The organism is Lysobacter sp. CCNWLW3, assembly GCF_036697405.1.
In the GTDB taxonomy this organism is placed as follows: Bacteria; Pseudomonadota; Gammaproteobacteria; order Xanthomonadales; family Xanthomonadaceae; genus Lysobacter.
In genome coordinates this window covers 1-54,899 of the sequence record NZ_JBAHWA010000021.1, presented here as the reverse complement: position 1 = coordinate 54,899, position 54,899 = coordinate 1, and the positions used below count along the sequence as shown (strand labels likewise).

Annotated in this window: 44 protein-coding genes and 1 pseudogene; 22 read left to right on the top strand and 23 right to left on the bottom strand. The window is 70.0% G+C overall.

The window, feature by feature from the left end; translation table 11 throughout:
* Nucleotides 1-316: 316 nt before the first annotated feature.
* From fis to prmA, 3 genes are all read right to left on the bottom strand, one after another.
* The gene (gene fis, locus V1318_RS19880; RefSeq protein WP_055904222.1) at nucleotides 317-589 is read right to left on the bottom strand and encodes a DNA-binding transcriptional regulator Fis; all 273 of its coding nucleotides are present in this window, start codon (nucleotides 587-589) and stop codon (nucleotides 317-319) included.
* A gap of 121 nt (nucleotides 590-710) precedes the next feature.
* On the bottom strand, nucleotides 711-1,640 hold the full coding sequence (locus V1318_RS19875) for a DUF3426 domain-containing protein (RefSeq protein WP_332941502.1): 930 nt from the start codon (nucleotides 1,638-1,640) through the stop codon (nucleotides 711-713).
* Between the two features lie 46 nt (nucleotides 1,641-1,686).
* Nucleotides 1,687-2,607, bottom strand: a complete 921-nt coding sequence (gene prmA / locus V1318_RS19870) for a 50S ribosomal protein L11 methyltransferase (protein ID WP_332941501.1) — start codon at nucleotides 2,605-2,607, stop codon at nucleotides 1,687-1,689.
* Between the two features lie 271 nt (nucleotides 2,608-2,878).
* Here prmA and V1318_RS19865 point away from each other — a divergent pair, with 271 nt between their 5' ends.
* Nucleotides 2,879-3,886, top strand: coding sequence for a hypothetical protein (locus V1318_RS19865; protein ID WP_332941500.1), 1,008 nt, complete (start codon nucleotides 2,879-2,881; stop codon nucleotides 3,884-3,886).
* Nucleotides 3,883-4,224 (top strand): annotated as a pseudogene (locus V1318_RS19860) (hypothetical protein); the annotation flags it as partial. The gene V1318_RS19865 and the pseudogene V1318_RS19860, both read left to right, overlap by 4 nt.
* 237 nt (nucleotides 4,225-4,461) lie before the next feature.
* Here V1318_RS19860 and V1318_RS19855 read toward each other — a convergent pair.
* The 5 genes from V1318_RS19855 to aroQ all read right to left on the bottom strand — a co-directional run bounded on the left by V1318_RS19855 (nucleotide 4,462) and on the right by aroQ (nucleotide 8,192).
* Nucleotides 4,462-5,172, bottom strand: coding sequence for a hypothetical protein (locus V1318_RS19855; protein WP_332941499.1), 711 nt, complete (start codon nucleotides 5,170-5,172; stop codon nucleotides 4,462-4,464).
* Between the two features lie 231 nt (nucleotides 5,173-5,403).
* On the bottom strand, nucleotides 5,404-6,771 hold the full coding sequence (gene accC, locus V1318_RS19850; RefSeq protein WP_332941498.1) for an acetyl-CoA carboxylase biotin carboxylase subunit: 1,368 nt from the start codon (nucleotides 6,769-6,771) through the stop codon (nucleotides 5,404-5,406).
* 54 nt (nucleotides 6,772-6,825) lie between these two features.
* Complete coding sequence (locus V1318_RS19845; RefSeq protein ID WP_332941497.1) at nucleotides 6,826-7,209, bottom strand: four helix bundle protein; 384 nt, start codon at nucleotides 7,207-7,209, stop codon at nucleotides 6,826-6,828.
* A 17-nt stretch (nucleotides 7,210-7,226) separates the two neighbouring features.
* Complete coding sequence (gene accB / locus V1318_RS19840; protein ID WP_332941496.1) at nucleotides 7,227-7,703, bottom strand: acetyl-CoA carboxylase biotin carboxyl carrier protein; 477 nt, start codon at nucleotides 7,701-7,703, stop codon at nucleotides 7,227-7,229.
* Nucleotides 7,704-7,745: 42 nt separating this feature from the next.
* Nucleotides 7,746-8,192 carry a type II 3-dehydroquinate dehydratase gene (gene aroQ / locus V1318_RS19835; protein ID WP_332941495.1) on the bottom strand — a complete coding sequence of 149 codons (447 nt, stop codon included), beginning with the start codon at nucleotides 8,190-8,192 and terminating at the stop codon, nucleotides 7,746-7,748.
* Nucleotides 8,193-8,439: 247 nt separating this feature from the next.
* Here aroQ and V1318_RS19830 point away from each other — a divergent pair, with 247 nt between their 5' ends.
* A complete protein-coding gene (locus tag V1318_RS19830; RefSeq protein WP_332941494.1) occupies nucleotides 8,440-8,907 on the top strand; it encodes a hypothetical protein in 468 nt (155 codons plus the stop codon).
* An 11-nt stretch (nucleotides 8,908-8,918) separates the two neighbouring features.
* Here V1318_RS19830 and V1318_RS19825 read toward each other — a convergent pair whose 3' ends face one another.
* The 4 genes from V1318_RS19825 to V1318_RS19810 all read right to left on the bottom strand — a co-directional run bounded on the left by V1318_RS19825 (nucleotide 8,919) and on the right by V1318_RS19810 (nucleotide 13,295).
* Nucleotides 8,919-9,521 carry a TlpA disulfide reductase family protein gene (locus V1318_RS19825; protein ID WP_332941493.1) on the bottom strand — a complete coding sequence of 201 codons (603 nt, stop codon included), beginning with the start codon at nucleotides 9,519-9,521 and terminating at the stop codon, nucleotides 8,919-8,921.
* Complete coding sequence (gene dsbD, locus V1318_RS19820; protein ID WP_332941492.1) at nucleotides 9,521-11,968, bottom strand: protein-disulfide reductase DsbD; 2,448 nt, start codon at nucleotides 11,966-11,968, stop codon at nucleotides 9,521-9,523. The genes V1318_RS19825 and dsbD overlap by 1 nt, the downstream gene beginning before the upstream one ends.
* Nucleotides 11,961-12,296, bottom strand: a complete 336-nt coding sequence (gene cutA, locus V1318_RS19815) for a divalent-cation tolerance protein CutA (RefSeq protein ID WP_332941491.1) — start codon at nucleotides 12,294-12,296, stop codon at nucleotides 11,961-11,963. The genes dsbD and cutA overlap by 8 nt, the downstream gene beginning before the upstream one ends.
* Before the next feature lie 66 nt (nucleotides 12,297-12,362).
* Nucleotides 12,363-13,295: a LysR family transcriptional regulator gene (locus V1318_RS19810; RefSeq protein WP_332941490.1), complete on the bottom strand. Its 933-nt coding sequence runs from the start codon at nucleotides 13,293-13,295 to the stop codon at nucleotides 12,363-12,365.
* Nucleotides 13,296-13,388: 93 nt separating this feature from the next.
* Between V1318_RS19810 and V1318_RS19805 the strand changes: the two genes are divergently transcribed.
* The 3 genes from V1318_RS19805 (at nucleotide 13,389) to V1318_RS19795 (ending at nucleotide 18,104) form a co-directional block, all read left to right on the top strand.
* A complete protein-coding gene (locus tag V1318_RS19805) occupies nucleotides 13,389-14,399 on the top strand; it encodes an NAD(P)-dependent alcohol dehydrogenase (protein WP_332941489.1) in 1,011 nt (336 codons plus the stop codon).
* Nucleotides 14,400-14,817: 418 nt separating this feature from the next.
* Nucleotides 14,818-15,996, top strand: a complete 1,179-nt coding sequence (locus V1318_RS19800; protein ID WP_332941488.1) for a hypothetical protein — start codon at nucleotides 14,818-14,820, stop codon at nucleotides 15,994-15,996.
* Complete coding sequence (locus V1318_RS19795) at nucleotides 15,996-18,104, top strand: WG repeat-containing protein (protein ID WP_332941487.1); 2,109 nt, start codon at nucleotides 15,996-15,998, stop codon at nucleotides 18,102-18,104. The genes V1318_RS19800 and V1318_RS19795 overlap by 1 nt, the downstream gene beginning before the upstream one ends.
* 429 nt (nucleotides 18,105-18,533) lie before the next feature.
* Here the strand turns inward: V1318_RS19795 and V1318_RS19790 are convergent, their stop codons facing one another.
* Nucleotides 18,534-20,312: an endonuclease gene (locus V1318_RS19790; RefSeq protein WP_332941486.1), complete on the bottom strand. Its 1,779-nt coding sequence runs from the start codon at nucleotides 20,310-20,312 to the stop codon at nucleotides 18,534-18,536.
* 85 nt (nucleotides 20,313-20,397) lie between these two features.
* Entirely contained in the window at nucleotides 20,398-20,790 is a 393-nt protein-coding gene (locus V1318_RS19785; RefSeq protein WP_332941504.1) for a helix-turn-helix domain-containing protein, read from the bottom strand.
* A gap of 1,224 nt (nucleotides 20,791-22,014) precedes the next feature.
* Here V1318_RS19785 and V1318_RS19780 point away from each other — a divergent pair.
* The 4 genes from V1318_RS19780 to V1318_RS19765 all read left to right on the top strand — a co-directional run bounded on the left by V1318_RS19780 (nucleotide 22,015) and on the right by V1318_RS19765 (nucleotide 26,447).
* Nucleotides 22,015-22,302, top strand: a complete 288-nt coding sequence (locus tag V1318_RS19780) for a co-chaperone GroES (RefSeq protein ID WP_056180300.1) — start codon at nucleotides 22,015-22,017, stop codon at nucleotides 22,300-22,302.
* Between the two features lie 132 nt (nucleotides 22,303-22,434).
* Nucleotides 22,435-24,075, top strand: a complete 1,641-nt coding sequence (gene groL, locus V1318_RS19775) for a chaperonin GroEL (protein WP_091638274.1) — start codon at nucleotides 22,435-22,437, stop codon at nucleotides 24,073-24,075.
* A gap of 154 nt (nucleotides 24,076-24,229) precedes the next feature.
* Nucleotides 24,230-26,110: an alpha/beta hydrolase gene (locus tag V1318_RS19770; RefSeq protein ID WP_332941485.1), complete on the top strand. Its 1,881-nt coding sequence runs from the start codon at nucleotides 24,230-24,232 to the stop codon at nucleotides 26,108-26,110.
* 10 nt (nucleotides 26,111-26,120) lie between these two features.
* Entirely contained in the window at nucleotides 26,121-26,447 is a 327-nt protein-coding gene (locus tag V1318_RS19765; RefSeq protein ID WP_332941484.1) for a hypothetical protein, read from the top strand.
* A gap of 89 nt (nucleotides 26,448-26,536) precedes the next feature.
* Here V1318_RS19765 and V1318_RS19760 read toward each other — a convergent pair whose 3' ends face one another.
* From V1318_RS19760 to V1318_RS19750, 3 genes are all read right to left on the bottom strand, one after another.
* Complete coding sequence (locus tag V1318_RS19760; RefSeq protein ID WP_332941483.1) at nucleotides 26,537-28,546, bottom strand: multicopper oxidase domain-containing protein; 2,010 nt, start codon at nucleotides 28,544-28,546, stop codon at nucleotides 26,537-26,539.
* Nucleotides 28,547-28,834: 288 nt separating this feature from the next.
* Nucleotides 28,835-30,268: an XVIPCD domain-containing protein gene (locus V1318_RS19755; protein WP_332941482.1), complete on the bottom strand. Its 1,434-nt coding sequence runs from the start codon at nucleotides 30,266-30,268 to the stop codon at nucleotides 28,835-28,837.
* 16 nt (nucleotides 30,269-30,284) lie between these two features.
* Nucleotides 30,285-30,863 (bottom strand): hypothetical protein, encoded by a 579-nt coding sequence (locus tag V1318_RS19750; RefSeq protein WP_332941481.1) that lies wholly within the window; start codon nucleotides 30,861-30,863, stop codon nucleotides 30,285-30,287.
* 222 nt (nucleotides 30,864-31,085) lie between these two features.
* Between V1318_RS19750 and V1318_RS19745 the strand changes: the two genes are divergently transcribed.
* The 3 genes from V1318_RS19745 (at nucleotide 31,086) to glnE (ending at nucleotide 37,343) form a co-directional block, all read left to right on the top strand.
* A complete protein-coding gene (locus V1318_RS19745) occupies nucleotides 31,086-32,690 on the top strand; it encodes an FAD-dependent oxidoreductase (RefSeq protein ID WP_332941480.1) in 1,605 nt (534 codons plus the stop codon).
* 325 nt (nucleotides 32,691-33,015) lie between these two features.
* Complete coding sequence (locus V1318_RS19740) at nucleotides 33,016-34,365, top strand: S8 family serine peptidase (protein ID WP_332941479.1); 1,350 nt, start codon at nucleotides 33,016-33,018, stop codon at nucleotides 34,363-34,365.
* Between the two features lie 146 nt (nucleotides 34,366-34,511).
* Nucleotides 34,512-37,343 carry a bifunctional [glutamate--ammonia ligase]-adenylyl-L-tyrosine phosphorylase/[glutamate--ammonia-ligase] adenylyltransferase gene (glnE, locus tag V1318_RS19735; protein WP_332941478.1) on the top strand — a complete coding sequence of 944 codons (2,832 nt, stop codon included), beginning with the start codon at nucleotides 34,512-34,514 and terminating at the stop codon, nucleotides 37,341-37,343.
* 725 nt (nucleotides 37,344-38,068) lie between these two features.
* On the opposite strand, the gene V1318_RS19730 is transcribed toward glnE, so the two are convergent.
* Complete coding sequence (locus V1318_RS19730) at nucleotides 38,069-39,058, bottom strand: mitochondrial fission ELM1 family protein (RefSeq protein ID WP_332941477.1); 990 nt, start codon at nucleotides 39,056-39,058, stop codon at nucleotides 38,069-38,071.
* A gap of 107 nt (nucleotides 39,059-39,165) precedes the next feature.
* On the opposite strand from V1318_RS19730, the gene V1318_RS19725 reads away from it, so the two are divergent.
* The 6 genes from V1318_RS19725 to V1318_RS19700 all read left to right on the top strand — a co-directional run bounded on the left by V1318_RS19725 (nucleotide 39,166) and on the right by V1318_RS19700 (nucleotide 44,123).
* Nucleotides 39,166-39,753 carry a malonic semialdehyde reductase gene (locus tag V1318_RS19725; protein WP_332941476.1) on the top strand — a complete coding sequence of 196 codons (588 nt, stop codon included), beginning with the start codon at nucleotides 39,166-39,168 and terminating at the stop codon, nucleotides 39,751-39,753.
* A gap of 75 nt (nucleotides 39,754-39,828) precedes the next feature.
* Nucleotides 39,829-40,422 carry a YceI family protein gene (locus V1318_RS19720; RefSeq protein ID WP_332941475.1) on the top strand — a complete coding sequence of 198 codons (594 nt, stop codon included), beginning with the start codon at nucleotides 39,829-39,831 and terminating at the stop codon, nucleotides 40,420-40,422.
* 5 nt (nucleotides 40,423-40,427) lie between these two features.
* Entirely contained in the window at nucleotides 40,428-41,144 is a 717-nt protein-coding gene (locus V1318_RS19715) for a pirin family protein (protein WP_332941474.1), read from the top strand.
* Nucleotides 41,145-41,427: 283 nt separating this feature from the next.
* A complete protein-coding gene (locus V1318_RS19710; protein ID WP_332941473.1) occupies nucleotides 41,428-41,628 on the top strand; it encodes a zinc-finger domain-containing protein in 201 nt (66 codons plus the stop codon).
* Between the two features lie 28 nt (nucleotides 41,629-41,656).
* Nucleotides 41,657-42,778 (top strand): glycosyltransferase, encoded by a 1,122-nt coding sequence (locus V1318_RS19705; RefSeq protein WP_332941472.1) that lies wholly within the window; start codon nucleotides 41,657-41,659, stop codon nucleotides 42,776-42,778.
* Nucleotides 42,779-42,851: 73 nt separating this feature from the next.
* The gene (locus V1318_RS19700; RefSeq protein WP_332941503.1) at nucleotides 42,852-44,123 is read left to right on the top strand and encodes an O-antigen ligase family protein; all 1,272 of its coding nucleotides are present in this window, start codon (nucleotides 42,852-42,854) and stop codon (nucleotides 44,121-44,123) included.
* Between the two features lie 24 nt (nucleotides 44,124-44,147).
* Here the strand turns inward: V1318_RS19700 and lpxL are convergent, their stop codons facing one another.
* Nucleotides 44,148-45,089 carry an LpxL/LpxP family Kdo(2)-lipid IV(A) lauroyl/palmitoleoyl acyltransferase gene (gene lpxL / locus V1318_RS19695; protein WP_332941471.1) on the bottom strand — a complete coding sequence of 314 codons (942 nt, stop codon included), beginning with the start codon at nucleotides 45,087-45,089 and terminating at the stop codon, nucleotides 44,148-44,150.
* Between the two features lie 144 nt (nucleotides 45,090-45,233).
* Between lpxL and waaA the strand changes: the two genes are divergently transcribed.
* Nucleotides 45,234-46,529, top strand: a complete 1,296-nt coding sequence (gene waaA / locus V1318_RS19690; protein WP_332941470.1) for a lipid IV(A) 3-deoxy-D-manno-octulosonic acid transferase — start codon at nucleotides 45,234-45,236, stop codon at nucleotides 46,527-46,529.
* Nucleotides 46,530-46,551: 22 nt separating this feature from the next.
* On the opposite strand, the gene V1318_RS19685 is transcribed toward waaA, so the two are convergent.
* The 4 genes from V1318_RS19685 to V1318_RS19670 all read right to left on the bottom strand — a co-directional run bounded on the left by V1318_RS19685 (nucleotide 46,552) and on the right by V1318_RS19670 (nucleotide 50,131).
* Complete coding sequence (locus V1318_RS19685; RefSeq protein WP_332941469.1) at nucleotides 46,552-46,821, bottom strand: hypothetical protein; 270 nt, start codon at nucleotides 46,819-46,821, stop codon at nucleotides 46,552-46,554.
* A 386-nt stretch (nucleotides 46,822-47,207) separates the two neighbouring features.
* Nucleotides 47,208-48,611: a TolC family outer membrane protein gene (locus V1318_RS19680; RefSeq protein WP_332941468.1), complete on the bottom strand. Its 1,404-nt coding sequence runs from the start codon at nucleotides 48,609-48,611 to the stop codon at nucleotides 47,208-47,210.
* 21 nt (nucleotides 48,612-48,632) lie between these two features.
* Nucleotides 48,633-49,298, bottom strand: a complete 666-nt coding sequence (locus tag V1318_RS19675) for a protein-L-isoaspartate O-methyltransferase (RefSeq protein ID WP_332941467.1) — start codon at nucleotides 49,296-49,298, stop codon at nucleotides 48,633-48,635.
* A 164-nt stretch (nucleotides 49,299-49,462) separates the two neighbouring features.
* Nucleotides 49,463-50,131, bottom strand: a complete 669-nt coding sequence (locus V1318_RS19670; RefSeq protein WP_332941466.1) for a TetR/AcrR family transcriptional regulator — start codon at nucleotides 50,129-50,131, stop codon at nucleotides 49,463-49,465.
* 129 nt (nucleotides 50,132-50,260) lie between these two features.
* On the opposite strand from V1318_RS19670, the gene V1318_RS19665 reads away from it, so the two are divergent.
* Both V1318_RS19665 and V1318_RS19660 read left to right on the top strand, forming a co-directional pair.
* Nucleotides 50,261-51,346 (top strand): efflux RND transporter periplasmic adaptor subunit, encoded by a 1,086-nt coding sequence (locus tag V1318_RS19665; protein ID WP_332941465.1) that lies wholly within the window; start codon nucleotides 50,261-50,263, stop codon nucleotides 51,344-51,346.
* 7 nt (nucleotides 51,347-51,353) lie between these two features.
* Nucleotides 51,354-54,533 carry an efflux RND transporter permease subunit gene (locus V1318_RS19660; RefSeq protein WP_332941464.1) on the top strand — a complete coding sequence of 1,060 codons (3,180 nt, stop codon included), beginning with the start codon at nucleotides 51,354-51,356 and terminating at the stop codon, nucleotides 54,531-54,533.
* Nucleotides 54,534-54,899 lie beyond the last annotated feature (366 nt).

Below are 54,899 nucleotides of genomic sequence, written 5' to 3'. Positions count from 1 at the left end.
AAAACGGCGCGCGTCCTGCGCGCCGCCCTTCGGGTCTACGGTTGCTCGCGTGGGTGCGGGGCTATGGATTCCAATGCTGCGGCAACGGCAACGGCAACGGCAACGGCAACGGCAACGGCAACGGCAACGGCAATGGCAATGGCAATGGCAATGGCAACGGCAATGGCAACGGCAATGGCAACGGCAACGGCGCAGCCGCGGCTGCGGCGAAGAGAAAAGAAGTGTTGCCTTCCCGCAGACAGCCTTACGCGCGCGGCGTTCCGCGGGTCCGAGGGTTAGGAGGCATGGGTTTCCGGCCGTTACGGCGCGGAAGGGATCACTCGAGGCCGTATTCGCGTAGTTTCTTGCGCAGGGTGGCGCGGTGGATGCCCAGCATGGAGGCGGCGCGGCTTTGGTTGCCGTCGCAGTGTTGCAGGACTTCGGCGAACAGCGGGATTTCGAGTTCGCGCAGGGCGATCTCGTAGAGGTTCTCGGTGCCGCTGCCGTTGAGGTCGCCCAGGTAGCGCCGGATCGAGGTGGCCACGTGGTCGCGCAACGGGACGCGCGGTCCGCTGCGGGTGGCTTCGTTGCGATCGGTTGCGGCGTTCAAGCGGTTCCCCTGATGCAGTGTCGTCCCGCCGGGCGGGTGCCAGGCGCTGAGCGCGGCGGACGGGCGGGAGGGGGAGTCTAGCGCGCGACGGTCGCGGCGGACAACGCGACCGTCGCAGATTTCATTGGAAGTCGAAGGTGAATGCGACGATGCGGGGAGCCGGTTCGACCACGTCCAGTTGCACCGTCGCGCTTTGGCCGGGGGCCAGCTCGTCGGTGGGGGTGTGGCCGCGACGGTAGTCCGAGGGAGCGAACGCGCGCTGGCCGACCTCCCGGCCATCGACATCGGACAAGGTCAACAGCAGCGTCGGCCAGCGCTGCGGCCAGCGTGCGTCGTTGCGGAAGCTGGCGTTGACGCGCAGCACGCCCGGCGCACCGGGGCTGGGGCGGACGTTGCGGCCGAGCATGGTGTAAGCGGTGGGCTCGTGCCAGGGCGGCAGGCTGCAGCGCAGGACGCCGCACAGCGCGCCGACCAGCGGGCGCCAGCGCGCGTCGGCGGCGAGTTCCTGGCGTTGGGCCAGGACCAGCTGCAGCGCCAACGCGAGCAGCAATACGGCGATCGCGGCGAGCGCGCGCCAGTCGCGGCGCGGCGGCGCGGCGGCGTGGGTTCCGCGCACGAAACTGGGGGCGTCGCGCTTGGCGCGCGCCGCGCGCGCGTTGCGGGCCGGGCGGGTGCGCGTGTCGGGCAAGGCCGACGCGGCCACCGCTTCTTCCAGCGAGGGCACCGCGGCGGCGGTGGCGTCGGCATCGGCGCGGTCGGCGTCGGTGGCCGGGTCGGACAGGTCCGCGTCGGCGCGGTCCGGCTCCGGCTCCGGCGCGGTCGACTCGGCCGCGCCCGCGGCCGGCCCGCCGCCGGCGCGTTCCACCGGCGCGTCCTGCGCGGCCGCGTCGGCGCCGGACTCCGCCGCGACGGCGGCGCCGTCGGCGGGCGCATCGGCTTGCAAGGGGCGCTCGCAACGCGGGCAGCGCTGCGGCGTTTCGCGCGCGCCGCTGCCGGCGGCAGGCAGGATCAGCGCGACCAGGAATCCGCAATGTGGGCAGGCGACGAACATCGGCGTATTCAAGCACGCCGGCTTCGCCGCTGTCCGCCCCCCGGACTCAGCGGCGACGCGTGCCCGTGACGCGCATCCAGTCTTCGAGGCGGTCCGCGCGCAGGTCCTCGAAGGCGTCGGCGTAGCGCGCCAGCACTTCGTCCTCCTGCCCGGCGAGGATGCCCGACAGCGCGATGCGGCCGCCCGGCGCGACCCGCGCGGCCAGGGTGTCGGCCAGGGCGATCAGCGCCGAGGCGAGGATATTGGCGACCACGATCGGGTAGGTCGCGACCGGCTCGTCCTGCGGCAGGTGGACCTGCATGCGTTCGGCGACGCCGTTGCGCTCGGCGTTGTCGGCGGTCGCGAGCAGGGCCTGCGGGTCGTTGTCGACGCCGACCGCGTGGGCGGCGCCGAGCTTGAGCGCGGCCAGCGCGAGGATGCCCGAGCCGCAGCCGAAATCCAGCACGCGCGCATCGCTCAACCGGCCGTCGCCGGCCAGGCCGTCCAGCCACTGCAGGCACAGCGCGGTGGTCGGGTGGGTGCCGGAGCCGAAGGCCAGGCCCGGGTCGAGCCGGATCACGGCGGCGTCGGGCGCGTCGGCGCCTTCGGGCAGCTCATGGTTCCAGGGCACGATCCAGGTCCGCGCGCCGAAGTGCAGCGGCACGTACTGGTCCATCCACGCGCGCTCCCAGTCCTGGTCCTCGACCGCGCGGAAGCGCGCCTGGGTCCAGTCCAGTCCGGCGTCGAAGGACTCCAGCGCGGCCAGCAGCACCAGCGCGTCGGTGTCGTGCGGGAACAGCGCGCTGAGCACGATCTCATCCCACAGCGGGGTCTCGCCGACGCCGGGTTCGAGAATGGCGTGCTCGTCGTCGGTATCGGCGTCGGCGTCCAGCATGGTCACCGCCAGCGCGCCGACATCGTCCAGCGCGGTCTCGTAGCGCGGCTGCTCGGATTCGCGGCAGCGCAGGGTCAGTTCGAGGAAGGGCATCGCGGTCGCAAGGGATAACGGGGCCGCATTATCCCACCCTCGGCGTGATTTCGGCCCGGCGGCGGCCGCACAAGCCGTTCGTGCCGCCGTTGGCGCCGGTGGGCCGGCCGGTCCGCCGGCCGCGTCGGCGTCGGCTGGCGGCTTGCTTTACTATGGATGCCATCAGGGCGCTACCCGACCGGCGCGTGCAGGCTGCGCGGCGGGCAAGGGCGGGCCCGTGCGACCCAGGCCGCAGGCGCCAAGCCCGCATGCGGCGGAGACCAGGACCGTAATGTCCGACTTGCTGACATCCCGGATCGAGAAGCAGGCGCCGCCCGCGGCTCGGGCCGGCGTGTTCGCTTCCGGGCGGCCGATGTGGGCGGTGGCGGCCTTGGCCTTGCTGGCCGGCGGCGCCCTGTATGCGCGGCGCGGCCAGATCCTGCCCGAGACGGCGCCCTCGGCGGCCGCCGCCTCGACCGCCGCCGCCGTTTCCTCGGTGGATGCGCTCCATAACCAGGGCGATCTCGATGCCGACGCGCCGCAGCGCACGCGCGCGCGGTCGCCGGCGCAGCGCCTGCGCGATCGTTTCGAACACAGCGACGATCTCTACGGCTACGCCCAGGAACTGGGCCCGGCGGTGCGCGCGGGCGAGCCCGAGGCGACCTGGATGTTCAGCCGGGTGCTCGACTATTGCGCCGGCTATGCGGCCTCGCCCGCGGACTACGGCCGCGACACCCAGGCCATCGCCGGGATGAACCTGCGCACCTCGGCGGCGATGGTGGCGGCGCGCAATCGCGTCGGCCAGCGTTGCGCGCGCTTCACGCCCGCCGACGATCTGTCCTACGCCACCATCCAGCGCACCCGCATCCGCGCGGCCAAGGCCGGCAGCCTGCCGGCCGAAGCCTCGCTGCTGGGCATGGACGAACCGCTGCAGGACGACGACGCCTATGTGCGCGACCTGATCGATCGGGTGCGCAACTCGCTGGATCCGGAGGCCTTCTTCGCGATCTCGCCGAAGATGGGCATCGCCTCCAGCGGCCGCCGCAATTTTTACGGACCGGTTGCCGGTACCCAGTTCTCGGAACTGGCCTGGCAGCTGGCCGCTTGCAGACTGGGACTGGATTGCAGCCCCAACAGCGTGCTGATGACGACCTATTGCGCCAACGGAGGTATCTGCTCGCAGGACCCTAACCAGGACTTCAGCAGTTTCGTTTTCGACGCGGCGGTGCCGCGCCAGGGAACGGAAGTGATGAACGACATGGTCAACGGTCTTGTCGACGGAACGAGGATAACCAAATGAAAGACAAGCGCTTTGTAAACAAGGCCAAGCTGCTGTTCTGGGTGCTGCTGTTCGCCGCCTATTCGGTGGGCGCGGCCGGGGTCGTGATCGACGTGCTCGCCGACGACTACAGCGAGCTGTCGCAGGTCGCGGTGACCACGGTGCACTCGCCGGAACAGACCCGGCGCGCGAGTTCGGCGCAGATCGCGGCGATGTATCGCGCGCAGAGCGGCACGCCGTTCTCGTCGCTGCCGCCGGGCAGCACCTTCAAGGTGGTCTGGCCCGACGGGTCCAGCGAGTACGTGATGATCGTCAGCCCGGCGTCGACTTCCGGCGCGCAGCCGATCCAGGGCACGCAGTCGCGGATGCAGGACGGGGTGGCGGTGCCGGCGCCGGATCTGGGCAAGGTCGGCGACCTGGGCGAAGTCGGCGACGTGACGGTGCCGCGCAACCTGGATTGAACGCGCACGGATCGCCCCGGCGGCGCCGGGGCGCGCTGCGGATCGACCGTCGATCCGCGGCGGCCGTCGTCCCCGGCGCTCACGCGCGCCGGGATGCATGAACCGCAGGGCCGCCGTCGAGGCGGCCCTTTCGCATCAGCCGCCGACCAGCTGCACCGCGTCGACGTAGCTGTAGCCGTTCTCGACGTTGTTGGCGAAGGTCAGCTTGACGCCCTTGGCCTGGTAGGCCGTGGGCTCGAACTTGCGCACGATCCAGGTACGGCCGCCGCGCTCGTCGCGCTTGCTGTCGCTCAGGCCGCTCCAGACGGTGTGGGCCTGGCCGGCGGCGTCGATCAGTTCGATCTTGGTGATGCCCTTGGCGCCGTTGCCGCCTTCCAGCGCGACCCGCACTTCGCTGGCGCTGACCGGCTTGTCGTAGCTGAGTTCGATCCAGTCGAAACCGACGCTCTGGCTGTTGTTGCTCCAGGACTCGTCGTTGGCCGGGCCGGTGGCCTGGTACGGCGAATAGGATTCCTTCGCGGTCGAGTCCTTGCCGTTGGCCGAGCCGTAGGAGGTGCTGGCCTTGGCCGCGCTCGCCCACTGGCCCTTGGGGTCGTTGAGGTAGCCGTCTTCCATGGTCGCGAAGTCGAGCTTGGCCTGGGCCTGGGCGCGCTCTGCGTCCTCGGCGCTGGGCTCGGCCGGGGCGGCGGCGGGCGTGGCAGGCGCCGCCGCTTCGGGGGCCGGCGTGGCGGCGCTGCTGGCCGTCGCAGCGGGTTCGGCCGCGGGGGCGGCTTCGTCGGCGGCTTTCTTGCAGGCGCTCAGCGACAGGAACGCTGCGGCGGTCAGTACGAAAATTCCGTGTTTCATACGGGGGCATACCTGATTGGGGTCGGGGACCGCTGGCGCGCAGGGCCGGTGGCCCGGGCGCGTGGCGCGGCGCGGTGAAGATTACGCAAAAACCCGGCGCCCAGGGCACGGCTGGCGACGGGCGCGGGGCTGGGCGGATCGAGCGGCGGGCGCCGCGTTGCTGGCGATGTCGCCCACTAAAAAGGCGGCGCCGGTTGCCCGGCGCCGCCTCGATCCGTGCCGCCGTCGCGATCAGACGATCGAGATCGACTTTTCCTTCTGTTCCTTGAGCCGCTTTTCCAGGTAATGGATGTTCATGCCGCCCTGCTGGAAACCGGCGTCGGACAGGATGCGCTGCTGCAGCGGGATGTTGGTCTTGATGCCGTCCACGACCATCTCGCTCAGGGCCACGCGCATGCGCGCGATCGCGGTCTCGCGGTCGGGGCCGTGCACGATCAGCTTGCCGATCATCGAGTCGTAGTTGGCCGGGACGCGGTAGCCCTCGTAGATGTGGCTGTCCACGCGCACGCCCGGGCCGCCCGGTGCGTGGAAGTGCTGGATCAGGCCGGGGCTGGGCAGGAAGCTGTCCGGGTCCTCGGCGTTGATGCGGCATTCGATCGCGTGACCGGACAGGACCACGTCGCTTTGCTTGATCGACAGCTTGTGGCCGGCGGCGATCATCAGCTGCTCGCGCACCAGGTCGATGCCGGTGACCAGCTCGGTGACCGGGTGTTCGACCTGGATGCGGGTGTTCATTTCGATGAAGTAGAAGCGGCCGTTCTCGTACAGGAACTCGAAGGTGCCCGCGCCGCGGTAGCCGATGCGGATGCAGGCCTCGACGCAGACCTTGCCGATCTCGGCGCGCTGCTCGAGGCTGATGCCCGGCGCCGGCGCTTCCTCGACCACCTTCTGGTGGCGGCGCTGCATCGAGCAGTCGCGTTCGCCCAGGTGGATCGCGTTGCCCTGGCCGTCGGCCAGCACCTGGATCTCGACATGGCGCGGGTTCTCCAGGAACTTCTCCATGTAGACCATGTCGTTGCCGAACGCGGCCTTGGCCTCGGACTTGGTGGTCTGGATCGCCGCGTTGAGGTGGGCTTCGGTGTGGACCACGCGCATGCCGCGGCCGCCGCCGCCGCCGGCGGCCTTGACGATGATCGGGTAGCCGATCTCGCGCGCGATCTTGATGTTGGCGGCGTTGTCGTCGCCGAGCGGGCCGCCGCTGCCGGGCACGCAGGGCACGCCGGCGTCCTTCATGGCGCGGATCGCCTCGACCTTGTCGCCCATCAGGCGGATGGTGTCGGCCTTGGGCCCGATGAAGATGAAGCCGGACTGCTCGACGCGCTCGGCGAAGTCGGCGTTCTCGCTGAGGAAGCCGTAGCCGGGGTGGATCGCCTGGGCGTCGGTGACTTCGGCCGCGGCGATGATCGAGGCCATGTTGAGATAGCTCTCGGTCGATGGCGCCGGGCCGATGCAGACCGACTCGTCGGCCATGGCGACGTGCTTGAGGTTGCGGTCGACGGTGGAATGCACCGCGACCGTGCGGATGCCCAGCGCGTGGCAGGCGCGCAGGATCCGCAATGCGATTTCGCCGCGGTTGGCGATGACGACTTTATCAAGCATAGGAGTGCCGGGAATAGGGAATCGGGAATGGGGAATCGCTAAAAGCGGGATACGTCATGGCTCGGTTCCTTGCTTGCCCAGCGCATTCATCAGAGCGGTAAGTTTTGCGAATACCCGGTCAACGAGGCCTGCGATCGAAGGAGAATGCTCGGCGAATCCCAGTCGAACGGCGATTTGTTGCTGCGTATCCAGTTCCGAAAGCGAGCCTCTGGCGATCGACAGGAACCGCAGGTATTCCGGGGTCGAGCGCCTAGCCGCGCCTTCGGCGATGTTCGACGGCACGCTCACTGCAGCACGCCGTAGTTGAGCGGTTAAACCGAAGCGCTCGGAATCGGGAAAAGTTCGGGAAAACTGGTAAATCGCTTCGACGAGGTCCATCGCATCGCGCCAGACCTCCAGCCCCTCGTGAGGCCGCTTTGACGATTCCCTATTCCCCATTCCCGATTTCCGGCCCCTTAGCCGATCACGAACAGAGGCTGATCGAACTCGATCGGCTGGCCGCTCTCGGCCATCACCTTGAGCACGGTGCCGGAGACGTCGGCTTCGATCGGGTTGAACATCTTCATCGCCTCGATGATGCCCAGGGTATCGCCAGCCTTGACCGACTGGCCGACGCTGACGAAGGCGGGCTTGTCCGGCGAGGGCGAGGTGTAGAAGGTGCCGACCATCGGCGCGCGCACCACGTGGCCCTCGGGCAGGTCGTTGGGCTTGGCGCTGCCGCCGGTGGCGGCTTCGGTGGGCGAGTGCATCGGCATCGCCTGCGGCGGGCGCTCGGCCATCGGCGCGGCCTGCATCATCGGCTGGGCCACGGCGTAGCCGCCCTTGGGCGTGCGCGCCAGGCGCACCGACTCTTCGCCCTCCTTGATCTCGATCTCGGCGAGGTTGGATTCCTCGAGCAGGTCGATGAGTTTCTTGATTTTGCGCAGGTCCATGGGCGGGCCTCAGGTAATGCCCCGGGTCGCGGGGCGGTGGTTTCAGGATTGGGGAGCGAGCCGCTGCAGCGCGGCGTCCAGCGCGTAGCGGTAGCTGTCCGCGCCGAAGCCGCAGATCACGCCCAGCGCCAAGTCGCTGAAATAGCTGGTGCGGCGGAAGTCTTCGCGGCTGTGCGGGTTGGACAGGTGGATCTCGATGAAGGGGATCGCCACCGCGGCCAGGGCGTCGCGCAGGGCCACGCTGGTGTGGGTGAACGCGGCCGGGTTGATCAGGATCAGGGCGGTGCCGTCGGCGCGCGCGGCCTGGACGCGATCGACCAGGACGTGCTCGGCGTTGGACTGCAGGCTGTCGTAGCGGTGCCCGGCGGCCTCGGTGCGCGCGCGCAGGTCGGCGTCGATCTGCGCCAGCGTGGTGCGGCCGTAGACCTCCGGCTCGCGCGTGCCGAGCAGGTTGAGGTTGGGGCCGTGCAGGACCAGAAGCGTCGCCATCGGAACCGGAGCGGTGGCCTTCAAAGGGCGGCAGTGTGCGTGAAGGCCGGTGCCATGTCCAGAAGTTCGCCGCCAAATCGGCGAAGTTGTTACAATTTAAGCAGTTGTTTGAGTGGCGACTCTAAATTTGGCGGCCCCGTTGCACGTTGCCGGCGCGATCGCCGACGATGGCGCAGGCAGGCGGCGCGATGCGCATGCCGGCACGGTGGTGCCAGGGGCGGGTGCCTGTCAATCGGGGAGGGTTGCGATGCGTCGCTGGCTGGGTTTGTTGTTGTGCTGGGGCCTGGCTCTGCCGGCCGGCGCCGCGCCGCCGCCGGCCGAGACGCCGGAAGGCCTGGTGCGCGCGTTCATGGCCGATTACCGGGACTGGAACGATCGCGCCTATCGGAGCACCGGGGCGCAGGGGACGACGGAGCGCAGCATGGCCGCGGTGCAGGCCGACTACGACCGCCTGCTGTCGCGCTATTGCCGCCCCGATTTCAAGGGCGAGCCGATCGCGTTCGGTTCCGAGGCCGACCACGACCCGGCGGTGGAGACCGTGCTGTCGGTGCATACCGATGGCGAGCGTTCGGTGGTCAAGACCCGCCACCGCCGGCGCGTCGCCGGGCTGCTGATGGAAGACGATTATGAGTACCGGCTCAGCCGCGAACGCGGCCGCTGGTATCTGGACCAGGTCTACTACGTCGACAGCGAAGGCAAGTACCCGGGCCTGTGACGCCGCGGCGCTCAGCGCGCCGAGCCGACCCAGGCCTCGAGTTCGCCGGGCTCGAACGGCCCGATCTTCTGCTTCAGCAGCCGGCCCTGGGCCGAGACCAGGGCGGTGTAGGGCAGCACGCCCTTGGGGTTGCCCAACTGCACGCCGGCGTCGCGCGGGCCGGCCTGGTCCAGCAGGATCGGATAACGCACCGGCACCCGGCGCAGGAACTCGCGCACCGAATCGGCATCGTCCAGGGCGATCCCGACCACCTGGGTGCCCGACGCGCCCTGGCTGGCGGCGTAACGGTCCAGTTCCGGCATCTCCTTGATGCAGGGCCCGCACCAGCTGGCCCAGAGATTGATCAGCACCGGCCGGCCCGGAAACGCCGAGGGCAGGCGCAGCGGTTTGCCGTCCAGGGCGGGCAGTTCGATCACCGGCACCGGCGCGCCGCGCGAGGCCACGACGAGGTCCTGCGGTGGCTTGGGCGCGGTCGAGGCGATCACGCCCTGCAGCACGCGCTGACCGGTCTCGGTGCGCAGCAGCGGGCCGGGGCCGTTGAGCCAGAGCCCGAGCCCGGCGCCGAGCACGCCGGCGATGCCGGCCACCAGCAGCACCTTCGCGGTCGAACCCATCAGCGCGCGCGCCGCACGCGTTCGACGAACTTGGGCGCTTCCTCGAAACCGAACAAACGCAGCTCGCGCCGCTCGGCGCCGCCGGCGTAATACAGGGTGGCCGGCGGGCCGTGGATGCCCAGGCGCTTCATCAGCGCCGCGTCGAGTTCGTCGTTGGCGGTCACGTCGGCCTTGAGCAGGACGAAGCCGGCCAGCGCCTCGTGCACCGAGGGCTCGGTGAAGGTGTACTTCTCCATCTCTTTGCAGGACACGCACCAGTCGGCGTAGAAATCCAGCATCAGCGGCTGGCCCGCGACCTGGGCCGCGGCGATTTCGCGATCGAGGTCGGCTACCGACTTGATGGTGCGGAACGGCAGTTCGCGATGCGCGGCGCCGCCGCCGCGCAGACCGGCCAGCGGCTGCAGCGGATCGCTGCTGCCGGCCAGGGCGCCGACGATCTGCGCGGCGCCGGTCAGGCCCAGCAGCAGCGCCGCCGTCCAGCCCAGCGCGCGCAAGCCGCCGTTGCCGCCGGCGCGGCTGGCGACCAGGCCGATCGCGGCGGCCGAGCCGAACAGCAGAGCGCCCCACAAGGCCAGCACGAACGGGCCGGGCAGGATCCGCGACAGCATCCACACCGCCAGGCCCAGGAACACGAAGCCGAACGCGCGCTGCACGCCGACCATCCATGGCCCGCTGGTCGGCACGCCCTTGCCGGCGGCGACGCCGAAGGCGAGCAGCGGCACGCCCATGCCCAGGGCCAGCAGGAACAAGGCCGCGCCGCCGAACCACTGGTCGCCGCTCTGGCCGATGTAGAGCATCGCCGCCGCCAGCGGCGGCGCCACGCAGGGGCCGACGATCAGCGAGGACAGCGCGCCCATCGCCGCCACGCCCAGCCAGGAGCCGCCGCGCTGGCGGTCGCTGAGGGTGCCCAGGCGATTGCGCAGCGCGGCCGGCATCTGCAGTTCGTAGAGGCCGAAGCTGGACAGCGCCAACAGCACGAACAGCAGCGAGAAGGCGGCGATCACCCACGGCGTCTGGAACAGGATCTGCAGATTGGCGCCGACGCTGGCCGCGATCACGCCGGCGATCGCGAACACCACTGCGTTGGCCAGTACGTACACCAGCGACAGCGAGAATGCGCGGCGCACGCCGATGCCGGGGCCGTGGCCGGCGATCAGGCCCGACAGGATCGGGATCATCGGCAGCACGCAGGGCGTGAACGACAGGCCCACGCCCATCGCCAGGAACACCAGCAGGGTGAACCAGCGGTTGGGGCCGGACAGGGCGGCGGCGAGCAGGCTGTCTTCGGCCTGATCGGGCGCGGCGCCCGCGGAGGCTTGGGCCGCGGCGGTGCCGGCGGCGGTCGAGGCCGGCGCGTCACTCGCCGGCGCTGTTCCGGCCGGCCGCGGCGTGGCATTGGCGTCGACGGCAGTGGCGGCGGTCGCGTCCGCTGCGGGCGTGACGATCTCCGCCACGGCGGTCGCGGCCACCGGCGTGATGGTGCCGCGCGGCAGGTCGATCGACACCTTGCGCGTCATCGGCGGATAGCAGATGCCGTCGGTCTGGCAGCCCATGAAGTTCGCGGTCAGCACGAACCTGGCGGCGTCCTCGCGCGTGCGCAGCAGCGGCAGCGGCACGTCGATCTGATCGAAGAACACCGTGACCTGGCCGAAGTGTTCGTCGCGGTGCGCGCTGCCGCGCGGCCATTGCGGCGCGCCCAGGGCGATGCCGGCCTTGTTCGCGGCGGCGTCGAGCTTGAACGAGGTCTTGTCGCGGTACAGGTAATAACCGCGCGCCGGGGTGAAGCGCAGCAGCAAAGTGTTGCCGTCGCCGGGGATGGCCTCGAAACCGAAGGCCTGTTCGGGCGGCAGCGGCAGCGCGTCGGCGCCGGCGGCGGCGCTGGGCGCGCTGCCGAGCAGGCCGCCGCCCAAGGGCGGCGCGCTGCGATTGCCGGCGTTGCCGAACGCGACCAGCGGCTCGTCCGCGCCCGCATCGGCGGCGGCGCCGGCGGCGCCGGGCAGGTTCAGGCTGAGGCTGCGCGTCTGCGGCGGATAGCAGATGCCGGCGTCGGCGCAGCCCTGGTACTTGATCTGCAGGGTGACGCGGCCGGCGCCGGCGCGGCCGGGCAGGGTCGCGCTCAGGGCCTTGCGGTAGGTCTCGACCTCGCCGAAGAACTCGTCCTTGTGCTTGTCGCCCTTGGGCAGTTGCAGCGCCTGCGCGGCGAACGCGGGGTCGGCCTTGACCGAGATGCGGTGCTTGTAGAGGTAATAGCCGTCGGCGATCTTCCAGCGCAACACGATGCGGTCGGCGGCGGCCGCGTCGGCGTCGAGCACGAAGGCCTGGTCGACCGGCAGCAGGTCGGACTCGTCGATGGCCGAGGCCGGGCCGGCCAGCGCCAGGCCGAGAGCGAGCGCAGCGGCGGCATAGCCGGCGCGCGCGCGCCGGAGCAAAACGTTCGGTTCAGTCATCGTCACGAGTCTGTTCGACCACCCAGTGCAGGTACTGGGGCAGGCCGCCGCAGGCTTCGACCGCGACAGCCTCCGGCAGTTCATAGGGATGCAGCGCGCGCAGCCGCTCGATCAGGGCGTCGAGGCGGTCGGCGCTGGTCTTGATCAGCAATTGCACCTCGTCCGCGCTTTCGACCGCGCCTTTCCAGCGGTAGGTCGAATGCAGGCCGGGCAACCGGCTCACGCAGGCCGCCAGCCGCTCGCCGACCAGCGCCTGCGCGATCGCGTCGGCGCTGGCGTTATCGGGGCAGCTGCTGAAGACCAGGCGGACGGGCGAGGGGGCGGGCATGAGGGGCGCAGTGTAATGCCCGCCCCTGGGCGCGGCGACCGTGGACCTCGCCACGCAGTGTTCCGCTCAACCGCCGGCGGCGCCGGCGAGCAGGCGCTGCCAGTGCGCGGGCCGGCCGATCGCCTCCTCCAGGAAGTCGATGAAGACCTCGACCTTGCGCGGCCGGTACTCGCGGCCCGGGTAGACGGCGTAGATGCCGATCGGGACCAGGCTCCAGTCCGGCAGCACCTCGCACAGGCGGCCGTCGGCGAGTTCCTGGGCGACGGCGAAGGTCGCCGTCTGCAGGATGCCGCCGCCGCTCAGCGCGGCGTCGACCAGGGGCGCGCCGTAGTTCGAGCGCAGGCGGCCGCGCACCGGCACCCGCAGGGTTTCGCGGCCGCGGTGGAATTCCCAGGTCGCGACGTCGCGGAACAGGGTGTAGTGCAGGCAGTCGTGGCCGACCAGTTCGCCGGGCGCGCGCGGCGCGCCGCGGCGGCGCAGGTAGTCGGGCGAGGCGACGAGGATGCGGCGGGTGTCGGCCAGCCGGCGCGCGACCAGGCGCGAGTCGTCGAGCGCACCGATGCGGATCGCCAGGTCGTAGCCCTCGCCGATCAGGTCGACGTAGCGGTCGTCGAACTGCGCGTCCAGGGCGATGCCGGGCCAGCGCTGCAGGAACGCCGGCAGGCGCGGCATCACGTACAGGCGGCCGAAGTTCATCGGCAGCGACACCCGCAGCTCGCCGCGCGGCTCGCCGGCCAGGTCGTGCACGCGCTCGGCCGCCGAGGCGATCTGGGCCAGGGCGGGCGCGATCTGCGCGTAATAGTCGCGGCCGGGTTCGGTCAGGCTGAGGCGGCGGGTCGAACGATTGAGCAGCTTGGCGCCCAGCCGGCTCTCCAGGGCGTGCAGGCGGCGGGTGATCGCGCCCGTGGTCACGCCGAGCTGGCGAGCGGCGGCGGTGAAGCTGCCCTGGGTGAGGATGGCCTCGAAGGCTTCGAGCTCGGAGTACAGGCCGCCCAGCATTATTGATCCTGGCTCAATGATGAGTTGATGGCCTGATCCTATATCCATGCCGGTTTCAACAATAGCCTGGGTCTCCCGATCCGGAGATACCCCATGGATGCCTATCAATTGCAGGGCCACCGCCTGGACAGCCTGCGCCGCGTGGATCTGCCCGAGCGCGCGCCGGGCCCCGGCGAGGTGCGCATCCGCACCGAAGCCGCCTCGATCAACTACCGCGACTACGCCCTGGCCAGCGGCCTCTACCAGCCCGAGCTGGCGCGCCCCTTCGTGCCGCTGTCCGATGGCGTCGGCCGGATCGAGGCCCTGGGCGAGGGCGTGAGCGGCCTGCGGCTGGGCCAGCGCGTGCTCGGCCACTACACCACCGCCTGGCTGGACGGCGGCTTCCGCTCCGAGAACCACGCCAGCAAGCTCGGCGGCCCGCGCGACGGCTGGCTGGCGCGCTCGATCGTGCTGCCGGCCACGGCGGTGCTGCCGGCGCCGGCCTTCCTCAGCGCGGCCCAGGCCGCGACCCTGCCGGTGTCTGGGCTGACCGCCTGGGCGGCCTTGCGCAAGCTCGAACTCGCGCCCGGCGCGCGCCTGCTGGTGCAGGGCAGCGGCAGCGTGTCGCTGATGGCGCTGCAACTGGCGGTGGCCGAAGGCGTGCAGGTGATCGCGACCAGTGCCGACCCGGCCAAGGGCGAGCGCCTGCGCGCGCTGGGCGCGAGCGCGGTGATCGACTACCGCCAACGCCCCGACCTGGCCGCGGCGGTGCGCGAACTCAGCGGCGGCCGTGGCGTCGACGGCATCGTCGACGTGGTCGGCGGCCCCGGCCTGGTCGAGCTGCTGCATGCGGCCGCCGACAACGCGCATATCGCGATCGTCGGCTTCCTCGGCGGCTTCGAGGTCGCCGGCAACCTGATCGCGCCGATCATGTCGCGCCAGCTCAACATCCACGGCGTCAGCGTCGGCAGCGCGCGCGACTTCGCCGACTTCCTGGCCGCGATCGAGCGCCACCGCATCGAGCCGGTGGTCGGCGAGGTGTTCGGCTTCGATGACGCGCCCGCCGCGATCGCCTCGGTCGCGCGGCAGCGCGCGCTGGGCAAGCCGGTGATCGTGTTCGATTGATCCCGGTTGAGGCGCAGCGATAACGAAGCTTGCGTGGGCTGCAAATTCACAGCAGGAAGCATCGTGTAGCGCCGACTCAAGGATCGGACGACGCCCAGACGGTCGAAGGTCTCGCGAGCGCGACGAGCCATCCGTGTAGGAGCGGCGCGAGCCGCGACCGCGTCGTATCCGAAGTGGCGCGGTCGCGACTCGCGTCGCTCCTGCCCAGAGCTGGCAGAGCGATGGGCCCGATGTTTCGCCGAGCTGCCGAACCCTCACTTGTAGGAGCGGCGTAAGCCGCAACCGCGTCGTATCCGAAGCGTCGTGGTCGCGACTCGCGTCGCGCCTACCCCGAAGCCAAGCGCTGCCCGCATCGCCGAACCCGCCCGCCGCCGCGTTATCCTTGCGCCTGGATGTTCGCCGCAGCACAGGATTCCGCATGGCATGGCTTCAGGGACGATGGTGGTTTTCGCTTTGCCTGCTCGCAGGCAGCGCGTCCGCGGCGGAGCGGCCGCAGTGGCTGCCCTTCATGGGCGGCGAGGAAAGCCAGGCGCATGCGATCCATCTGGCGGTGCTGAAGCAGCGCCCGGACGGATTGCTGGAATCGGCCAGCCGCTACCCGCGCACCTCCGCGGCCGGTTGGACCGCCGAGCAGAACGAGCGCGGCTGGTACGAATACCTCGAGCGCCTGGTCGACTGCGAGACCGGGCTGCACGTCGATACCGCGCTGTCCCTGCTCGATAAAGACAGCCGCCCGGTCGCGCGTCGCGAAACCAGCCGCGACGATCAGTTGCAGCAGATCGCGCTGACCCGGTCCGACGTCGCCCAACATCGCTGGCCCGGTCACAGCGAAATCTGGATGGCCTGCGCGGCCGGCCGCGATCCCGCGGTCGGTGCCGACGTGCGTTCGGCGATGATCGAGAACGAAGGCCGCTACGCCTACGACTACCAGGCGATCGGCGATGCGCCGCCGCCCGACGGCGACGGCCTGTTCGCGCGCCTGCGCGCACAGTACGAGGCCGAACTGGCGCGCTACTCGCTGCCCTCGCTGGCGCCCGCGGGCAAGCCGGCGGCGGCGTTCAAGGGCGAACGCTGGGCGACCGTCGGCAACGAAACCCAGCCCTGGGACCTGGCCGGCCTGCGCCATCGCGGCGCCGGCATCGTCGAGGCCTCGCAGCGGGCGGGCTACGACCCGCGCCGCCCGCCCGAAATGCCCGAAGACGCGGACGTGCGCGTCGACTACAGGATCGACTGCCGCAACGGCCTGATCGTGCCGGTGACCAAGGCCTACTACGCGCCCGGCAGCGAACGCTTGCTGCAGCGCGTCTCCACGCCGGTGTTCGACACCCTGAACTCGCTGTCGAGCCAGGCGCAGTGGGGCGGCGACGCCTGGACGCCGTGGCTGGGGCCGCAGCTGCCCGGCCCGGCGGCCATGCTGTGCACCGCCGCGGCCGCGCGCTGCAACGGCGGCGCGCCGCGGGCCCTGGCTTCGGTGTTCGAGATCGATCCGGAATCCCTGCCGCCCGCCACCGGCGCGCCCTTGTTGCTGGCGGCGCGCGCGCGCTGGCTTGCGCATCGCGACGGCTTCGTTCCTTCCTGCCCGATCGGAGCACCTTGATGCGCATTCGCCCCTTGCTGCTGGCCGGCGCACTGTCGCTGGCGGCCTTCGCCGCCGCCGCGCAGGAAACGCCGCTGCAGATATTCACTGTCAAGAACGTACTGACGAACTGGAGCGGCGACGGCCTGCGCGACGCCCAGGGCCGGGTGGTGCTGGTGCCGGCGGGCAAGCTCACCGCGCTGGGCAACGGCGGCTACCTGGCGCAACGCGGTGGCCGGCACTGGCTGTACGACGCGCGCGGCGCACGCATCGCCGGCCCCTACGACGATCTCGATGCGGTCGATCCGGCGCTGGACGCCTTGATCGTCGGCGTCGGTGGCAGTCCGGTGCTGGGCGGCGACGGCGGCCTGATCGACGGCCGCGGCCAGGAGCTGATGGCGCCGGTGTACAAGGATTTCCGTTACCTGCGCGGCACCCAGCTGTTCTCGTTCGAGCAGGCGCGGCGCTGGGGCCTGGCCGACGCGCGCGGCCGGATCGTGGTCAAGCCGACCCTGGACGGCGTCAGCGACGCGCCGGGGGCGGTGCTGGTCAACGATGCCGGCCAACAGGGCCTGATCGACCGCAGCGGCCGCTACGTGGTGCCGCTGGGCGAACACACCGTGTCGTCGCTCAACGACGGCAGCGGCGAGGCTTCGGGCTATTTCGCCGTGTGCGATAGCACCGGCACGACCTGCCGCGGCGTCGACGCCGCCGGCCGGCCGATCTTCGGCGGCCGCAGTTTCTCCGCCGCGATCTTCTATCGCGACCTGTCGCGCTGGGTGATCACCGCGGCGCCCGATCAGGAAGCGACGACGGTCGCGGCCGACGCGCCGGTCGCGGTCGGCATCGCGATCACGCCGCGCCGGTTCCTCACCGACGAGCAGGGCCGCACCCTGGCGACCTTCGACTGCGAATACCTGTCCCGCATCGGCGGCCTGTTCCGCGCCGCGCGCGCGACCGGCGAAGCGGGCGACTGCGCCTGGGGCCTGGTCGATCGCGACGGCCAATGGCGCGCGCCGGCGCGCTACGACTGGATCGAGCCGGTCGCCAACGCCTGGGGCGTCAAGGCCGACACGCCGGCGGCCAAGGCCGACGAGTATGCGGTCGCCCTGGAGGGCGAGGACCGCGAGCGCCGCTACGGCGTGCTCGCCGCCGACGGCAGCGAAATCCTGCCGCCGCGTTACGCGCAGATCTACAACCGTTATCCGGAGCTGGGCCTGTACCTGGTGCGGCAGGGCGACAAGATCGGCCTGGTCGATCGCCAGGGCCGTTGGCGCGTGGAGCCCAGCTACAGCGAGGTCGCGCCGAACTCCAGCCTGCCGCTGCCGTATCTGATGTTGAGCCTGCGCGACGACGACGGCGACGGCCCGCAACGCGAGCGCTACGCGATCATCGACCTGCGCAGCGGCCAGCCGATGTTCGCCGGCGACTACGAGTACCTGAGCGTCGAATACGACTTCCGCTGGGAAAAGCTCGGCCTGCCCTGGGAAGAGTTCGGCGTGGTGGTGGCCGAGCGCGGCGGCAAGTACGGCGTGCTCGACCTGCAGGGGCGCGTGGTCCTGCCCTTCGACTACGACAACCTGCAAGGCCTGGACACCTGGGGCCGACTGCAGCCGATGCGCAAGGAGCGCGAGCTGCCCGTGGTCTCCGGCCTGGGGCCGCAGCGCAGCGCGCGTCTGCAGGAAGCGCTGTCGCGCCAGCTGCGCGCCGAGCCGGCGCCGCACGCCAGCGAGGCGGCGCCGTACGCTGGCCGTTACGTGCCCGCCGACTACCGCACGGCCGAGCAGGTGCGCGCGGCGGTCGCGTCGGGCCGCTTGTCGCGCGCGTTCGCGCCGATGCTGTTGCTGGACCAGGACGCGGCGATCATCGACCTGGGCATGATCGTCGACAAGAAGCGCCCGGACCTGGAGTTCCTCGAGTACTACTGCCCGCGCGACGACGGCTTCGACCTGCTGTTGCCGCTGTCGGCCCTGGCCGAGGAGGCCTGTCCGGATCCGGACGCGCCGAAGCTGGAGTTCCGTGCGAGTGCGGGTTCGGACGATGCCTGGGATTGCGGCAATTGCGCGGCGAAGGGCTTGCCGACACGCTGGGTGCGCACCGATCCGGCGGCGGACGCGACGATGCCCTGAGCGGCCGGCGCCCGCTCGCGGCGGCGCGGAATCGAGCCGTGCATGCCGCGTCGAACCCAGCTATCGCGCGAGAGCGACCGGCTCGCCTTGTAGGAGCGGCGCAAGCCGCGACCACGCAGCGGCCGAAGTGTCGCGGTCGCGGACTCAAGCCGCTCCTACCCCGAAGCCGACGCAGCGGTGGGTGTGCGCATAGTGGAACGGGTCACTTGCCTGATCAGCTAGTCGACCCCTCCGTGTGGGAGCGGCGTAAGCCGCGATCGCGCCACTCCGGATAGGACGCAGATCGCGGCTTACGCCGCTCCCACAGGAAGCCGGCCGCTGCGCCGGACCGCCGCCACCGGAATCGGGCGGCGACGGTGGAGGCGACATCCACACAAACGAACGCCCGCATTGCGCGGGCGTTCGTCGTACCGACGGCGATATCGCCGATTACGGAATCAGCTGGCAGCTCGGCGGCTTGCTGGACGTGAACAGCGAGGCGCTGGCCCACTCCGGATGATCGATGAAGGGATTGCGGTTGCCCTGGAAGCTGAAGATCACTTCGTTGCGGGCCTGCTCGGCGGCGTCCGGCGGATCCTGGGTGTGCCAGGCCAGCAGCGTGCTCAGCAGGCCCATGTAGGCCGGCGAGGACGAGGTGATCACGATCTTGCTGCGGTCGTCGGTGAGCTCCAGGTCCGGCTCGCCCTGGCCGGTGACCGGATGGGTGCCGCCTTCGTAGCGGATCGCCATGTACAGCACCGCGCGCGCCATGTTGCCCTTCATGTGGCCCCAGACCTGGAACGAGCCGGCGTTGCCGTCGGGCGTCTTGACCCAGTTGGAATTGCCCGGGTACACGCCGCTACCGCCGCCGTAGCCGGCGTTGGCCTCGGTGATGCGCTCGCCGCAGCCGCTGGCCAGGCTGCAGTCCGCGTAGGGCTTGTTGCCGCGGTCGGCGTTCCAGGTCGCGTCGGTCAGGTACAGCATGTGGGTGTCGGTGTAGGGCGCGTAGGGCAGGCCGAGGTTGCCGGTGGTGCTGCCGAAGCCCAGCGAGTTCGGCCAGGTGTGCTCGCGGTTGTACTTCAGGCCGCTGCCGCTGCCCGCGCGGTCGGTGACCTTGAGGTAGCTGCGGTTGCGATAGGCGTCGAGGATGCGGCCGGAGTTGTTCGGGTCCTCGTCGGCGATCTCCAGGATGCTCCAGGTGTTGGTGGTGCCGCCGCTGTACGGATACACCGTGTGGCCCTTGATGGTCTCGTGCAGCGAGCAGCGCAGCTGGCTGGCGCTGCTGGTGTTGACGTGGGCGTAGTAACCGCCGCCGCCCCCGCCGCTGGCGACCGTGAAATTGACCACGGTGTTGGCGGACGGATGCGCGCCGCCGCTGTCGCTGACCTGGGAGGCGACCACGGTGTAGGTGCAGCTCTCGCCGGCGAACAGGGCGGTGCCGGTGGAGGCGGTGAAGCTGCTGCCGCTGGACGGATAGGTCAGGGCGACCGCGCCGGACTGCGCGCACTGCAGGGTCAGCGCGCCGCTGGCCAGGGTCACCGCTTCGCTGAAGCTCACCGCCAGATCGCCGGCGGCCGGGAAACTGTTGCTGCCGTTGGCCGGCGTGGTCGAGGTCACGCTCGGCGCCGGGTTCGGCGTCGAGAAGGTCTGGCCGGCATTGCAGGCGCCGAAGCTCTGCGTGGCCGAGGCCTGCCAGCTGAAGTTGGCGTAGCTGCTGCCGCTGCCGGACAGGCGCAGCGAGGTGCCGGCCGGCGTCGAACCGCTTTCCGAGACCGGCAGGTTGGTGCTGGTCATGCCGGCGGCCGGGCCGCTGGAGGCGGTGATCGCGCCTTCGTAGCTCAGGAACTGGACCACGTTGCCGCTGCCGTCGACCAGCGCGAAGCCGTCGTTGCTGCCGTTCTGGATGCCGTTGGTGGGATAGCTCAGCACGCCGATGCGCACGCTGCCGCCGCAGGACACCAGGCTGCCGGCGGGCAGCAGATCGTTGTCGTAGCTGGTGGCGGCCGACGGGGTCGAGCCGTTGTAGAGATAGATGCGGTAGTTGCTGAGGGTTTCGCCGGCGGTGGCGACCACCTCGATCTTCTCGCCGACGTCGCCGCTGGAAGTGGCGTCGTCGTAATGGAATTCGTTGATGAAGACGGCGGCCGGCGCGGCGGTGGGCAGCGCGGCGGCCATCAGCAGGCTCAGGCAGGACAGGCTCAGACAGGAACGGCGTAAGGACAACGACATCGGGCGACTCCCTTTCCCCAGGTAGTCGCCCGAGTCTAGTCGGCCTTTGTGACATCGTCTGCCGCAGCGCAGCAGGCGGCGCGGCTCACAACACCACGCGCGCGCCCTTGGTGAGGGTGGCGCGCGGTCGCCCGGTGCGCAGCTCGGCCAGCTGTTCGGCGATTTCCACCAGCGGGGCCTTGGACTTGGTCGGGGTGTCGCGGAAGGCGACGATCAGGCGCAGCTCCAGCGGGTCGTCGACCAGCAGCGCCTCGGCCGCGGCCACCGAATCCATTTCGGTGTCGGCCGACAGGTTCATCTTGCCGCGCCCGGTCGCCAGCCATTCGAACTGCACGCCGGTGATCAGCGCGACCTCGCGCAAATGCGAGACGCTGGGGAACTTGCCCTGCGCGCTTTCCCAGTGTCCGACCGCGCTACGCTGCACGCCGACGGCCGAACCCAGGGCCGCTTGCGACATGCCGGCGTGGCGCCGGGCCAGGCGAATCCGTTGTTTGAGGGGTCATCCTTGAGCTCCTTGATTAGGGTTTTTGCCTACAAAATAGCCATTTGCTACCAAAAGTCACTAGGCGACCAATAGAGAGAGGACCTTGTGTGCTTTCGGTAGCAATATGAGCCTGATAGGCGGTTACAAGTCAATGGTGGCGGCATTCGTCCTTTCAGGATGCCACCAGGAGTCGGCAGATTTTGCGACCGGGCACCTAGAAAATGTGACTGAGAGTGAACACCATCCACTCACGCCAACAAGGATGTCGGCAAACGACACGAGGTCGGTTCGGGGGAAGGGGCGCAGGACGCGCCATGCTGAGGACGGCCATCTCCGCACCAAAGAGCGCGTTCCACGGGACGCGCTCTTTCTTTTGGGCGATGCGAATGCACCGCGGCACGATTCGCATCGCGTTCCGGCGGCGAGCCGGGCGTAGCTTGCGCAGGCATCGTCTCGCGCTGGAGCTATCGCGCGGGCTTCGGATGTTCCTGCAGGAGCGACGCGAGTCGCGACCGCGCCGCTTCGGCTACCACGCAATCGCGGCTCACGCCGCTCCCACAGGGAGAGCGGTCGTCGTGCGCGCGACGCGGTCGTTCCGTCCGCGCGTCGCCTCATTCTTGCGCCCAGGCTTCGCGGTGCCCCTGCAGGAGCGACGCGAGTCGCGACCGCGCCGCTTCGGCTACCGCGCAATCGCGGCTTACGCCGCTCCCACAGGGAGAGCGGTCGCCGTGCGCGCGACGCGGTCGTTCCGTCCGCGCGTCGCCTCATTCTTGCGCCCAGGCTTCGGATGTTCCTGCAGGAGCGACGCGAGTCGCGACCGCGTAGCTCCGGCTACGACGTGGTCGCGGCTCGCGCCGCTCCTACACGGATGGGCCGTCATGTCCGCGCGCACGGCGGGATCGTGCTTGCCATAGGGCGGGCGGCGCGTCCGGCTGTCGACTCGTCATGGCCTGGTCGCCCCCAGGCCCCCCGCCTTGCACCACGCCGCGGCGACCCCATCCGGTCTTCCGGACCGCGGCCTTCCCTGCTCTCCCGGGCCTGGCCGCGACCGTCCGGCGGCCAAGTCGCCCCCGGCGCTTGAAAAGCCCCGCCGCCGCCCCATCTCCTGGCTATCCCGGTTCGCCGGGCGTTTTTTGCCCCCGGCATTGGCACTCCGCCGGGGCGACTGCTAAAATTCACGTTCTTTCTCCACCCATTCAGTCACTTACAGAGGTCGCCATGAATCTCAAGCCGCTTTACGACCGCGTTGTGGTCAAGCCGATCGAAGCCGACGAAGTCTCCGCCGGCGGCATCATCATCCCCGACGCCGCCAAGGAAAAATCGACCAAGGGCGAAGTCGTCGCCGTCGGCGAAGGCAAGGCCCTGGACAACGGCAGCCTGCGCGCGCCGAAGCTCAAGGTCGGCGACAAGGTCATCTACGGCCAGTACTCGGGCAGCTCCTACAAGCAGGACGGCATCGAATACAAGATCCTCAAGGAAGACGACGTCCTCGCGATCGTCGGCTAAGCGAGCCGGGAATCGGGAATGGGGAATCGGGAGTCGTCAAAGCGCTTGCGCTGACGTTCCCGCCCGTACCGATTCCGCCGCTTCTGCTTTTCCTATTCCCGATTCCCCATTCCCGATTCCCGGAGTTTCACCATGGCTGCTAAAGAAATTCGTTTCGGTGAGGACGCTCGCGCCAAGATGGTGCGCGGCGTCAACGTGCTCGCCAATGCCGTAAAGGCCACCCTCGGCCCGAAGGGCCGTAACGTCGTGCTCGAGAAGAGCTTCGGCGCGCCGACGATCACCAAGGACGGCGTGTCCGTCGCCAAGGAGATCGAGCTGGCCGACAAGTTCGAGAACATGGGCGCGCAGATGGTCAAGGAAGTCGCTTCCAAGACCTCCGACAACGCCGGCGACGGCACCACCACCGCGACCGTGCTGGCCCAGGCGCTGATCCGCGAGGGCATGAAGGCGGTCGCCGCCGGCATGAACCCGATGGACCTCAAGCGCGGCATCGACAAGGCCGTTGTCGGCGCCGTCGAAGAGCTGAAGAAGATCTCCAAGCCGTCCTCGACCAGCAAGGAAATCGCCCAGGTCGGCGCGATCTCGGCCAACTCCGACGCCGACATCGGCGATCTGATCGCCCAGGCGATGGACAAGGTCGGCAAGGAAGGCGTGATCACCGTCGAAGACGGTTCGGGCCTGGAGAACGAGCTGGACGTGGTCGAGGGCATGCAGTTCGACCGCGGCTACCTGTCGCCGTATTTCATCAACAACCAGCAGTCGATGTCGGCCGAGCTGGACGACCCGTTCGTGCTGCTGTACGACAAGAAGATCTCCAACGTGCGCGACCTGCTGCCGGTGCTGGAAGGCGTCGCCAAGGCCGGTAAGCCGCTGCTGATCGTCGCCGAGGAAGTCGAAGGCGAAGCGCTGGCGACCCTGGTGGTCAACACCATCCGCGGCATCGTCAAGGTCTGCGCCGTCAAGGCGCCGGGCTTCGGCGACCGTCGCAAGGCGATGCTGGAAGACATGGCCGTGCTGACCGGCGGCACCGTGATCTCCGAGGAAGTCGGCCTGCAGCTCGAGAAGGCCACGATCAAGGATCTGGGCCGCGCCAAGAAGGTGCAGGTCTCCAAGGAGAACACCACCATCATCGACGGCGCCGGCGACGGCGATTCGATCCAGGCCCGCATCAAGCAGATCAAGGCCCAGATCGAAGAGACCTCGTCGGACTACGACCGCGAGAAGCTGCAGGAGCGCGTGGCCAAGCTGGCCGGCGGCGTTGCGGTGATCAAGGTCGGCGCTTCGACCGAGATCGAGATGAAGGAAAAGAAGGCACGCGTGGAAGACGCGCTGCACGCCACCCGCGCTGCCGTGGAAGAGGGCATCGTCCCGGGCGGCGGCGTCGCGCTGCTGCGCGCCAAGGCCGCGATCGCCGGCCTGAAGGGCGCCAACGAAGACCAGAACCACGGCATCCAGATCGCCCTGCGCGCGATGGAAGCCCCGCTGCGCGAGATCGTCACCAACGCCGGCGAAGAGCCCTCCGTCATCCTCAACAAGGTGCAGGAAGGTTCGGGCGCGTTCGGTTACAACGCCGCCAACGGCGAGTACGGCGACATGCTCGAGTTCGGCATCCTGGACCCGACCAAGGTCACCCGCACCGCGCTGCAGAACGCGGCTTCGATCGCCGGCCTGATGATCACGACCGAAGCGATGGTCGCCGAGCTGCCGAAGAAGGACGAGCCGGCGATGCCGGGCGGCGGCGGCATGGGCGGCATGGGCGGCATGGATTTCTGATCCGGCTCCAACCGCGTCATCCGGAAAGGCCCGCCTCGTGCGGGCCTTTCTTTTGGGCGCGATACGCTTACCGCCGGGCGCGCAACAGCGGACAATGGCGGCCTGATCCAGCAACGGAGGCGGGATGCGATCCAGCCGGCGGTACTTGCAAACGATGGTGCTGACCCTGGCCTGGCTGCTGCTCAGCGGCTGCGCGGTGGTCTCGGTCAAGCAGCACCAGGCCGACGACGTCGCGATCGCGCGTCGCGCCGACGTGCTCAGCAGCGGCAAGCTCAGCGCCGACACCGCCACCACGCTGGCCGCGGTCGGGCTGGACCATGGCGCCTGCACGCGCGAGCCCGATCCCTGCATCGTCCAGATGCGCGGCGCCGCGCCGGTCGAGGCCTGGCTGGCCGCGTCGGCGGAGCTGCAGCTGGCGCGCCTGCAGGCGGACAAGGAGGCGCAGCCGGCCGCCTCGCCGCTGCGCACGCGCCTGGCCACCGAGGCCGCGCGGCTGTCCTACGCCTACCTGTTCTTGACCCCGCGCACGCCCGAGCAGCGCGTGTTCGAGTCGCGCCAGCAACGCGTGCTGGCGATCTACAACCGCGCGGTCGAACTGCTGGCCCAGGCCACCTTCGAAAGCAGCCGCGCCCAGGGCGGCGTCGGCAGCTCGCCGGTGCGGGTCGGCGAGTTCGAGACCACGGTCGCGCTGCACGGCTTCGAGGCCAGTCAGCTCAACCAGCAGCCCGACGAATTGCTGGCCTCCGACACCCTGGGCTTCGACAACCTGCGCGCGGTCTACCGGCGCGATGGTTTCGGCACCAGCCTGGTGGCGGTGTTTCCGCGGCCGCAGCGCGATCCCGAGCAGGCCCAGGTCGCCTACCGCGACACCCGCTACCTGCCGGTCACGGTGACCGTGCGCTTCCCGGGCGAGGACCTGGACGCGGTGCTGGCCAGCCGCGAGCTGCGCCTGGACGCCTACAACCCCTACCGGATCGACAGCGAGACCATCGCCGGCCGCACCGTGCCGCTGGCGGCGAATTTCTCGGCCGCCTACGGCGTGTGGCTGGCGCGTTCGGAGCTGGCCAAGCTGAGCCTGGAGAGCCTGCTCAAGCCGCGCCAGAGCGCCTCGTTCCGGCCGCGCGTCTACCTCAACCAGCCCTACGATCCGAACAAGCGCGTGATCATCCTGGTGCATGGCCTGGCCAGCAGCCCGGAGGCCTGGGTCAACCTGGCCAACGAATTGCTGGGCGACGACGACCTGCGCGATCGCTACCAGGTCTGGCAGGTGTTCTATCCGACCAACCTGGGCCTGCTGGCGAGCCGGCAGTCGATCGACGCCGCGCTGCAGGAAACCTTCCGCCACTACGACCCCGAGGGCGACGCCGCCGCCAGTCGCGACGCGGTCCTGGTCGGGCACAGCATGGGCGGGGTGATCGCGCGCCTGCTGGTCAGCGACAGCGGCGAGCGCGTGCTGGACGCGACCACCGCCAGCTTCGCGCCCGCGCAGGCCAAGCGCCTGCGCGAAGAGCCGCTGGTGCGCGGGCTGACCGTGTTCGCGCCGATGCCGCAGGTCGGGCGCGTGGTGTTCCTGGCCTCGCCGCATCGCGGCGCGGGCGTCGCCGACGGCTGGGCCCTGCGCATGGTGCGCAAGCTGATCGGGCTGCCGTTCGAGGTGCTGCGCGAGACCGCCGAGCTGGCGCGGCGCGCCAACGTCGACGAGCAGGCGATGCAGCGGATCGGTTTCCACAAGGGCCGGCCGCCGACCGGGCCGGACGATCTGAGCCCGACCTCGTGGTTCATGAAGGTGACCCAGAGCGTGGCGATCGAGCCGGGCCTGCCCTTCCACACCATCGTCGGTCGCAAGGATCCGGCCGTGCCGATGGCGCAGTCCAGCGACGGCTACGTGCCCTACGCCAGCGCGCATCTGGACGGCGCGGTCTCTGAAGTGGCGATCACCTCCGGCCACAGCGTGCAGGAGACCCCGCAGGCGATCATCGAGCTGCGCCGGATCCTGCGCGAGGACGAGCGCGCGCACGACGGACGCAGCCCTTAGGCGCGCAGGCATGGCCGCCGAATTCCTGGTGCGTTTCGTCGACGGCGACTGGTACCGCCGCCATCGCCAATGCGTCGAGGCGCGGATCGCGCAGCTGCCGAGTTTCCGCCGTCGCCAGGGCGGCGCGTTCTGGCTCAAGGGGCCGGAGGGCGCCGACGACGCCAAGGCCTGGCCCTACGACGTGCGCCTGTTCGTCGATGCTCCGCAGCATCTGTTTCTGGAAATCGGCGCGCGCCCCGCGAGCGTGCAAGCCGATCTGATCGCGCTGCTGGCCTGGATCCGTGGCCGGACCGCCATCGTCTGCGAGGACGAGGACGGGGAGCCCGTCGGCTGGTAGCGCATCGCGGGCCTGCGCGCCCGCCGCCTGCGCATACGAAAACCCCGCCATGCCGGCGGGGTTTTCGTTCGAACGCTGCTGCGCCCGCCTCAATGGTGGCTGTCGCCGACCCCGCCGCCCTTGCCGTCGGGCACCAGCACGCGCACGTTCTGCATCATGCCCTGGTCCTCGTGCTCGAGGATGTGGCAGTGCAGGACGTACTCGCCGATGTAGCGCTGGTAGCGGCTGCGCACGTACACCCGGTAGCCCTTCTTGACGAACAGGGTGTCCTTCCACACGCCCTTGGTGTTGGCGTACTGCGGGTCGTTCTTCTCGCCGCTGACGCTGACGTCCTGGCCCTGCGGGTCGAGGATGCGCGAGACCTGGAACGGATTGACGTGGATGTGGAACGGGTGGCCGCCCAGGTCCGAACGCAGCTCCCATTCCTCGACGTCGCCCAGCACCAGATCGCGCGACTTGTTCGGGTCGTAGGGGTGGCCGTCGACCATGTACACGTTCGGGGTCACGCTGCCGTCGATGTTGAACACCAGGCTCTGCTTGCCGCTGAGTTCGCCGTCGGCGATGTCCGGGTGCGGCACGAACGCGTCCAGGCGCAGGCCGTCGCGCAGCGCGGCGACTATGCCGGCGCGCTGATCGGCCGGCATCTGGGTTTCGGCGGCCGCGACCAGGCGATCGGTCAGGTAGGGCAGCAACTGCGCGATCGGCGCGCCGCTGCCCGCGGCCACGTCGGCCACGCCCAGCAGCTGGCGGTCCTCGGCGGCGTTGAGGATGCTGGCGGAGGCCGGTGCGGCGGCGTCGATCACGCAGTACTGGCCGGCCTTGGGAAACACCACCAAGGCATCGCTGCGGTAGCCCGGTTGCAGCACGTTCTCGGCCTTCTCGATCGCGCGCGCGTGGCTGAGGCCGTCGGCCGCCACTTCGAACTGCGTGACCACCGGGCCGGTGCAGTTGCGCGCCACCCAGTTGTCGAGCGCGGTGCCGGACAGGCCTTCCATGCTGGTGGGGTTGGCGCGCAGTTCGCGCAGCTGCAGGTTGATGGTGTCGCGCACGCCCGCGTGCAGCAGGCGCCAGCGTTCGATGCGGCCGGCGACCAGGCCGGTGAAGGTCGGCAGCACGTCGCCGTTGATGCTGGTGTGGCGGCCGGACTGGACCCAGGTGTCGATCTTGGCGCCGGGTGCGAAACCGAACTGGTCGTAGCCCTCGATGTCGCCGACGTCGCCCGGATCGCAGATCCAGGCCACGGTCTCGCCGGCGGCGTTCTTCTGGACCTTGATCTTGCCGGTGGCCTTGTCGCGGCAGGCGTAGGCGACCTGCTGGAATAGCAGCAGGCGCTCGGGCAGGGCGCTGCCGTCGGGATCGCGCAGCAGGGTGTCGAGGTCGCCGGTGCGGCCGGCTGCGGGCAGGCGATTGCCGCGCACCAGCAGGGCGCCTGCCATGCCGCTGGACACCTGCAGCGCCGTCGAGCCGTGCAGGTGCGGGTGGTACCAGTAGGTGCCGGCCGGATGGTCGGCGGGCAGGTTGTACTCGTACTCGAACTTCACCCCGGGGCGCAGCGTCAGCAGCACGTTGTCGCTGTTGCCGGTGGGGCTGACCCACAGCCCATGCGAGTGCAGGTTGGTCGAATTGAAGCAGTGCGGGATGTTGATGTTCTGGTGCGCGCAGTCCGTCTGCGCGGGCAGGTCGTTGTGCAAGCGGATGCGCACGGTCTCGCCGGGCGAGGTCACGATGGTCGGGGCCACGAACGGCACGTCCGGGTTGGTGCCCGGGCTGTGGTAGGAGCGCAGGTTGACCTCGTCGTAGCGTTGGCTTTCCGGATTCCAGATCTTCGAGCGGGTGTAGGCGATGCGCAGGTCCAGCGTGGCCTCGTGCGTGTCCAGCGGCCGCGCGCCGGCCGGGGTCAGGCTCAGCAGGGGCTTGCTGTCGTCGGCCGAGCGCTGCATGCGCGCCAGTACCGGCTGGTCGAGGTCGCGCGGTTCGGCGTCTTGCGCCATCAGCGGCAGGGCGAGCAGGCAGAGCAAGGGGAGGGCTGCGGCGGCGAGCGGGCGAGATGCCGGCGCGCGATAAAGACCCGGAGTCGAGTCCAGGGAGGTGCGTTCCATGCTTATTGCTCCTGATGGCGGAGTGGGATGTGCCATCCGAGCATATAGCCGGCTGTGAACGCGCGCACCGGCGGGGGTGACGGCACGTTTGCGTGCGCAAGCGTGTTGCGGCGCCGCAATCGATGCCGCGGCGCAGGTCCGGAATCGCAGGTTCGCCGAGCACTTACGCGCGGGCGCATCGCGCGCGGGCGAGGTCGGGCGAGCGGAAACCGACAGGGAACGCGCGTGCGCGCGTCCCCGCCGCGCCGACCGCCGATGCCGTGGCACCGACGGACGGTCGCCACCGTCTTACATCGACGGCGCCTGGCGCTGCTCCTTCGGCGGCGCCGGTTGGGCCGGGGTCTGGCCCTGGTTGAGCGCATCGAGTTGGCGGAAGGATTCCTCCGCCGACGGCGCCTTGTCGGTCGGCACGCCGACGCGCACATGGGCCGGATCGGTGAGCCCGCCCTGGACCAGGAACGCGGTCTTGCCGACTTCCTTGGTCACCGGGTCGACGCTGAGGGCGACGTGGTCGGGGCTGGTGATGCCGTTGCGCTTGCCTTCCACGGTCATGCCGGCGGCGATGCGGTCGAGTTCGCCCTCGGACATGCTGCGGCCGTGGCGCGCGAACTCGCCCTCGACCTTTTCGCGGATGCCCGAGAACAGCTTGTGGTCGGCATGCTCGCTGCTGCGCGGATCGACCCGGATATGCGAGTGCGTGTCCTGCAACAGCGCTTCCAGCGGCGAGTTGATCGGCACCGCGGTGTGGGTGGTCTTGGTGTGATCGAAATTGCCGGCCTTGGGCGTGCTGGTGCTGATGTCGACATACGGCTGGCGGCCGGCCGAGTTGGCGCCCAGGTCGATGCCGTTCTGCTCCATCAGGCTTTCGTTGAGCTTGAGCTGGGTCATGTTCAGATGCACCGCCGGCTTGCTGCCGTCGGCGGTCTTGCCGTGCGCGTGCTCGAGTTGGCTGATGAAGCTGACGTAGCTGGCGCCGTAGTAGTTGGCGTAGTCGGAATTGCCGTTGTGGCCCAGTCGCGCCTGCGATCCGGGCATGTCGAAGTAGTACTTGCCCATCGCCTTGATGTTGTCGGCGCTCTGGGCCATCGACAGGTCGGCGCCGACGGTCAGGTCGGGCTTCATCGCATAGGTGAAGTTGGGCGCGGTGCCGCTGCGGTTGATGAAATCGCCGGCGCGGCCGGGCGACTTCAGATAGACGTCCTCGAGCGTGGCCGTGGGCTTGGTCTGGCGCACGTTGCCGACCAGCGCGTTCCAGCCGGCGATGTGGGCCTTGGCCTCGTCGTCGCGGTTGGTCTGGATCATCCTGCCGACGATGCCGGTGTAGTCGTGCACCGCGGCCGGGCTCTTGGCCATCGCGGTGGCGTCGGTGGCGAAGGTCGCCAGCGCGGTGGTGCGATCGGTGCGGAAGAAACCGTGCTGCACTTCGTGGCCGAGCACGAAGGTCATGTTGCCGGCGTCGTAGCTGCCTCCGGGCGCCTTCTCCAGGCCCTTGATCGGCAGCAGCATGGTCTGGTCGCCGCTGCGGTAGGCGCCGCCCGCGTGCGGATCGGTGAGCGCGCCGAAGGACTTGAGGTGGCCGTCCTTGACGGCGTCGTTGAGCTGCGAGGTCAGGGCGGGCGAACCGTCGATGGTCGCCTTGAGGTTGGTCACCGCCTCGGCGCTGACGCCGGTCTGCTTGCCGAAGTCGTCGATGAGCTTCTGCAGTTCCGTGCTGATGGGCATGTCGGGACTCCTTCCCTTATTCGACCGTGATCATCTTCACGCAGTGGTGGGTGGCCTTCTCGGGGCTCGCATCGGACTCGCCTTCGACGTAGACCTGCAGCGACAGCGACGGACGCTGGAAGCGCCAATGGTCGACCCGACCGTGTTCGCCGTAGCTCACGCTGTCCTGGAAACCCATGCCCTTGAGCGCTTCGGCGTACTGCTTGAAGTCGACTCCGCAGATCGCGCTCATCGGCGCGTTGCCGTCGCCGGTGCGCGAGAAGTCGAAGATCAGCTTGTTCTTGTCTTCGCCGGCCGGCTTGGTCACGTACAGGTTGTAGGACCAGTCGGGCGTGAGCTGGGCGCCGGTGCCGAACGAGTCGGGGCGGCCCGCCGCGCGCTGGATGGCCAGGCCGGTCTGCTGTTCGATGTATTCGGGGGTGAGCTGATCGCTGGACTTGAGTCCCTCGATCAGCTTCAGCACGCGCCGGCTGACTTCGTCGCCGGTCAGCTGGGGATTGGCGGTGGTGCTCATGGGTTCCTCCTTGAGGGTGGTCTTGTCGGTCGGCTCGCCCTGCGACACATGCGCGCAGGCGGCCAGGGCGAGGCTGCCCAAAGGCAGCGCACACCAGGTGCGTAGGGAAGCGAAGAGGGATCTGCTGCGGGGCGGCGGCATGGCGTCTGCTTCCTCCTTGGACGCTAGGGGCTTCCCAGTTATAGAACATGCGTTGACCCCTAACAACGACAGAACCGTGTCGTCCAGGACAGCGAAAACCGTCTCTGGCCTGAAGCCGATCCGGCCTGCGTTGCCTGTCCAGGACCCGCCGAGGAAGCGCCCATGGCCCGCACGCCCCTGTACTCCTTATTGCGTCGCGCGGCCCGGATCGCGCGCGCGTCCCTGCATACGCCGCAGCCGGTGGACGAGCTGCAGCAGTTCGCTCAGGAACGCCGCACCGACCTGCGCCGCCGCCGCCTGTTGCAGGGCGCCGGCGCCGGCCTGGTGCTGGCGGGTTGCGCGCAGGCGCCGCCGCGCGCGTTGACCGCGCCGGGCGAGGAAGTGGTGGTGATCGGCGCCGGCATCGCCGGCCTCACCGCGGCCTGGCGGCTGCGCCAGGCCGGCGTGCGGGTGCGGGTGTTCGAGGCGCAGGGCCGGGTCGGTGGGCGCATGCACAGCCTGCGCGATCATTTTCCGGACGGCCAGGTGATCGAGCTCGGCGGCGAGCTGATCGACAGCAACCACACGCGCATCCGCGCCCTGGCCGGCGAGCTCGGCCTGAGCCTGGACGACCTGCTCGACGGCGACAGCGGCGCCGACCGCTGGTACTTCGACGGCCGCCGCATCGGCGAGCGCGAACTGGTCGAGGCCTTCGTGCCGGTCGCGGCCCTGATCGAGCGCGAGCTCGCGCGCCTGGGCGAAGGCGACATCACCTACCGCGACGCCCAGGGCGCGCAGGCGCTGGACGCGCTGTCGATCGCGCAATGGCTGGACGCCCACCAGGTCGGCGGCTGGCTGCGCAAGCTGATCGACGTGGCCTACACCACCGAGATGGGCCTGGAGATCGAACAGCAGTCGGCGCTGAACCTGCTGACCTTCATCGGCACCGGCGACGACGCCTTCTCGGTGTTCGGCGAAAGCGACGAGCGCTACCACGTGCGCGGCGGCAACGACCTGATCGTGCGCGGGCTGGGCGCCAAACTCGAGGACGCGGTCGAGACCGGGCAGGTGCTGGAGTCGGTGCGTGCCGAAAGCCGCGGCGGCTACACGCTGTCCTTGCGCAGCGGCGCCGGTTCGCGCCGGGTGTTCGCCAGGCAGGTGGTGCTGGCGCTGCCGTTCACCTTGCTGCGCCAGGTCGCGATCCAGGCCGAGCTGCCGCCGGTCAAACGCCGCGCGATCGACACCCTGGCCTACGGCAGCAACGCCAAGCTGATGATCGGCTACGACCGCCGGGTCTGGCGCGAGCACGGCGCCAACGGCGCCTCGATGAGCGATCTGAGCTATCAGACCAGCTGGGAGACCTCGCGCAAGCAGGCCGGCGCGGGCGGCGTGCTGACCAACTTCACCGGCGGCCGGCACGGCATCGAGCTCGGCCAGGGCAGCGCGCGCGCCCAGGCCGACGCCGCGACCGCGGCGCTGGAACGGGTGTTCCCGGGGCTGAGCCAGGCCCGCGCCGGCGCGCGCGAAGTGCGCTTCCATTGGCCCAGCCATCCCTGGGCCCTGGGCAGCTACGCCTGCCTGCGTCCGGGCGACTGGACCGGGCTGCGCGGGGCGATGGGCGAATCGGTCGGCGGCCTGCATTTCGCCGGCGAACACTGCGCGCTGGACACCCAGGGCTTCATGGAAGGCGGCTGCGAATCGGGCGAAACCGCGGCGCGCGCGGTCCTGGCGCAGCTGCGTCTGAGCGAGTTCCGGCGCGGTGCGCGCCCTATTCAGGTAACTGCCTGAAAACCGGGGCTTTTTGAACTGGCGGGTATCGTTTTGCAGTGCAGCGTGCAAAGGGGATAACGTTTCCTTCACGATCGCCCCGCATCCCGACGTGGGGGAGGGAGCAGGCCCGCAACCGGTTCGACCGGGGCGGGCTTTTTTATTGCCCGGGATTTGGCCCGCCCGCGCACGCGCCTGCACACACGATCCATCTCCGCGCGCTCCGCGCGACATACGGTGGCCGCTTTCGCCCGCGAATCCGTGCCTTGAGACCCCCTGCGCACCGGCCTAGGCTGCGCTGGCATGGGGGCCGTGACGTAAGTCACTCTTATCCAGGAGATGGGCTATGAAACGTTGGAGATTGGCCTTGTGCATCGCCGCGCTGGTCGCGGGCAATGCGCAGGCGGCGACTTACGTGGTACAGGCGAAAGCGCGGAACTTCAGCGCCGCGCTCGCGAACAAGATCGCCGCCGCTGGCGGACAGGTGACGGCGCGCTATCCGCAAATCGGCGTGGCGATCGTCGAAGCCGACGACAGCTTCGCCGCTCGCGCGCTGAAGTTGAGCGAAATCGAATCGGCCGCGCGCGACAAGGTCCTGCAATTCGAACAACCGATGGTGGTGAGCGGACTCAGCCTGGGCGAGAACGCCGCCAGCCCGCCGAACACCGGCGACAACGACACCCGCTTCGACCTGCAATGGGGCCACACCGCGATCCGCGCCACCGACGCCTGGGCGCGCGGCTACCGCGGCGCCGGCGCGGTGGTGGCGGTGCTGGATTCGGGCGTGGACTGCGCGCATCCGGACCTGGTGCCTAACCTGCTGACCAGCCTGAACGCCTCGTTCGTGGCCGGCGAGGGCGCCTGCGCGACCCGGCCGTTCCCGGCCTTCAACCACGGCACCCACGTATCGGGCACGATCGCCGCGGCCGACAACGGCGTCGGCATCATCGGCGTGGCGCCGTCGGCCAAGTTCTTCGCGGTCAAGGTGCTGTCCGAGTTCACCGGCAGCGGCAGCTTCGCCGGCATCCTGCAGGGCATCGTCTACGCCACCGACAACGGCGCCGACGTCGTCAACATGAGCCTGGGCGTGACCGGCGGCCTGCCGATCGCCGCCGATACCAAGGATCTGATCAAGGCGGTGCAGAAGGCGGTGCTGCACGCGCGCCAGAACAACACCATCGTGATCGCGTCCACGGGCAACGAAGCCATCGACTTCGACCACGAGACCGACGCCGACGGCAACCGCCTGATGTCGTTCCCGGGCGGCGTCGAGGGCGTGGTCGGCATCGCCGCGACCGCGCCGATCGGCTGGGCCCTGAACTTCGACACCAACCTCGACATCCCGACCAGCTACACCAACTACGGCAAGGGCACGGTCGTGTTCGCCGCGCCGGGCGGCGATGCGGCGTATCCGGGCAACGAGAACTGCACCGTCGCCGGCCTGTTGCGGCCGTGCTGGGTGTTCGACCTGGTGTTCAGCGACAGCACCGGCGGCTACTCCTGGGCCGGCGGCACCAGCATGGCCTCGCCGCATGCGGCCGGCGTCGCCGCGCTGGTCATCGGCGCCAACGGCGGCGAGCTGGAAGTATCGCGCGTGGAGGATGCGCTCAAGCACGGCGCGGCCGATCTCGGCAGCCCCGGCATCGACGAGTTCTTCGGCAAGGGCCGCGTGAACGCCGACGATTCGCTGCGTTAGCAGCCACCCCGCAGGGGCGCCGCGGCCGTGGTGACCGGGCGCGGCGATGCGGACGCCCGACCGACACGTGCGGCGGGCGTCCGTTTTTTGTTCGCGCCTTGCGCGCGCGCTACTGGGCGCGGCGGCGGCCATGCCATCATCGCCGCATGTCCGATTCCGCCGTTGCCTGGGCCGACGCCGGCGAGCGCGCACTCGCGCGCCTGCGCGCGTCCGCGCCCGAAACCGCCGCCGCGCTGTCCGATCCCGACCTGGCCGCGCGCGTGGCGCGGGTCGCGGCGATCAGCGATTTCGCCGTCGATACCCTGGCGCGCCAGCCCGCCCTGCTGCGCGCGCTGGCCGAAGACGACGGCGCCGCGCCCTGGCCGGCGCCCGAACTGCTGCCCGAGCAGCGCGCCGATTGGGGCAGCCTGCTGCGGCGCTACCGCGCCGCCGGCTCCACCCGGCTGATCTGGCGCGACGCGCTGGGCCTGGACGAAGTCGACGCCACCCTGGCCGGCAGCACCGCCTTGGCCGAGATCTGCCTGCAGCGCGCGCTGGATGCCCTGGAGGCCGAGTTCGCGCAGCGCTACGGCGTGGTCCGCGACCGCGACGGCGCGCAGCAGCGCCTGGTGGTGTTCGGCCTGGGCAAGCTCGGCGGCGCCGAACTCAATTTCAGCTCCGACGTCGACCTGGTCTACGCCTACGAACACGACGGCAGCACCGAGCACGACGGCCGCGATCCGGCGCGCGCGCTCGACGCCGAGAACTATTTCGCCAAGCTCGGCCAACAGCTGGCGCGCCTGCTCGACGAAGTCACCGCCGACGGCTTCTGCCACCGCGTCGACCTGCGCCTGCGTCCCTACGGCAATGCCGGCCGCCTGGCCTGGTCGTTCGCGGCGATGGAGCAGTACTTCCAGCGCGAGGGCCGCGACTGGGAACGCTACGCCTGGCAGAAGGCGCGCCCGGTGGCGGGCGACCTCGACGCCGGCGAACGCCTGCTGGAGGCGCTGCGGCCGTTCGTGTACCGGCGCTACCTGGATTTCGGCGCGCTCGACGGACTGCGCGCGATGAAGGCCGCGATCAGCGCCGAGGTCGCGCGCAAGGAGCTGGCCGACGACATCAAGCGCGGCCCGGGCGGCATCCGCGAGATCGAATTCCTGGTCCAGGCCCTGCAGCTGATCCGCGGCGGCCGCGAACCGGAACTGCGCGGCCGCCGCCTGCTGCCGGCCCTGCGCGAGCTGATCGCGCAGCGCCAGATCGGCGAGGCCGCCGGCGCCGCCCTGGCCGACGACTATCGCTACCTGCGCCGGCTCGAGAACCGCCTGCAGATGCTGCGCGACGCGCAGACCCACGCCCTGCCCGAGGCCGAAGCCGAACGCGCGCGGATCGCCCAGGGCCTGGGCTACGCGGACTGGGACGGATTGCGCGCCGATCTCGACGCGCGCCGCGCCCGCATCACCGCCGAGTTCGACGCCCTGCTCGCGCCGCGCCGGCGCGTGGTCGCGCCCAACGCCCTGACCGTGTACTGGCGCGCGCTGCCCGACGCGGGCGCGGCCGAGGTGCTGGCCGACGCCGGCTTCGAGGACGCCGCCGCGGCCGACACCTTGCTGCGCGACCTCGCCCGCAGCCCCGGCGTGCGCGGCCTCTCCGACGGCGCGCGCGCGCGCCTGGACCGGGTGCTGCCGGCGCTGCTGCAGGGCGCGGCCGTGTCCTCGCAGCCGATGCTGGCCTTGAAGCGCCTGCTCGCGCTGCTGCACAACATCCTGCGCCGCAGCGCCTACCTGGCCCTGCTCGACGAGCAACCAGCCGCGCTGGCGAGGCTACTTGAGGCCGTCACCCGCAGCGCCCTGCTGGCCGAGCGCCTCGCCGCGCATCCGCTGCTGCTGGACGAGTTGCTGGACGCCCGCGTGGCCGGGCCGCTGCCGGGCCGCCTCGAACTGATCGCGGCCTGCGAGGAGGTCGACGAAGGCGACGACACCGAGGCCACCCTGCAGGCCTTGAACGAAGTGCGCCAGGCCCTGAGCTTCCGCATCGCCCTGGCCCTGCGCGACGGCCGCCAGACCGCCGAGGAAAGCGCGCGCCAGCTGGCCTGGCTGGCCGACGGCGTGGTCCTGCGCGTGCTCGCCTTGGCCGAACGCGAGGTCGCCGCCGCGCACGGACGCGTGCCGGGTTCGCGCTTCGTCGTGCTCGGCTACGGCAGCCTCGGCGGCGAGGAGCTGGGCTTCGGTTCCGATCTGGATCTGGTGTTCCTCTACGACGCGCCGCGCGCGGACGGCGCCGCGATGGAAGGCATGCACTCCGATGGCGTCCGTCCGCTGGAAGCGGTGCGCTGGTTCGCGCGCCTGGCGCAGAAGGTGGTGGCGCTATTGGGCGCGGTGACCGCGGCCGGGCGCTTGTTCGACGTCGACGTGCGCCTGCGCCCGGACGGCGCCAAAGGCCTGCTGGTGTCGTCGCTGAGCAGCTTCGCCGACTACCAGCGCGAACGCGCCTGGACCTGGGAGCACCAGGCCCTGGTGCGCGCGCGCGGCGTCGCCGGCGATCCCGGGCTGCGCGAGGATTTCGAACGCGTACGCGCGCGGACCCTGGTCGGCGCGCGCGATCCGGTCAAGGTGCGCGAGGACGTGAGCGCGATGCGCCTGCGCATGCGCGCCGAACTGGACCGCAGCGATGCGGCGGCTTTCGACCTCAAGCAGGGCGAGGGCGGTCTGGTCGATCTGGAATTCCTGCTGCAGGCGCTGGTGCTGCGCGAGTCGCATGCGCATGCGGCCTTGCTGGCGCCGCGCGATACGCCGGGGTTGATCGGGATCGCGCAGGTGGTGGGGGTGCTGGACGAGGCGGCCGCGGCGTCGTTGCGATCGGCGCACGCGACGTTGCTGGCGCGCGGTTTGGATTGCACGCTGGATCGGCGCGCGCGGCGGGTGGCGCTGGACGAAGGAGTGGAGGGGGCGCGGGCGGCGATTCGGGTGGCGGCGAGGGCGCAGGGCTTGGCGTTCGAGTGATTCGTGTTGGGGCGGCTGTTCGGAAGCCGAAGGTCGGCGAGTTACTAGCGCTGCGCATGTGCTTTCTGTAGGAGCGGCGTTAGCCGCGATCGCGAACTTGCGGCCAGGGCGCTGGCTGGAGTCTTGTTGAGATCCGCAGGGCGTCGGATTTTGCTTTGGATCAATGGCTTCCGCCCGCCGCGCGTGCGGGTCACTTTCTCTTGCCCTTGGCTCCCTCCTTTATCAAAGGAGGGTTGGGGAGGATTTGCTGTTGCCCTTGCTCTGCGGGGGGGGCTACGAAGGTCAACGGCTTCCGCCCGCTGCGCGTGCGGGTCACTTTCTTTTGCTGGCCCAAGAGAAAGTAACCAAAGAGAAGGGCTAGCGTGACCAAACCTCCCTTGCGAGTGCTTGGCAGGCGCCGGGATTTTTCGATAGGACATCCCTGTCCTATCGAAAAACGGCGCGCGTCCTGCGCGCCGCCCTTCGGGTCTACGGTTGCTCGTGTGAGTGCGGAGGTTTTGGACTTCAATACCGCAGCAACGGCAACGGCAACGGCAACGGCAACGGCAACGGCAACGGCAACGGCAACGGCAACGGCAACGGCAAACCGCAAACCGCAAACCGCAAACCGCGGCGGAGGCAGTTCGTAGGATGTGGTGAGCCGCAGGCGAACCGCATCGTCGCGCGGGGTCGGGTGGCTGCGCGGGGGCGGTGCCGACCCCGCCGACTTTATCGACGAAGGTGGTTCAAGCCCCCAACCGCAAACGCCGCCGCACCTCTTCCGCGATCCGCGCGGTCTCGCGCAAGGGCGTGACCGCATAGGAATCGAGCATCTGCGAGCCGGCGAAGACGCGCGCGCGGCCGCTGGCGAGCAGGGTGTCGACGAAGCGGCGCGGGCGACCGCTGAGGACTTCGACCCCGGCGATATATAGCGGCACCGTGGTCGCGGCCGCTTCCGACAACAGATTGACCGAATCGGCCGTGCATACCACGCGATCCGCCCAGCCGAGCAGGCCGGCGTAGGGGTTGGCGCCGTCCTCGGGCCCGGCCCAGACCACGCCGGGCACGCGCGCGAACCGCGCGCGCAGGTGCTCGCGCACGCCGGCGGGGGTGCGCCGCGAGGCGGTGGCGAGCACGCTGCCGCCCTCGCGCTCGACCAGGGCGGCCGCCTGCGCGATCAGGGTTTCGAACTTGCCCGCGTCGAACGCGGCATGCGCGCTGGGGCCGCCCAGCAGCAGCGCGGTGCGCGGCGAGGGCAGGACGCCGAAAGCCGGGAAGGCGCTGCGCGCGGCGGCCAGCCAAAGGTCGTCGACCGGGTGCAGGCTGCCGAGCAGGGACAGGCTGTTGGCGGCGCTCAGGCCGTCGTGTTCGGGCGCGATCACCAGGTCCCAGTGGCGGCTGTCGATGCGCGGGTCGAGGATCTGCACCGCCTGCGCGCCGCGCGTGCGCAGCAGGCGGGTCGCCAGCGCGGCCTGGCGGCCGCAGCCGATCGCCAGCGCCGGCGGCGCGGCCAGCACATCGGCGAAGGCTGCGCCGAAAGCGCGCTCGGCGCCGGGCAGGCGGCGTGGCGCGGCCCAGGTCCAGGGCGCCCGCGCTTGCAACACGAATTCCCGTGCCGGCCGGCCCAATGCGGCCGCCAGCGCCTGGGCCTGGCGGACGTTGCCGGCATGGCCGTCGCTCAGGATCAGAGTTTCGCTTATGGGTATAACCGGGCTCGATGTCTTGGTTTGTTGCACTGGTGCTATCAATCCGTTCCGGCGATGGCGGCTTTGCTTAACGGCCCGGACTCTACACTTCCCGCCTTGGCCGCGGCGCTCCGCTCCGGCACCTCTTGGAGAACCCGATGTCCTCGACCTTGTCCGATGCCGCCCTGGACCAGCTGTTCCGTACCGCCCGCACCCATAACGAGCTCGGCGGCGACGTCAGCGACGATACCCTGCGCGCCCTGTACGACCTGATGAAGTGGGCGCCGACCAGCGCCAACATGTCGCCCGGCCGCTACGTGTTCGTGAAGTCCCCGGAGGCCAAGGAGAAGCTGCGCCCGGCGCTGTCGGAGGGCAATCTGGAGAAGACCATGAAGGCGCCGGTGACGGTGATCGTGGCCCACGACGAGGACTTCCACGAGAAGCTGCCCTACCTGTTCCCGCACACCGACGCCAAGGCCTGGTTCGACGGTCCGCGCGAAGGCCGCAGCGCCGCCGCGTTCCGTAACGGCAGCCTGCAGGGCGCCTACGTGATTCTGGCCGCGCGCGCACTGGGCCTGGATGCCGGCCCGATGTCGGGTTTCGACAACGCCAAGGTCGACGAGGCCTTCTTCGCCGGCACGCCGATCAAGTCCAACTTCCTGATCAACCTCGGCCACGGCGACGCCTCCAAGCTGTTCCCGCGTTCGCCGCGCTTGTCGTTCGACGAGGTCGCGCAGATCCTGTGATCCGCGTCGGTTTCGCTTTCCCGTAGTACGCCCCGCACAGACCGGCCCTAGGGCCCCACCCGGAGATTTCCCGCCATGAAGCGCTTCCTGCTCGCCGCCGCCGTCGCTCTCGCCTTCGCGGGCGCCGCCACGGCCGCTCCGCTGACCTACAAGATCGATCCCAACCACACCGACGTCGTCGCCGGCTGGAGCCACTTCGGCTTCTCCAACCCGGTCGCCCACTTCGGCCAGGTCGACGGCAGCATCACCTACGATCCGGCCAAGCCGTCGGCGTCCTCGGTCGAGGTCACCATCCCGCTGGCCGGGCTGAACTCGCACGTCGCCGCCTTCGACGAACATCTGCGCAGCGAAGATTTCTTCGATGCCGCCAAGTACCCGAACATCACCTTCAAGAGCACCAAGGTCGATGCCGCGGGCGACAAGAAGCTCAAGGTGACCGGCGATCTGACCGTGCATGGCGTGACCAAGTCGGTCGTGCTGGACGTGACCATCAACAAGGTCGGCGAGCAGCCGATGGCCAAGCGCGCAGCGGCCGGCTTCGATGCCAGCACCACGATCAAGCGCAGCGAGTTCGGCGTCGGCAAGTACGTGCCCAACGTCAGCGACGAGGTGACGATCCACATCACCACCGAAGCCATCGTGCCCAAGCCGGAAGCGGCGAAGCAGTAAGCGCCATGATCGTCGAACGCCCTTCCGCGGATCGCGGCCGCGTCCAGGCCGGTTGGCTGGACAGCCACCACACCTTTTCCTTCGGTGGTTACTACGACCCGGCCTGGATGGGCTTCGGCCCCTTGCGCGTGATCAACGAGGACCGCGTCGCCCCCGGCGCGGGCTTCTCGCCGCACCGCCACGCCAACATGGAAATCCTGAGCTACGTGCTCAGCGGCGGCCTGGCGCACCAGGACAGCAGCGGCGGGGGCGGCACCATCCGCCCCGGCGAGCTGCAATGGATGAGCGCCGGCCACGGCGTCGAGCACAGCGAATTCAACGCTTCCGACGCCCAGCCGGTGCACTTCCTGCAAATCTGGATTCAGCCCGATCGTCTCAACGCCCAACCCGCCTACGCGCAACGCGAAGCGGGTGGCGGCGAGGTCGGTAGCGACGGTTGGACCTTGTTGGCCTCGCCCGATGGGGCGCAGGACAGCATCGCGATCCGTCAGCAGGCCTGGTTGCGCGGTGCGCGCCCGGCCAAGGGCGAGGGCGTGCGGCACGAACTCGATCCGGCACGGTTGTACTGGTTGCACGTGGCCGAGGGTGAGGTCGAGGCCAATGGTCGGCGCCTGCGCGCGGGCGATGCGCTGGGGTATCGCGAGGAGAGCGGTGCGCTGCGTATCGTCGGGCTGGGCGTCGAGCCGGCCAATGTGCTGTTCTTCGATTTGCCCGTGCAGTAAATCGGCCTTCAAGTTGACGCGACAAGCGCTCCCTTCTCCCGCCAACGGGAGCAGGGCCCCTTCGTCAGGTTCAGGACGGGCTGCGGGCGGAGGGGACGGCGAACAAGGTCGGAGTTGCGGGATTGCGCCGCCCCGCACCCCAACCCCTGCCGGAGAGGGGCTCAGTAACGGGGTTTCAATTTCCCCACCCGCGCCAGCGGGCGTGGCCGCACGCGGCGCGGACGAGGGCCCTACCCCCGCACCTGCTAAACTGCGCCTCCGCGTCGCCACCCGTCGTTCCGTCATGACCGCAGCCAACGCCCATCCCACCCAGGCCAACGCCGAACAGCGCTACACCGTCACGCGCGCGGACCTGCCCTTGAGCTGCCCGCTGCCGTCGATGGCGTTGTGGAATTCGCATCCGCGCGTGTACCTGCCGGTCGAGGCCGAGCGCGAATGCCAGTGCCCGTATTGCGGCGCGCATTTCACCCTGGTCGACGACTGAGCCCGCGCGGCCACGCCGCAGGTTCCGCGTGCGCCCGCTGACCGTAGTGCAATTGCTGCCGGCGCTGGAGTCCGGCGGCGTAGAACGTTCCACCCTGGAGATCGCCGACGCGCTGGTGCGCGCCGGGCATCGCGCGGTCGTGGTCTCGGCCGGCGGCCGGTTGGTGCCGCGTCTGCTGGCCGGCGGCGCCGAGCACGTCGGCCTCGACATCGGCCGTAAATCCCTGTGGAGCCTGCGTCATGCGCGCGCGCTGCGGCGCTTGTTCGCCGACACCGGCGCCGACATCGTGCATGCGCGTTCGCGCCTGCCGGCCTGGCTCGCGCGCCTGGCCCTGCGCGGCATGCCGGCGGCGGTGCGGCCGCATTTCGTCACCACCGTGCATGGGCTCAATTCGCCCTCGCGCTACAGCGCGGTGATGACCGCCGGCGAACGCGTGATCTGCGTGTCCGACACCGTGCGCGACTATGTGCTGCGCCATTACCCGGACACCGATCCCGGCAAGCTGCGCACGATTCCGCGCGGCATCGACCCGGCCGCGTTCCCGCGCGCGCCCGCGCCCGACCGCGAGGCGCGCGCCTGGGCGGCGTCGCTGCATCCCGCGCTCGCCGGCCACGGACCGCTGCTGCTGCTGCCCGGTCGCGGTACCCGCCTCAAGGGCCATGCCGACGCCTTGAACCTGCTGGCCGCATTGCGCCGCGACGGCGACGACGCGCGCTTGTGGCTGCCGGGCGCGCGCGAAGCCGGACGCGAGGCCTATATAGCCGAACTCGAACGCGAGGCCGTCGCCTTGGGCATCGCCGAAGCCGTCGCCTTCACCGCGCCCACCGATGCGATCGCGCGCGCCTACGCGGCGTCCGATCTGGTGCTGCAGCTGTCGCGCAAGCCCGAGGCCTTCGGCCGCACCGTGGTCGAGGCCCTGTCGGTGGGCCGCGCCGTGCTCGGCTGGGCCCACGGCGGCGTCGGCGAACTGTTGGCGCGACTGCAACGCAGCGGCGCGGTGGCGCCGTTCGACCCGGCCGCGCTGCACGCGGCGGCTCGCGAATTGCTAACGCATCCGCCGGCGGCAACGGATACGATTGCCTATTCCTTGCGTGCGATGCAGGAGGCCACGCTTGGCGTCTACGCCGAATTCCCCCGCCGACCGCGCTGATCCGCGTTGGGTCGATCCCAACCCGCCGACGCCGGCGGGCGCCGCCCATGGCTGGCGTTGGGCGCCGGCCTGGATCCTCGCCTACGTCGCGCTGTGGCCGGCGCCGGGGTATGCCGAGGCGGTGCTGGTGTTGGGCGCGCTCGCCGCGATCGTGCACCTGGCGGCCTCGCGTTTCCGCAGCGGCGGTCAGCTGCTGAGCAATCCGGCCTGGGCGCTGACCAGTGTGCTGTTCTTCGCTTATTGGCTGCCGGAACTGGTCTCGGCCTTCGACGCGGTCGACGCGCCGCATGCCTTGCGCAAATCGCTGGAGGACATCCGTTACCTGCCGTTCCTGTGGTTGGCGGCCTCGGCGGTCGCCAACCCGCATGGGCGCCGCACCATCTTCGGCGGCTTGGCGGTGATCGTGGCGATCTGGACGGTGGATGCGCTGTTGCAGGCGCTGACCGGCGCCAGTCCGCTGTTCTCGGCCTTGGATGCGATCAAGCACCGCATCAGCGGCCACGGCATGTGCACGCCGACGGAGGTCGCCGGCGTCGACCGTCTCAGCGGCGTGCTCGGGCCCTGCAATCTCAAGCTGGGGCAGGTCCTGGCCAGCCTGTCGCCGTTCGCGCTCTACGCCGGCGGCCGCCGTTACGGCATGGCCGGCTGGTTGATCGCGGCGGCCGGCGTCGGCCTGGCGGTGGTGCTGGCCGGCTCGCGCGCGTCCTGGATCACCTACGCCCTGGTGCTGGTGCTGTCGGGCTGGCGCCTGCTGGGCTGGAAGCGCCTGCTGGGCGTATTCGCCTTCGGCGCGATCGCGGTGGCGACCATCGCGGTGGTGTCGCCGCAGGTGCGCGAGCGCATCGTGCGCACCACCCTGGTCCGCAGCGCCGATGCCGAGGGCGTGGACAGCGCGCTGTCCGGGCGCGCGCGCATCTGGGGCGCGGCGGCCTGCATGGCGCGCGAGAATCCGATCAACGGCGTCGGCGCGCGCGGCTTCCGCGAGGCCTTCCCGGCCTGCGATCCCGATCCCGGCAAGCAGGCGGCCTGGGGCTATGGTCCGGCGCTGCATGCGCACCAAGTGGTGCTGGAAGTGCTCAGCGAGACCGGCTTGTTCGGCCTGCTGATGTGGCTGGCGGGCGTGGCACTGGCCTGGCGCGCCTGGCGATTCGCCGACGACGCCGCGCGCGATCGCGCGCGCCCGGCCATGCTCGCGGTCGCGGTCACGCTGTTTCCGCTCAACACCCACCTGGCCTTCTATTCGACCTTCTGGGGCGGCGTCGCGCTGATGCTGGTGGCTCTGTACGCCGGCAGTCTGCTGGCGCAACCGTTCCAGGAACGCGACCAGGCCGGCGCCGGGGCCTGAGCCCCGCGCGTCGCCGACCCGAACTCAGTCGCGATCGTCGTTGTCGTCCAGCCTGGGCTTGTACGGCGAGACCAGGCCCGGCGGCCGGCGCTTGAAGCGGCGGTGGATCCACAGGTACTGGCTGGGCGCTTCGCGCACCATGGCCTCGATCTGGGCGTTGACGCGCGCGCTGTCGGCGGTGGCGTCGGCGGACGGGAAATCCGCCAGCGGCGCGCCCAGGCGCAGGATGTAGTCGCCGCCCTCGCGCCGGTGGAAGAAAGGCACCACCGCGCAGCCGCTGAGGCGGGCGAACTGGTGGGTGGCGGTGATCGTCGCCGCCGGCACGCCGAAGAACGGCGCGAACACCGTGTCCTTGCCGCGCATGTCCTGGTCCGGCGCGTACCACAGGAAGCCGCCCTGCTTGAGGTGGCGCATGGCCGGGCGGATCTCTTCGTTGGTGTACATGGCCGCGGCGTAGCGCAGGCGGCCGCGTTTGACCGCCCATTCGAACACCGGGCTGCGGTGGCGGCGGTACATGCCGGCCAGCGGCAGGTGGTCGCACATCAGCCGGCCGCACATCTCCAGGGTCATGAAGTGCCCCGAGATCAGCAGCACGCCGCGCCCCTGCGCGCGCACTTCGTCCAGCAGTTCCAGGCCCTCGATCCGAACCGTGCGCCGCATCGGCGTGGCCGAGCCCCACCAGGCGCGCGCGAACTCGAACAGGCCGATGCCCAGGTCGCGGAAGCTCTCGCGCAGCATGGCCTCGCGCTCGGCCTCGCTCTTTTCCGGGTAGCACAGCGCCAGGTTGATCTGCGCCGCGCGCCGGCGCTCGCCGGCCGCGCGCAGCGCGAACGCGCCGAACAGCCGGCCCAGCGCGCGTTGCAGGGGCCAGGGCAGGCGCGCGCCCAGGCACATGCCGGCCAGGGCCAGCCACATCGGCCAATGCTTGGGGCCGCGCGGGGGAGGGGGCAGCGGGGTTGCGCTCATGCGCCATAGTTTAGTGGCCTCACGAGGAAACGCGGCCACGGACCGGCATCGTCCTTGCGCAAAAGCGGGCGAATCGTGGCCGCAGGCGCCGTTTTCGCGCAGATGATGGCCGTGGCGCAGGCGCGGAACGCTTATCCTTGGCGCATGCAGAGGGACTATATCGAGCGCCTGTTGCGCGGCCTGTACTCGGTCGCGCTGTACCTGTTGGCGCCGGTCACGGTCTACCACCTGATCTGGCGCGGCTTCCGTCAGCCGGCCTATTTCCAGCGCTGGCTGGAGCGCTACGCGATCTATCGCGGTCCGGCCCATACCCGCACCCTGTGGCTGCACGCGGTCTCGGTGGGCGAGGTCAACGCCGCGATCCCGCTGGTCAACGCCCTGCGCCGCGGCCGGCCCGATCTGCGCCTGCTGGTGACCACGATCACCCCGACCGGTTCGGATCGCGCGCGCGCGGCCTGGGGCGACGGTGTCGAACATGTCTATCTGCCCTACGATCTGCCCGGCGCGGTGTCGCGTTTCCTGCAGCACCACCGGCCCTGCGCGGGGCTGATCATGGAAACCGAACTCTGGCCCAGCCTGCTGTTCGGCTGCCGCGACCGCGGCATTCCGACTTACATCGTCAACGCGCGCCTGTCCGAGCGTTCGCTGCGCGGCTACCGCGTGCTGGCGCCGCTGGTCGCGCGCGCGCTGCGCACGGTGCGCGCGATCGCGGCGCAGTCGCGCGCCGACGGCGAGCGCTTCGTGCGCCTGGGCGCGCGTCCGGAACAGATCGTGGAGACCGGCAACCTCAAGTTCGACGTCAGCGTGCCGGAGGCCCTGGACGAATTCGCCGCCGAATGTCGCCGCCACAGCGGCGCCCGCCCGGTCTGGATCGCGGCCAGCACGCACGAGGACGAAGAGGCCGCGGTGATCTCGATCCACCGCCGCCTGCGCGCGCGTTTCCCGGACCTGCTGCTGCTGTGGGCGCCGCGCCATCCCGAGCGCTTCCGGGTGGTGGCCGAGTCCGCGCGCGCGGTCGGCTGGACGGTGTCGACGCGCTCGCGCCTGCGCTGGCCGCAACTGGGCGACGACGTGTTCGTGATCGACACCCTGGGCGAGCTGATGTGTTTCTACGCCGGCGCGGACGTCGCCTTCGTCGGCGGCAGCCTGCAGGCGATCGGCGGCCACAACCTGCTGGAGCCGGCGGCGACCGGCACGCCCATCGTCACCGGCCCGCACCTGCACAACTTCGTCGAGATCGCCGAGCGCCTGCAGGCCGCCGGTGCGTTGCGCATCGGCGCCGACGCCGACGCGGTCCAGGCCGAGCTCGAACGCCTGCTCGCCGATCCCGCGCAGCGCGCGCAGATGATCGCCGCCGGTCGCGCCCTGGTCGAACTCGGCCGCGGCGCGCTGGCCAAGACCATCGCCCTGCTGCAGCCGGCGCTGCCGCCGCAGGTCTGAGCCGGCGGCGGCGGGACGGCGCTCAGTTCTTGAAGCAGGTGATCGACATGTCGGCGAAGAACACCATGCCGTAAGCATCGGAGCCGATCGGCTTGTTGAGCGTCACCGGGCCGGCGCGGTCGCCGCGGCCTTCGCAGTGGGCGACCAATACCTGGGTGGTGTGGGCGACGGCTTCTTCCGGGCTGAAGCCATCGTAGGCGGCGCTGACGACGTAGCTGTCGGCGGCGATGGCGGCGCCCGCGGCGAGCGTGCAGGCGGCGGTCAGGGCGGCGGTGCGAAGCGAAATGCGCATGATCGAACTCCGTATTGTCGGGGGAATGATTCGGAATTTTCCGAAAGGGCGTTGCGCCCTAACCGAACCTAGTCCCCTGTGCGTCCGCTCTGCCAGCCCAAGTGCCCAGGAATTGCAGGCGCTTCCGTGATTGCAGTCGCGGAACGACGGACACCGCGTCGCGCGGCGACCACGGCCGCGAGCGCGCGTGTTCGCCGATCTCATCGGCGAATTCAAACGAGCGAAATTTACGCATGCAAAAAGGGTGGCGTATCGGTGCGTTTCTCTGCGCACAGCGAAATCTACGGGCACGTTAGTGGCGCCGTTATCGCACTGATACCGCGCGCACAAACGAAAACCGCCGGACAGGCCGGCGGTTTTCGTGTCGCGTCGCGATGCCGTCGGGATCAGCCGCCGCTGGGATCGAACTTGGCCGCCGGTTCGGCGGTCAGCAGGCGGTTGATGTCCTGCACGTCCGACACGTCCAGGGTGCCGGCGGCCTGTTCCAGCAGCAGGCGGTTCTGCAGGTAGTTGTACTTGGCCTGCGCGTAGGCCTGCTGCGCGGTGAACAGGTTCTGCTGGTTGATCAACACGTCCAGCACGGTGCGGGTACCGACTTCCAGGCCCACCTGCGAGGCCTCGTAAGCGCTGCGCGCCGAGACCAGCGCCAGGCGGCGGGCCTCGACTTCGCTGACGCCGGCGACCAGGGTCTGGTAGGCGTTGCGGGCGTTGCGCACCAGGGCGCGCTTCTGCTGCTCGAGTTCGTCGCTGGCGACGTCGCGCGTGGCCAGGGCCTGGCGCACGCCGGACTGGGTCGCGCCGCCGGCGAAGATCGGCACCGACAGGGTGATGCCCAGGTTGGGGCCGCGGCCTTCGCTGTCGCTTTCGAAGGTGTTGCCGCCGAAGGTGCGATCGGTCCAGCTCTTGCTCTTGTCGTAGCCGCCGGTCAGGTACAGGGTCGGCCAGTGGCCGGAGCGCGCGGTCTCGACGTCGGCTTCGGCCGACTGCACCTGCAGTTCCTTGGCGCGCAGGGCCGGGTTGTTCTCGATCGCGGTCTGCACCCAGCCTTCGGCGCCCTGCGACTCCGGCAGCGCCGGCTTGAAGTCGTCCGGCAAGCCCTTGAGGTTACGGATCGGCTGGCCGGTGATTTCGCTCAGCGCCTGGTAGGCGTCCTCGACCGCGTTGCGCACCAGGATGGTGTTGGCGCGGGCGTTGTCGTACTGGGCGCGGGCTTCGTGCACGTCGGTGATCGGCGCCAGGCCGACTTCCAGGCGCTTGGAGGCGTAGTCGAACTGCTTCTTCAGCGCGGTTTCGGCGGCTTCGGCGGCGGCCAGGGTTTCCAGCTGCACCAGCACGTTGAAGTAGGCCGCGGAGGTGCGCGTGATCAGCGTGTCGCCGGCCGACTCGAGCTGGAAGTCGCTGGCCTGGCTGAGCGCGTTGCGGCTCTTGAGGGTGGTGAAGCGGCTGCGGTCGTAGACCATCTGCCGCAGATCGACGCCGTAGCTGCGGGTGGTCGTCTCGGTGGTCAGATTGCCCGCGACTTCGACCGGATTGGTCGGATCGCTGTTGTCGGTGAAGCTGGGCGCGGTGTTGCGCGACTTGCTCAGCGTCGCCGAGCCGGTCAGCGACGGCAGCAGGGCCGCGCGCGCCTGCACAGCGCCTTCCTTGGTGGCCAGGCGGCTGGATTCGGCGGCGGACAACTGCGGGTCGCCGTTGCGGGCCAGCTCGTAGGTCTGCAACAGGTCTTCCGCCGAAGCGACGGCCGGCAGCAGGGCGACAACGAGGGCGAGAACGAGTGGGCGGCGGATCATGCGGCTTCCTTGACGTTCGGTTCAGAACTCGAAGACGGGCGCGGGCGCAGCGCCGACGAGATAGGGGAGGTCGGTTTCGAACAACGATTGGATGCGGCGAGCGTTGACTTCGTTGCGCACCAGCACCGCTTCCATCGCCGGGGAGCGGCCGCGGACCACGAACAGGCGTCCGTCCGGCTGCAGCCAGTCGAAGAAATGCGGCGGGATCTCGGCGACCGCGCCGGTGACGCAGATCGCGTTGTAACGGCGTTCGCTGCGCCAGGCGTAGGCGTCGGCCAGCACCACCTGGGCGTTCTCCACCGACTGCTCGGACAGGCGCGCGCGGGCGGTGTCGGCGAGATCGGCGTGGATCTCCAGGCTGGTCACTTCGCGCGCCAGGCGGCCCAGGCAGGCGGTCAGGTAGCCGCTGCCGGTGCCGATTTCGAGCACGTCGTCGGTGGGGTCCAGCTCCAGCGAGTGCAGGGTACGGCCTTCCAGCACCGGCTTCATGCTGAATTCGCCGTGGCCCAGCGGCAGGGCCAGGTCGGCATAGGCCAGGTTGCGGTGCTCGGCGGCCACGAAGGCCTCGCGCGGCAGCGCCGCCAGCACGTCGAGTACGCGCGGGTCGAGCACGTCCCAGGGCCGAACTTGCTGTTCGACCATCAGTTCACGTGCTTTGGCGTAATCGATCGTAGTCATTGGGTTCATGGTCTCGCGCGGGGAACGTCGGTCGAAATGCAGGCTAGAGCCGGCAATTCTACCGGTCTGGCGCGTCAGCCGGTGGGCACAGGATGGCGGTTGCGGGCGTGGAGGGCTGAGTGCCGGAAGTCACCAAGACTGTCGTCATTCGCGTTCCGTCCGGGGCTCGGGTTCTATCCATGGGACGCGGAGCGGGCGTAGGCGCGCAGGAACAGGTCCACGCTGGCCTGCAAATGGGCGTCGATCAGGGACGCGTCGAAGGCGCAGCCGAACACCAGTTGCGCGTGCGGTTCGCCCTTGAGCAGGGCGAAGAACTGCCCGGCCGCGCGCTCGACGTCGCCGATGTCCAGCTCGCCGGCGGCGATGCGCCGGCGCAGCAGGGCCGCGAACTCATGGTGCACGCGCTGCGGGCCGGCCTGCCAGAACATGCTGGGCAGCGGCGAGGCGGCCAGCTGCGGCGAGCACAGGATGCGATGGCCCTGGACCGCCTCGGGCGCGCTGACCATGGCCCAGAAGGCCTGGGCGATGGTCATCAGGCGCTCGCGCAGCGGCGTGGCGGGCGAGGGCTCGAACAGCAGCGGCGGCAGGTGGCGCTCGCAATAGGTCTTGATGGCCTCGGCGAACAGGGCTTCCTTGTCGCCGAAATGGCTATAGACGGTGAGCTTGGAGACCCCGGCCTCGGCCGCGATCTGATCCATGCTGGTCGCCTCGAAGCCGGCCTGGGTGAACATTTTCGAGGCCGCGTCGAGGATGGCGGCGCGCTTGCTCAGGTCCTTGGGGCGGCCCGGACCCGCCGCCTTGGCGGGCTCGGGCGGGGGCAGGGGTTTGCGTGAGGCTGTCATGCACGGAATACTAGACTAACGGGTTCGATATTTATACAGTACCGCCAGGTACATTAATTATCCCTGAGGTCAGCCGCAATGCGCAGCCGCACTTTTTCCCTTGGACCGGCGCTTTCCGGCGCCGTCCTGATGCTGGCCTTGAGCGCTTGCGGCCGCGACGCCGCCGCGCCCGAGGCGCCGCACCCGGTGCTGGTGACCCATCCCGGCGCCGGCGCCACCGCGGTGACCGCCTTCGCCGGCGAAGTCCGCGCACGCCAGGAGAGCCCGCTGTCGTTCCGGGTCGGCGGCAACCTGGTCGAGCGCCGGGTCGATGTCGGCGCCCATGTGAATGCCGGCGACCTGCTCGCCGTGCTGGACCCGGGCGATCTGCAGGCACAGTCGCGCGCGGCCCAGGCCCAGCTGGCAGCGGCGGAGGCCGAGCTCGGCCGCGCCCGCGCCGACCAGCAGCGCTTCGCCCGCCTCGCCGACGATCAACTGGTCAGCCGTTCCAACTTGGATGCCCAGAACGCCGCGGCCAAGGCCGCGCAGGGCCAGGTCAACGCCGCCCGCGCCAACCTCGATGTGGCCCGCAATCAGGCCCAGTACACCCAGTTGCGCGCGCCGCACGCCGGTGTGATCGCCACCCGCAGCGCCGAAGCCGGACAGGTGGTGGCGGCCGGCCAGCAGGTGTTCGGCCTGGCCGCCGACGGCGTGCGCGAAATCGCGTTCGCGATTCCGGAAGGCGCGATCGCCCAATTCAAGACCGGCCGCGAGGTGATGGTCGAACTGTGGTCGCAGCCGGGCCAGCGTTGGCCGGGCCGGGTGCGCGAGATCGCACCGGCCGCCGATCCGGCCTCGCGCACCTATGCCGCGCGGGTCGCGGTCGAGGCGCCGGCGGGCACGCTGGAGCTCGGCCAGAGCGCGCGCGTCTATATCGTCCAGAACGGCGAGGGCGGCGCGGGCCTGAGCGTGCCGCTGTCGGCCCTGCAACGCAACGCCGGCGCGCCGGCGGTGTTCGTGGTCGACGCCAAGACCTCGACCCTGAAGCTGGTGCCGGTCCAGGTCGGCCCCTACGGCGAGGACCGGGTGCCGGTGAGCAGCGGCTTGAACGCGAACGACTGGGTGGTCGCCGCGGGCGGCCACCTGCTGCGCGCGGGCCAGAAGGTGCTGCCGGTGGATCGGGACAACCGACCCGTCGCCGACGCCGCGCCCTCCGCCGCGACCGCCAAGCGCTGAGGCCGCCATGCGCTTCAATCTCTCCGAATGGGCGCTGCGTCATCGCAGCCTGATCGTCTACGCGATGCTGGTGGCCGCGATCGCGGGCACCTTCGCCTATATGCGCCTGGGCCGCAGCGAGGACCCGGCGTTCACCTTCAAGGTCATGGTGATCCGGACCCTGTGGCCGGGAGCGACCGCCGACGAAGTCTCGCGCCAGGTCACCGAGCGCATCGAAAAGAAGCTGATGGAGACCGGCCAGTACGAGTTCATCCGCTCGTACTCTCGCGCCGGCGAATCGCAGGTGATCTTCGGCGCGCGCGATTCGATGCGCTCGCAGGACATCCAGCCGCTGTGGTACCAGGTGCGCAAAAAGGTCGGCGACATCCGCCCGACCCTGCCCAGCGACGTGGTCGGCCCGTTCTTCAACGACGAGTTCGGCGACACCTTCGGCAATATCTATGCCCTGACCGGCAAGGGCTTCGACTACGCCGTGCTCAAGGACTATGCCGAGCGCGTGCAGCTGGCGCTGCAGGACCAGACCGACGTCGGCAAGATCGAATTGTTCGGCGTCCAGGACGAGAAGATCTGGGTCGAGCTGTCGAACGTGAAGCTGGCGACCCTGGGCGTGCCGGCCAGCGCGGTGGGCGAGGCGCTGAACCAGCAAAACGCGCTGGCCCCGGCCGGTTTCTTCGAAACCGGCAGCACCCGCGTGGCGTTGCGCGTGGGCGGCCAGTTCAAGAGCGTCGAGGAGATCCGCGCATTCCCGATCCGGGTCGGCGACCGCACCTTCCGCCTCGGCGACGTCGCCGACGTGCGCCGCGGCTTCTCCGATCCGCCCGCGCCGCGCATGCGCTTCATGGGCGAGGACGCGATCGGCATCGGCGTGTCGATGAAGGAAGGCGGCGACATCCTCAAGCTGGGCAAGACCCTGGAGGCCGAGTTCGCGCGCCTGCAGAAGACCCTGCCCGCGGGCATGGAACTGCGCAAGGTCGCCGACCAGCCGGCCGCGGTCGAGGAGTCGGTGGGCGAGTTCGTGCGCGTGCTGGCCGAGGCGGTGCTGATCGTGCTGCTGGTCAGCTTCTTCTCGCTGGGCTGGCGCACCGGCCTGGTGGTGGCGCTGTCGATTCCGCTGGTGCTGGCGATGACGTTCGCCGCCATGCAGTTCTTCGGCGTCGGCCTGCACAAGATCTCGCTGGGCGCGCTGGTGCTGGCGCTGGGCCTGCTGGTCGACGACGCGATCATCGCGGTGGAGATGATGGCCATCAAGATGGAGCAGGGCTTCGACCGCATCCGCGCGGCCGCTTTCGCCTGGGACAGCACCGCCTTCCCCATGCTCACCGGCACCCTGATCACCGCCGCCGGCTTCCTGCCGATCGCCACCGCCGCCTCCAGCACGGGCGAGTACACGCGCTCGCTGTTCCAGGTGGTCACGATCGCGCTGCTGGTGTCGTGGATCGCCGCGGTCGCGTTCATCCCCTTCCTCGGCGACAAGCTGCTGCCCGACCACGGTCATGCGGCCGCGCTCAAGCCCGGTTCGCTGGCCGCGCGCTGGCATGCGCAGCGCGCGCGTTGGGCCGAACGCCTGAGCGCGCGCTCCGGCGGCAGCGCACTGGCCGATTTCATCGCCCCGCCGCCGCATGACGGCAAGGACCACGACCCCTACGCCAGCAAGTTCTACACCCGCTTCCGCAGCTGGGTGACCTGGTGCGTGCGCCGGCGCTGGCTGGTGATCGGCATCACCGTGGCCGCGTTCTTCCTGGCGGTGTTCATGTTCCGCTTCGTGCCGCAGCAGTTCTTCCCGGACTCGGTGCGTCCGGAACTGATGGTCGACATGGAACTGGCCGAAGGCAGTTCGCTGCGCCAGACCGCCGAACAGGCGCAGCGTCTGGAAGCCCTGCTCAAGCAGCGCAAGGACCTGGTCAACTACGTATCCTACGTCGGCACCGGTTCGCCGCGCTTCTACCTGCCGCTGGACCAGCAGCTGCCGGCCGCCAACTTCGCCCAGTTCGTGCTGATGCCCGAGGACGTGAAGGCGCGCGAAGCGATCCGCGAGTGGGTGATCAAGGACGTGGTGCCGCGCTTCCCGGACCTGCAGCTGCGCGTGACCCGCCTGGAGAACGGTCCGCCGGTCGGCTATCCGGTGCAGTTCCGCGTGTCCGGCGAGCACATCGACCGCGTGCGCGCGATCGCCTACCAGGTGCGCGAGAAGATCCGCGCCAACCCGCACGTGATCAACGTCAACCTGGACTGGGACGAGCCGAACAAGGTCGTGCGCCTGCAGGTCGACCAGGAACGCGCCCGCGCGCTGGGCGTCACCTCGGCACAGCTGTCGCAGTTCCTGTCCAGTTCGCTGTCGGGCTCGCACATCAGCACCTACCGCGAGGGCAACGAACTGATCGAGATGCTGCTGCGCGGCCCCAACGAGGAACGCCTGCAGCTGAGCATGCTCGGCAGCCTGATGGTGCCGACCTCCAACGGGCGCGCGGTGCCGCTGACCCAGATCGCCACCCTCGACTACGGTTTCGAGGAAGGCATCATCTGGCATCGCGACCGTCAGCCGACCATGACCGTGCGCGCCGACATCTACGACGGCACCCAGCCGGCGACGGTGATGGGCCAGATCTCGCCGACCCTGGACCAGCTGCGCTCGCAGCTGCCCTACGGCTACTCGATCAACGTCGGCGGCAGCGTCGAGGACTCCGCGCGCGGCCAGAACTCGATCATCGCCGGTGTGCCGCTGTTCGTGTTCGCGGTGTTCACCCTGCTGATGCTGCAGCTGCGCAGCTTCTCGCGCAGCTTCATGGTGATGCTGACCGCGCCGCTGGGCCTGATCGGCGTGACCCTGTTCCTGCTGGTGTTCCGGGTGCCGTTCGGCTTCGTCGCGATGCTGGGCACGATCGCGCTGTCGGGCATGATCATGCGCAACTCGGTGATCCTGGTCGACCAGATCGAGCAGGACCGCGCCGACGGGCACGAGCCCTGGCGCGCGATCGTCGAGGCGACGGTGCGGCGTTTCCGCCCGATCGTGCTGACCGCGCTGGCGGCGATCCTGGCGATGATTCCGCTGTCGCGCAGCGCCTTTTTCGGGCCGATGGCGGTGGCGATCATGGGCGGTTTGATGGTGGCGACCTTGCTGACGCTGTTGTTCCTGCCGGCCTTGTATGCGGCATGGTTCAAGGTGAAGGCGCCGGAGGCGGGGGCGTAGCGTCGCCCTCGCTATTCTCCGTACTTATTCTCCTTACCAAAGTCTCCTGCTGGATTCCCACTTGAGGCCCTCTCCCGCCTGGCTGATGTTCCCTCTCCCGCTTGCGGGAGAGGGCGGGGGTGAGGGAGCGCAGCGCCGAAGGCGCAAATGCTTTTAGCCCATTGCTCTTGCTCGTCATTCCCGCGAAGGCGGGGATCCAGTGCCTTTAGCGTGTTGCTGGTGTCGTGGCGAATGCTGGATAGCTAAGGTCAACGGCTTCCGCCCGCTGCGCGTGCGGGTCACTTTCTCTCGCCCAGGCTCCCTGTAGGAGCGGCGCGAGCCGCGACCGCGAATTCCAGCCACGTCGCTGGTTCCGAACGGGCTGGC

Bases quoted from the DNA above. Each gene is read 5' to 3' on its own strand.
- V1318_RS19765 (WP_332941484.1), top strand. From the start codon at position 26,121: ATGGCCGCCGAATTCCTGGTGCGTTTCGTCGACGGCGACTGGTACCGC.
- V1318_RS19805 (WP_332941489.1), top strand. From the start codon at position 13,389: ATGGATGCCTATCAATTGCAGGGCCACCGCCTGGACAGCCTGCGCCGC.
- lpxL (WP_332941471.1), bottom strand. From the start codon at position 45,089: ATGAGCGCAACCCCGCTGCCCCCTCCCCCGCGCGGCCCCAAGCATTGG.
- accB (WP_332941496.1), bottom strand. From the start codon at position 7,703: ATGGACCTGCGCAAAATCAAGAAACTCATCGACCTGCTCGAGGAATCC.
- waaA (WP_332941470.1), top strand. From the start codon at position 45,234: ATGCAGAGGGACTATATCGAGCGCCTGTTGCGCGGCCTGTACTCGGTC.
- V1318_RS19685 (WP_332941469.1), bottom strand. From the start codon at position 46,821: ATGCGCATTTCGCTTCGCACCGCCGCCCTGACCGCCGCCTGCACGCTC.
- glnE (WP_332941478.1), top strand. From the start codon at position 34,512: ATGTCCGATTCCGCCGTTGCCTGGGCCGACGCCGGCGAGCGCGCACTC.
- V1318_RS19715 (WP_332941474.1), top strand. From the start codon at position 40,428: ATGATCGTCGAACGCCCTTCCGCGGATCGCGGCCGCGTCCAGGCCGGT.
- groL (WP_091638274.1), top strand. From the start codon at position 22,435: ATGGCTGCTAAAGAAATTCGTTTCGGTGAGGACGCTCGCGCCAAGATG.
- V1318_RS19780 (WP_056180300.1), top strand. From the start codon at position 22,015: ATGAATCTCAAGCCGCTTTACGACCGCGTTGTGGTCAAGCCGATCGAA.
- V1318_RS19810 (WP_332941490.1), bottom strand. From the start codon at position 13,295: ATGCTGGGCGGCCTGTACTCCGAGCTCGAAGCCTTCGAGGCCATCCTC.
- V1318_RS19875 (WP_332941502.1), bottom strand. From the start codon at position 1,640: ATGTTCGTCGCCTGCCCACATTGCGGATTCCTGGTCGCGCTGATCCTG.
- V1318_RS19745 (WP_332941480.1), top strand. From the start codon at position 31,086: ATGGCCCGCACGCCCCTGTACTCCTTATTGCGTCGCGCGGCCCGGATC.
- V1318_RS19790 (WP_332941486.1), bottom strand. From the start codon at position 20,312: ATGTCGTTGTCCTTACGCCGTTCCTGTCTGAGCCTGTCCTGCCTGAGC.
- accC (WP_332941498.1), bottom strand. From the start codon at position 6,771: ATGCTTGATAAAGTCGTCATCGCCAACCGCGGCGAAATCGCATTGCGG.
- V1318_RS19680 (WP_332941468.1), bottom strand. From the start codon at position 48,611: ATGATCCGCCGCCCACTCGTTCTCGCCCTCGTTGTCGCCCTGCTGCCG.
- V1318_RS19825 (WP_332941493.1), bottom strand. From the start codon at position 9,521: ATGGGTTCGACCGCGAAGGTGCTGCTGGTGGCCGGCATCGCCGGCGTG.
- V1318_RS19670 (WP_332941466.1), bottom strand. From the start codon at position 50,131: ATGACAGCCTCACGCAAACCCCTGCCCCCGCCCGAGCCCGCCAAGGCG.
- V1318_RS19740 (WP_332941479.1), top strand. From the start codon at position 33,016: ATGAAACGTTGGAGATTGGCCTTGTGCATCGCCGCGCTGGTCGCGGGC.
- V1318_RS19755 (WP_332941482.1), bottom strand. From the start codon at position 30,268: ATGCCCATCAGCACGGAACTGCAGAAGCTCATCGACGACTTCGGCAAG.
- prmA (WP_332941501.1), bottom strand. From the start codon at position 2,607: ATGCCCTTCCTCGAACTGACCCTGCGCTGCCGCGAATCCGAGCAGCCG.
- V1318_RS19830 (WP_332941494.1), top strand. From the start codon at position 8,440: ATGCGTCGCTGGCTGGGTTTGTTGTTGTGCTGGGGCCTGGCTCTGCCG.
- V1318_RS19845 (WP_332941497.1), bottom strand. From the start codon at position 7,209: ATGGGGAATAGGGAATCGTCAAAGCGGCCTCACGAGGGGCTGGAGGTC.
- V1318_RS19710 (WP_332941473.1), top strand. From the start codon at position 41,428: ATGACCGCAGCCAACGCCCATCCCACCCAGGCCAACGCCGAACAGCGC.
- V1318_RS19665 (WP_332941465.1), top strand. From the start codon at position 50,261: ATGCTGGCCTTGAGCGCTTGCGGCCGCGACGCCGCCGCGCCCGAGGCG.
- V1318_RS19855 (WP_332941499.1), bottom strand. From the start codon at position 5,172: ATGAAACACGGAATTTTCGTACTGACCGCCGCAGCGTTCCTGTCGCTG.
- V1318_RS19800 (WP_332941488.1), top strand. From the start codon at position 14,818: ATGGCATGGCTTCAGGGACGATGGTGGTTTTCGCTTTGCCTGCTCGCA.
- aroQ (WP_332941495.1), bottom strand. From the start codon at position 8,192: ATGGCGACGCTTCTGGTCCTGCACGGCCCCAACCTCAACCTGCTCGGC.
- V1318_RS19660 (WP_332941464.1), top strand. From the start codon at position 51,354: ATGCGCTTCAATCTCTCCGAATGGGCGCTGCGTCATCGCAGCCTGATC.
- V1318_RS19865 (WP_332941500.1), top strand. From the start codon at position 2,879: ATGTCCGACTTGCTGACATCCCGGATCGAGAAGCAGGCGCCGCCCGCG.
- V1318_RS19760 (WP_332941483.1), bottom strand. From the start codon at position 28,546: ATGGAACGCACCTCCCTGGACTCGACTCCGGGTCTTTATCGCGCGCCG.
- V1318_RS19770 (WP_332941485.1), top strand. From the start codon at position 24,230: ATGGTGCTGACCCTGGCCTGGCTGCTGCTCAGCGGCTGCGCGGTGGTC.
- V1318_RS19725 (WP_332941476.1), top strand. From the start codon at position 39,166: ATGTCCTCGACCTTGTCCGATGCCGCCCTGGACCAGCTGTTCCGTACC.
- V1318_RS19720 (WP_332941475.1), top strand. From the start codon at position 39,829: ATGAAGCGCTTCCTGCTCGCCGCCGCCGTCGCTCTCGCCTTCGCGGGC.
- dsbD (WP_332941492.1), bottom strand. From the start codon at position 11,968: ATGACTGAACCGAACGTTTTGCTCCGGCGCGCGCGCGCCGGCTATGCC.
- V1318_RS19675 (WP_332941467.1), bottom strand. From the start codon at position 49,298: ATGAACCCAATGACTACGATCGATTACGCCAAAGCACGTGAACTGATG.
- V1318_RS19795 (WP_332941487.1), top strand. From the start codon at position 15,996: ATGCGCATTCGCCCCTTGCTGCTGGCCGGCGCACTGTCGCTGGCGGCC.
- cutA (WP_332941491.1), bottom strand. From the start codon at position 12,296: ATGCCCGCCCCCTCGCCCGTCCGCCTGGTCTTCAGCAGCTGCCCCGAT.